Genomic DNA, 47,480 nt, shown 5'->3' with positions numbered 1-47,480 from the left:
CATTCCTTGTCCGTCAGTTCATACCGCCGTCGCGTCATACATCCTCCGTTTCCGAAGGGCGCCTGAATCACGACAATGCCGACAGCTCAACCCAATTTATGAGTTCGCGCCCTAGTGTGGCCGGCTGGGGTATGGATGAGTACGAAACCTGGTACTCCACCCAATGAGATATGTTTGATCGTAGACGGCTTCGAGGCCGTCAACTTCTCGACCTCCTTGACCGTAAGTGCCCGCAGCCGTGATGCTCCCATCGTCATGCCTCCATATGTATTCAACCGTGTATCCCGAGAAACAGAGCTTCGGTGACGTTTCCTGAATACATACGTATCATAAAAATCGTTATAAATCAAGTATTTGTGTAAAATATCCTCGCATCTATGATGGTTTATGATAATTCCTGATAAGTATATTTCGCAGGTTTACACCGAGAGGGTCGGGGGTTCGAGCCCCTCACCGCCCACCATGGCCTCAGGCAGCCTCTGGCGCCTGTGCCGGTTTCACCGCCATGTTATCGATCAGTCGCGTCGTTCCGATTCGCGCGGCGACCAGCAGCCGCATCGGCTTGGTGATAACCGCGTGCAGTTCGCCCAGGTCGTCTGCCTCGCGCAGCTCCGCATAGTCGAGTGAACCGAAGCCGCCTTCCAGTACATCGGATTTCAGCCGGGCCAGGCTGGACGGTACGTCTGCGCCGGCTTCGATCTGGGCGATGGCCCGGCGCATGGCTGTGGGCAAGGCGACAGCCTTAGCGCGCTGCTGGGGCGTAAGATACGCGTTGCGCGAAGACATCGCCAGGCCGTCAGCCTCGCGCACCGTGGGCACGCCGAGGATCGCGTTGGCGGCGGGCCGGGTCAGGTCAAGATCGCGGGCCATACGGCGAATCACCGACAGCTGCTGCCAGTCCTTCTCTCCGAACAGCGCCACGTCGGGCATGACCTGGTTGAACAGTTTGCACACCACCGTGGCCACGCCATCGAAGTGGCCTGGCCGCGCGGTCCCGCACAGCCCCTCGCTGACCCCCGTCACGGAGATGGTGGAGGCAAAGCCGGGCGGGTACATCGCCTGGGCGGTGGGCGCCCACAGCAGATCCACACCTTCAGCCTCCAGCAAGCGGCTGTCGCGCTCCATCTGGCGCGGATAAGCGTCCAGATCCTCATTCGCGCCGAACTGCAGCGGGTTGACGAAGATCGACACCACCACGCTGGCGGCATGCCGGCGCGCTTCGCGCACCAGTGTCAGGTGGCCGTCATGAAGCGCACCCATGGTAGGCACGAGCGCCACCGGGCCGGCAGCGCGCAGGCCTGCAACTGCATTGCGCAGTGGATCAAGGGCGTGGACGGTTTGCATTGACCTCATGTGCTCCAGTATGATGCGCCCAGACCGGACGGCGCACAGGTCTGTAACCGCTGCGCGCCCAAGGGGGCAATTTTTATAAAACGCGCGGATCGGCATGCTGCCGGTCGGCAAGCCAGGAAAGCGTAACGGTCCCGTGACAGCGCATCGCATCGTCTTCGCCAACGAGAAGGGCGGCACCGGCAAGTCCACCACGGCCGTGCATGTGGCCATCGCCCTTGCGTATCAGGGTGCGAACGTGGCCTGTATCGACCTCGACCCGCGCCAGCGCACCTTGTACCGCTATCTGGAAAACCGCATGGAAACCGAGCGCAAGCGTGAGATCTCGCTGCCTGGCGCGCGCTTTGCAGTCTATGACGGCGACGATGTGAACGAGCTGGACGACATGGCCGAGCAGATCGCGCAAGGCTACGATTTCCTGGTGTTCGACACCCCCGGCCGCGACGATGCCTTCGCTCGCCACGTCGCTACCACCGCCGACACGCTGGTCACGCCGCTGAACGACAGTTTCGTCGATTTCGACCTGCTGGGCCAGGTTGAGAGCGAGACGTTCAAAGTGAAGAAGCTGTCGTTCTACGCCGAGGTGATGTGGGAGGCGCGCAAGAAGCGCGGCCTCAAGACCATCGCCGAAGGGCGGCGCGATCTGGACTGGGTGGTGGTGCGCAACCGGGTGCAGCACGTGGAAGCGCGCAACATGCGCCGCATCGATGGGGCGTTGCAGGAACTCTCCAAGCGTGCGGGCTTCCGCATCGCTGCCGGCCTGTCCGAGCGCGTGATCTTTCGCGAACTGTTCCCCTCCGGCCTCACCCTGCTGGACAAGGGGCATCTGGGCGATCTGGGCACCAGCCACCTGGTGGCGCGCCAGGAATTGCGCGGACTGGTCGCCGGGCTCAAGCTCCCGATGCCGTCACGCGGGCAGACTGAACTTGCGCTTGCGGCGGCCACCTGATGCTCAAGCTGGTGTGGCTGATTGCGCTGGGTTGCATCGCGTGGCGGCTGTATTCCGGGCGGTGGCCCTGGCAGCCCAAGCTGGCCGGCGGTAAACCCACGCGGTCCTTCGAAGCCGCGCGCGCCCGTGCGCTGCTGGGCGTGGCAGCAGGCGCCAGCCGCCGCGACATCGTGGAGGCGCATCGCCGCCGCATCGCCGCCGTGCACCCCGATCGCGGCGGCAGCGCCGAACAGGTCCACGAAGCGAACGCTGCGCGCGACCTGCTCCTGGCGCAGGTGCCGGCGGAAATTTGAAGGCATGTCTGCTGCAGGACAAGATACCGGCGGGTCTCTATGCCCTTACGAAGCTCGCAGCCCTTTATGAGATGCTGATGGGTTCACAGTGATTGCAGCGGGCTAAGGCGGAGCAGTCATGGCGCCTCGAAGTCTGTCCTCCGGGTTTCCTTCCTGATTCGTACAGTGTGCGCTGTGGAATTGATTGCCGTTTGCACATGGTACGTCCGGGGCGCGACCGGCGAGAATAGCTGGGTATACCGATGTCGCGCGCGGTTTTGGCCCGGCGCGGCGGCCGAAGGTGTTCGGGGAGCCAAGCCGATGCCGTTCACCCAGTAGCTTGCGCTGCGTGCGAGCCTGCCCGAATATGGTCACGCCTCCTTTGAAAGCGCTGCTACGACCATGAACAAGGCCCACCAGTTCGACCCCACCATCCTGCGCGAATACGACATTCGCGGCGTGGTGGGAGAGACATTGGGAGCGCCGGACGCCCATGCCTTGGGCCTGTATTTCGCTGCGGTCTTGCGGAAAGCCGGCGGCGGAAGGGTAGTGGTGGGTCGCGACGGGCGGCTTAGTTCGCCGATGCTGGAAACGGCTTTGGTGGAAGGCTTGACGCTGGGCGGTGTGGACGTGGTGCGAATCGGTCTCGCCGCTACGCCGATGCTGTATTTCGCGGAAACCTCACTGCCACAGGTGGACGGCGGCATTCAGGTAACTGGCAGCCACAATCCCGGCAATCACAATGGCTTCAAGATAGTACTTGGAGGCCGACCGTTCTTTGGGCCGGACATCCAGCGCCTTGGCGCGACGGCCGCTGCGGGCGAGGGGACGGGTGCGCTGACGCCCGGCCTGGTCACCGAACGCGATGTGCTGTCCGACTATGTCGACAGGCTGCTGGAGGGTCTGGCGGGTACGCAGGTCAACGACATTGCCGCCCTGCGCATCGGCTGGGACGCCGGCAACGGCGCTGCCGGCCCTGCCCTGGAACTCCTCACGTCCCGCCTCACGGCGCGGTTTGGGGGCGAACATCATCTGCTCTACTCCGATGTGGACGGGCGGTTTCCCAACCACCATCCTGATCCAACTGTCCTGGCAAACCTTGCAGACCTGCAGGCGCTCGTCGCGGCCAAGAACCTCGATTTCGGAGTGGCTTTTGACGGTGATGCCGACCGTATCGGCGTAGTCGACGCGCGCGGGCGCATCGTCGATGCCGATCAGTTGCTGGCGATCTACGCCCGTGATGTTCTTGCGCGGCAACCCGGCGCCAGGGTTATTGCGGACGTGAAGGCCTCGCGGCTGGTGTTTGACACGGTGCGGGCGCTTGGCGGGCAGGTCGAGATGGCGCCCTCAGGGCATTCCCATATAAAGTCCAGAATGAAGGCAACCGGGGCACTGCTGGGCGGCGAGACCAGCGGCCACATCTTCCTGGCGGACGATTACTACGGTTTCGACGATGGCCTCTATGCCGCCGTGCGTCTGATGGCGGCAAGCCAGCGGCTGGCCGCGTCCGTCACCCAGCTGGGAGACCTGTTGCCGGCGATGCACAACACCCCGGAACTGCGCTTTCCCGTGCCGGATGCGCGCAAGTTCGCGGTAATCGACGACGTACGCAAACGGCTGTCAGCCGCAAACGTCTCGGTCGATGCCACGGACGGGGTGCGGGTTGATACGCCGAACGGCTGGTGGCTGCTGCGCGCCTCCAACACGCAGGCCGCCCTGACCGCGCGTGCGGAGAGCGACACGGCGGCAGGGTTGGACGCACTGCTGGCGCAGGTCGACAGCCAGCTTGCGCAATCCGGCATCACGCGCGGATAACGCGGGCAGGATGCGGCAACCAGCATCGCGGCGATGCTTTATCCCCTGTGTGCCGCTACGTTGCCCGCCATGACTGACCCGCGCAATATCCCCGCAGAGATAGGCGCATGGTTTGCGGCGCGCGGTTGGGAGGCGCGCCGTCATCAGCGTGATATGCTGGCCGCTGCCGACCGGGGAGAACACGCGCTGCTGGTGGCTGACACTGGTGCGGGCAAAACGCTGGCCGGGTTTATCCCTACGCTTGCCGATTTTTGTCCCTCACGGCTAGGCGGGTCCAAGCCCCCCGAGGGCCTGCACACGCTGTACGTTTCGCCGCTCAAGGCGCTGGCGACCGACGTGCAGCGCAACCTGATCGCGCCGATCGACGAAATGGGGCTCAACATCCGCGTGGAAACCCGCAGCGGCGATACTCCCTCAGACCGCAAGGCCCGCCAGCGCGCCCGGCCACCTCACGTGCTGCTCACCACGCCCGAATCGCTCTCGCTGCTGCTCAGCTACCCGGAGGCTCCGGAACTGTTTGCCGGTCTGCGCCGGGTGGTGATCGACGAAGTGCACGCCTTCGCCACCGGCAAGCGCGGCGATCTGCTGGCGCTGGCGCTCTCCCGGTTGCAGGCCATCGCGCCGGCCATGCGCCGGGCTGCGCTGTCCGCCACGCTGGCGGACCCCGATGAGTATCGCGGCTGGCTGGCGCCGTGGGGCGAGATCGATACGGTGGCACTGGTTGTAGGCGATCCCGGCGCCGAGCCCGACGTCGAAATTCTGCTGCCTGACGAGGCGCGCATTCCCTGGAGCGGCCATGCAGCCACTTGGGCGATTCCCCAGATCATCGCGCAGATCCGCGCGCACCGCACCACGCTGGTCTTCACCAACACGCGCTTTCTGGCCGAGTATATCTTTCAGGAACTGTGGGACGCCAACGAGGGCAACCTGCCGATCGGCATCCACCACGGATCGCTCAGCCGGGAGGCACGCCGCAAGGTGGAGGCGGCGATGGCGGATGGCAAGCTGCGCGCGCTGGTGTGCACCGCCAGTCTCGACCTTGGCATCGACTGGGGCGACATCGACCTGGTGATCCAGATGGGCGCGCCCAAAGGATCGTCGCGCCTTCTGCAACGGATCGGGCGCGCCAATCACCGGCTCGACTGCCCCAGCCAGGCCGTGCTGGTGCCAGGCAATCGCTTCGAATTTCTGGAAGCCTTTGCGGCGCAACAGGCGGTGCGCGAAGGGCAGCGCGATGGTGATCCGTTCCGCCCCGGCGGGCTCGATGTGCTGGCCCAGCATGTGATGGCGGTGGCCTGCGCCGGCCCGTTTCGCGAGGACGCGTTGCTGGACGAGGTACGCTCCTCGCTCAGTTATGCGTGGATCGATGCGACGATCTTTGCGCGCGTGCTGGAATTCGTGGCGACGGGTGGCTACGCGCTGCGGGCCTACGATCGGTTCCGCCGGATCGTGCGTGAAGCCGACGGCACTTGGCGCCTGGCGCACCCGGAACAGGCTGCCCGGCACCGCCTGAATGCAGGCATCATCGTCGATTCCGAGATGCTGGACGTGCGGTTTCGCAACGGCCGTGCGCTCGGCAAGGTGGAAGAGGGTTTCGGAGCCAGCCTGGAGCCGGGTGACACCTTCCGGTTTGCCGGGATGGACCTTGAGGTTGAGGCGCTGAAGGATTTGGAACTGATCGTGCGCGCGGCCAAGCGATCCGCCACGATCCCCAGCTACATGGGCCAGCGCATGCCGATATCGACGCACTTGGCGGACCGGGTGCGGGCGATGCTGGCGGATCGTCCGGGCTGGGCCCGGTTTCCCGATGACGTGCGCGAATGGCTGGAGGTGCAGGACTGGCGCTCGCATATGCCCGCGCCCGGACGGCTGCTGGTGGAAAGCTTCCCGCACCGGGGGCTGGCCTATACCAGCTACTATACGTTCGAGGGGTGGAACGCGAACCAGTCGCTGGGCATGCTGATCACCCGCCGGATGAATGATCGCGGGTTGGGGCCGTTGGGCTTTGTCGCCACCGATTACACGCTGATCGTATGGGGACTGCAGCCGGTCGAGGATCCGTCCGCCTTGCTGTCTCCCGACATCCTGACGCACGAGTTCGTGGACTGGGTGCAGCAATCGTACCTGCTGCGCCGCGCCTTTCGCGAGGTGGCGGTGATTTCCGGGCTGGTCGAACGCCAGCACCCCGGCAAGCGCAAGACCGGGCGGCAGGTCACGTTCTCGACCGATCTCATCTATGACGTGCTGCGCAAGTATGAGCCCGAGCACTTGCTGATCCAGGCCGCCTGGGCGGACGCGCGTGCGCGCCTGACCGACGTGGGGCGCGTGGCCGACGTGCTTGACCGGGCGGCCCGGGAGATCGACCACGTGCGGCTGGACCGCATCAGCCCGCTTTCGGTGCCGGGCCTGTCGATGATCGGGCGTGAAAACCTGCCGTCCGGAGCGGCCGATGACGATCTGCTGTTCGAGGCGGAAAGCCTGGCGTCGGTTGCGATGCGGGTGGATGTGCCGACGGACGAGGGTGACTGAGGCGGCTGGCGACGATGTTGCGCGTGCCTTTTGGAGAACGCCAAACAAAAAGGGGCGGATCGCTCCGCCCCTTTGGGTAGCCTTGAAGGGCTGGATGCGAAAGTTCTTAGCCGCCGGCCTTGCCGAAGGTTGCGAACTGTTCGTTGCCCACAAACCCGAACTTGGTGACCTTCGAAGCCTTGATGACTTCGAGGACCTGCGCCGAAAGCTCGTAGCTGGCATCCGCGTCGGGCTGGAACTGAAGTTCCGGCTCGGGCGACATGCGCGTGGTTGCCTGGAGCGACTGCACCAGCGTGTTTTGGTCAAGCTGCGTGCCGTTCCAAAGGATCTTGTTGTCCTTGGTCAGCACGATCTTGTTCTTGACCGGATCGATCAGCGGCTGCTGCTGGTTCGGCGGACTGGCCACCGGCAGGTCGATGTCGATCGAGTGGGTCGCGACCGGGATGGACATGATGAACATGATGAGGAGGCAGAGCATGACGTCGATCAACGGCGTCGTGTTCATCTCCATCATCGGCGAGCCATCTTCCTTGCCGCCTGACATTGCCATGGAAAGTTACTCCTGTTCCTGAACGTCAGCCGTTCGGATCGACCGGGTTGGTGATGAAGCCAACCGTCGGATAACCCGAAATCTGCACATTGTAGATGGCGCCGGCAACGCAGCGCCAAGGCGCGTTCACGTCGCCACGGATGTGGACCTGCGGAATGAGGTCCGGGTTAGCCATCAGGGCCTGCGGGCCACCTTCACGCTTCACGATCGAATCGAGACGCTTGAAAGCCTGGTCGCGCAGTTCGGTGGATGTCACCGGGGTGACGTTGTTGAAGTAGATGCGGCATTCACCGTTACGCGAAGCCCCCTGGAAGCCCGGCTCACCGGCGCTGCGGCCGTTCGTGTCGGTCGTCGAGACGGTCAGGAGGAGGTTCTCCACCTTGTCCTTCGATTCGGTGGCTACAATGACGGGGATGCGCAGCTTTTCGATCGTCTGAATCGCAACCGGAACCGCGATCAGGAAGATGATGAGCAGCACCAACATAACGTCGACGAGCGGCGTTGTGTTGATGTCGGACATCGGTGTCTCTGCACCGCCTCCGCCCGTGGATATCGCCATAGTCTTATCCTAATCCTTGCGTTGCCTTGGGGCTGGTGACGGATCGCGCATGCAAGCGTTCCGTCACCCCTGAAATCCCTTTCGGGTTCCACCCCGACGGGACGGACCGGATCACCGGCCCGTTAAATCCCGTGCTCCTTATGGCTTGGTCGGAGCGGCAGCGGGCTTGGCGGCAGCCGGAGCAACCTTGGCCGGACCGGCGGCGATGGCCGGCTTGACGGCACCCTTCGAGTTGATGTTCGCGAGGATGTCGTTCGAGAAGCCGGTCAGCAGTTCGGCGATGCGCTTGTTGCGTGCCTGCAGGTAGTTGTAGGCAAGCACGGCGGGAACCGCGACGAGCAGACCGAGCGCGGTCATGATCAGTGCTTCACCAACCGGACCTGCGACCTTGTCGATCGAAGCCGAACCGGCCAGACCGATCGCGATCAGAGCGCGGTAAATACCAACCACGGTACCGAACAGACCGATAAACGGCGAGGTTGCACCCACGGTCGCCAGGAACGGCAGACCCGAGGACAGGCGCGCGTTGATCGACGATTCCGAACGCTGCAGCGAACCGTGCAGCCAGTCATGGGCTTCAAGCGAATCAGTCATCTTCGAGTGCTGGTCTTCAGCCGAGATGCCGTCTTCGACGAGCTGGCGCCAGGCGCTGTTCTTGTCGAGCTTGGCCGAACCTTCGCGCAGGGTCGGGGCGCGCCAGAACGTGGTGCGAACCGCATTGTACTGGCGCAGGATCTTCGACTGTTCGAACCACTTGGTGAAGAGGATGTAGAACGAGCCGAAGGACATGATGCCCAGGATAATGACGGTGGCATAGGCGATGAAACCGCCCTGCTTCAGGGCTTCGGCAAAGCCGAACTTGTTCTGCGGCGCAGCGCCGGCAGCGGCAAGGATATCAACGATAAGCATGCGATGTACCTCTCAAGAAGAATGCAGGATGTGGCCGGGGTCAACGACCGGCCGCCTTGGAGTTAGTTGAGCTTGTAGACGATCGCCGTCGAATAGGACGAAGAGATCGCGTTGCCCGCAGCATCAAGCGCCGGGTCGAAGCGCGCGTAGCGCTGCATACCGTCGCAAGCCGCCGAATCGAGGTCGGGGCTGCCGCTGGACGACGACACCGAGCACGAAGTTACGCGACCATCCGGACCGATCTGGACGCTCACGCCAACACGGCCTTCACGCTCTTCGCGTGCTGCCTTGGTGGGATAGTTCGCCTGGATGCGACCAGCCCAGCCAGCCTGACCCTTGGGACGCACGCCACGGGCCTTTGAAGGACCAGGCGGCGGCGGCGGGGGTGCCGGAGGGGTAACGGCCAGAACCACAGGCGCCGGGGGCGCCGGAGGAGCGACATTGACGGTCTGCACCGGCGGCGGAGCCGGATTGATGCTGATCGGCGGAGGCGGCGCCACGATGGGCGGCGGTGGTGTATCTTCCTTGGGAGGTGGCGGCGGTGGCTCTTCCTCCTTGGGTTTCTCTTCCTTGATGTCCACGGTGGTCACTTTGTCCATGACCTTCTTCGCCGCCTCATAGGCCAAGCCGGTGACGAGCGCATAGCCGACGAAGACGTGGATCAAGGCGACAATGACAAGAGCAGTAACCTTGCTACTGCTCATTTGCTGGTCAGCGTAAGCCATTCAGACGCATCACTCCATAATCAAGCCCCGAACAGCGGCCCACAAAGGCATGTCCAAAGGCGCCCATGGCTTCCCCGATTCGAGGAATCCACGACGAAACTCCAATAACCCACCCTGACGTGTGACAGTTCACTTCATCCCAGAGCCAAGCCGAGCAGAGAAAGCGAACCGCGGGGCATTTTTATTTTTTAGCCCCATATGTCTGACTTCTTAACGGTGAAGCCGCACCCACGCAACGCCTTATCGCCGCAGCGGGGGTTAACGCATGATTCATGCCTGTTAAGGCGCGATTGATCCAGTCCAATTTTGAATCTGTTCATAGCCGAGGCTATACTTCCGCAGGTTTCCGAGGAGTTTTGCGTTCATGGCACGGTTTTCGCCGCATTTTGGTGCCCCATTTGCACTGGCTGTCCTCACCTTTTTGTCAGGTCCTCTCAATGCGCAGAGCGCGGTCGGTCCAAAAGAGGTCACATATGCGGACGTCGCTGGCCTGGCCGATTCGGCGGGGCTGGTCGTGCTGGCGCAGATCGTCAAGACAACGCGCGTGGAGGATCAACGCAGCCGCGCGCTGACGCCGGGGCACGGGCGCTTTTATGTAGAGGCCAACACCAAGGCGCTGCTTGTGGGCAAGGCGCCGCTGGGCGAATCCATCCGCTATCTCGTCGACCTGCCGCTGGATGCGAAAGGCCGCGCGCCCAAGCTGAAGAAGCAGGATGTCCTGCTGTTCGCCCGTTCGGTGCCCGGGCGGCCGGGTGAATTGCAACTGGTCACCCCTACCGCGCAGCAGATCTGGACCCCCGCAGGCGAGGCGCGGGTGCGGGGCATCCTGCAGCAGATGATCGCTCCCGGCGCCCCGGCCCGGATCACCGGCGTGCGTGAAGTTCTGTTCGTGCCGGGCAATCTGGCCGGGCAGGGGGAGACGCAGATCTTCCTTAATACGCAGGACAATTCCGCCGCATCGATCACGGTGAAGCACGAGCCCGGCCAGCCCACGGTATGGGGTGTGTCGTTTTCCGAACTGGTGGCCGATGTCGGCCATCCCCCTCAGCGCGACACGGTGGAATGGTATCGCCTGGCGTGCTTCCTGCCGCGCACGCTGCCGCCGCAGGCCAACGTATCGGGCAGCGAGGGCGAGCGACAGCAGGCGCGCAACGACTATCAAGGCGTGTTGGCGCAGCTGGGCCCATGCACCCGGACGCTGAACTGACGCCCAACACGCCCGGCACCAGGACCCTTAACGCCAAACTCCTGATAGTCTTGCGACGAATGGCTGGAAATTGCGGCGGGCGTGGCTTAGGGCCCGCTCGCGTAAAGGAGCATGCATGGCCGAACCGCTGAATATTGCGCTTGCCGGACTGGGAACCGTGGGCGGGGGCGTCGTTCGCCTCATCGAAACCAACGCGGAACTGATTACCCGGCGCGCGCGCCGCCCGATCCGCATTGCGGCGGTCAGTGCGCGGGATCGTAGCAAGGATCGCGGCGTCGACCTGTCGCGCTACGACTGGGAAGACGATGCAGCGGCGCTGGCAGCGCGGGCGGACGTGGACGTGGTGGTCGAAATGGTCGGCGGGTCTGACGGGCCGGCGCTGGCGCTGGCGCGCAACGCCATTGCCGGCGGCAAGAGCCTGGTCACCGCCAACAAGGCGATGATCGCCCATCACGGGCTGGAACTCGCGGCGGCGGCAGAGGCGGCGCACGTGGCGCTCAAGTTCGAGGCGGCGGTGGCGGGCGGCATTCCGGTGATCAAGGGCCTGAGCGAAGGCGCGGCGGCCAACGCGATCGACCGGGTCTATGGCATCCTCAACGGCACCTGCAATTATATCCTCTCGACGATGGAAGACACAGGGGCCGACTTCGCCGACGTTTTGGGCGAAGCGCAGCGGCTGGGCTATGCCGAGGCCGATCCCACGTTCGATATCGAGGGCACCGATGCGGCGCACAAGCTGTCGATCCTGGCGGCGATCGCGTTCGGATCGCGCTTGCGCTTCGATGCGGTGGAAACGATGGGCATCAGCCGGCTGAAGGCGGCGGATATCGATCAGGCGCGTGCGCTTGGCTATGTCATCCGCCTGCTGGGCATGGCCGAAGTCGACCGGTCGGCCGGTAACGGCGCGGGCGGCGCGGCGCGGCTGTTCCAGCGGGTGCGCCCGCATCTGGTGCCGATCAATCATCCCTTGGCCCACGTGGACGGGGCGACCAACGCGGTGGTCGCCGAAGGCAATTTCATGGGACGGCTGCTGTTCCAGGGCGCCGGCGCCGGCGATGGGCCGACCGCGAGCGCGGTCGTGGCCGACATCATCGACATTGCGCGCGGCGAAACGGGCGCGGCGTTTTCAATGCCGACGGGTGAACTGGAAGCGATGGAGCCGGCAGAATCCGGCCATCGCACCGGCAGCGCATACATCCGCTTCACGGTGCCTGATCGCCCCGGTGTGCTGGCCGACATTACCGCCGCGATGCGCGACGCGGGCGTGTCCATCGAAAGCCTGATCCAGAAAGGCGATCCCGATCAGGACGGCGAAGTGATCCTCGCGCTGGTCACCCATCCGGGGCCCGAACGCGCGGTGACCGAAGCCTTGCGGATCCTGGAGGGTTCGCAGAGCCTTACCGCGCAGCCGTTGGTGATGCAGATCATCGGCGCCTGAGGCGTCAAAGTACGCAGGGCTTGGTCCTACGCCGCCAGCTCAGCGCGTGCGCAGCTCGCCCTTGGCGATCTTGTCCGCGTCCGAGCCAGCAGGGGCGATGGGGATCGAGGCAAGATCGATCATGTAGACCGGCGCTGGTGGGCACGGGGGTATGAAGCACTTCCCGCTCATCGTCGCCTTGCCCTTGAAGATGCCATTGCCCGCAACGTCCGGAGTGTGCAGCCGTCCGTCGCGCGTCCCGGCGCTGCCGGTGGGATCGTCATCCGCCGTAGATGGGATGCGGAACTGGTCGGGCGCCGGCGCGCAGACAGTGATTTCGCCTTCCTTCATGGTGCGCAGGCACTGGCTGCGCGACCGGTCCGGGGTCACGCGGCCACCGGCGCCGAGCATCTTTTCGGCAATAGCGCTGTCATCGGTTGCAGAAGTGCCGGCGGTCTGCGCGGTGGCGGGCGCTTCTTGCGCCAACGCCGGAGAGCAGGCCGACCATGCAGCGGCGGCGATCAGGAAATTCCAGGCTTTGAACAAATCGCAATTCCCTTTGACCGGATGGGGCACGCCCGGCGGCATGCCAGTCCGCACCACCAACGCCCGCAACGCTTGTCTGCCACACCCGTTCCGGTGATCAGCAGGTTCCGGCGTGCATAACATCGATCATGGCCCAGCGGCCATGATGCGCAAAGCATTTTGACGATGGCACGCCCGTCCTTTGCGATGCGGGCTTGATCGATACGCAGGCGCGGGCGTCCCCCAGTAACCGGGCCCGGTAACCGGGCTTGCCATTCCCGCAGGCGGAAAATCGGGGGTGCCGCTCTTGCAATCGCCCCGCCCATGGCTAAAGGCCGGGCGCCATCGACCGTCCGCATTGTGACCGTCACGGGGGATTGCCATGAAGATCATGTCCGGCAACAGCAACCTGCCGCTTGCGCGCGCCATTGCCGCCTATCTGGAACTGCCGCTGACGGACGCCAGCGTGCGCCGGTTCGCGGATGAGGAGATCTTCGTCGAGATCCACGAGAACGTGCGCGGCGAGGACGTGTTCATCGTCCAGCCCACCAGCTACCCGGTGAACGACAACCTGATGGAACTGCTGATCGGCGTGGACGCACTGCGCCGGGCCTCGGCTAAGCGCATCACTGCGGTCATCCCGTATTTCGGCTATGCCCGGCAGGATCGCAAGCCTGGGCCGCGCACGCCGATTTCCGCCAAGCTGGTGGCCAACCTGATTACCGAGGCCGGTGCGGACCGCGTGCTGTGCGTCGATCTGCACGCCGGCCAGATCCAGGGCTTTTTCGACATTCCCACCGATAACCTGTTTGCAGCGCCGGTCATGGCCGCTGACATTCAGGCGCGCTATGGCGACCAGTCGCTGATGGTTGTCTCGCCGGACGTGGGCGGTGTGGTGCGTGCGCGCTCGCTGGCAAAGCGGCTGGACAATGCGCCGCTGGCGATCGTCGACAAACGGCGCGATCGCCCAGGTCAGTCGGAAGTCATGAACATCATCGGCGAGGTCAAGGGCCGGGCCTGCATCCTGATCGACGACATCATTGATTCGGGCGGTACGTTGTGCAACGCCGCGCAGGCGCTGATGGACGAGGGCGCGGCCAGTGTGACCGCATACATTACCCACGGTGTGCTTTCGGGCGCGGCGGTCAGCCGGGTCACCAATTCCGCGCTCAAGGAACTGGTGATCACTGATTCGATCCTGGCAACGGACGCGGCGCGCGATTCGGGCAAGATCCGCATCCTGACCATCGCTCCGCTGATCGGCGAGGCGATCCGCCGCATTGCCGATGAAAGCTCCGTCTCCAGCCTGTTCGACTGAACCTTACTCCCAGGGCCGGCTTTCGCCCGGCGCGATCCGGTTGAGTGCTTCGAGCCGGCGCGCTTGGCGCGATTCCAGCGCCAGTGTCATGATCGGCTGCGGGCGCTCGACGAACTGGCGCGGCGACATGCCGAACAGCTCGGTGAACTCGTGGATGAGGTGGCTCTCGTCATAGTAGCGCAAGGCGATGTCGTTCGCCTCGCTCGCATCGGCCACGCCACGCAAGTGACTGGCCATGTCCAGCGCGCGGGCGCGGCGCAGCACCTGCTTGGGCGCCATACCGAAATCCCGCTTGACCACACGCTCCAGCTTGCGGCGATCCACGCCGCATTCCTCCGCCGCGCGGCCGATCGCCATGCCTGGATCGCGCATGCTGATTTCCTCGAAGCGGGCGGCGATGGGATCGGGTACCCGGCCGCCGGCATGCTCCACGCGCTGCCGCATCATCTGCTCCAGCGTGGCGAGCCAGTGTTCCGGCGTGGCTTCAGGGTCAAAGCGCCAAAGGATCTGTTCGGAGGGTCGCCCCATCTGATCGGTAGGCACCATGCGGTCCAGCAGCTCCGCGATCCGAACACCGTACAGCACGGTGCATGCACCGGGTCGCAGTGCCATGCCCAGACTGATGAAGCTGCCCGTCACGCTGACGGGCATGCGCCGGGTTTGCGGCCCGAAGAACAAGGCTTCACGGTCGAACGCTTCGGGCCCGGTCGCGGTCTGCGCGGTCCAGGCGCCGGCAAGCTGGATGCGCACGCACGCCGTGTCGTTGAACAGGCCGCAATCGAGCGTATAGTCCGCCGGCAGATCCACTTTCGTGACATACAGCCGCGCAACCCACGGCGCCAGATCGTCGACCGGCGCGCGGTTGTATGACAGCGGTTGCCCCTCTTTGGTAATGCCCTGTTCCGGCGCGATCCTGGGATCGATCGCCGGTTGTCGTCTGCGCTGCATGATGTCTCGCTGCGAATGCCCCATATCGGGATAAATGCGCAGACACGCACCGGCAATGCGGTAAAATTCCCTGTGGCCCGCCGGCGCCTTACATTTTCTTACAGGTGGGCGGCGCCGCACCTTGATCCTTGACCCCGGCGGGACTTGGCGGGCAAGCAGCGGGCATGAAAATCGAACAGGACATCGCTTTGGCGCTGCGGCTTGCCGATGCGGCGGGCGACGCGATTCGCCCCCATTTCCGCACCGGCCTTGCTGCCGACCGCAAGCAAGACGCCTCCCCGGTAACGATCGCCGATCGCGCTGCGGAAGAAGCCATGCGCCGCATCCTGAAAGCGGAAGCTCCGCGCGATGCGATCATTGGCGAGGAGTTCGGGTCAGAGGAGGGGTCTACCGGGCGGACCTGGGTGCTCGATCCCATCGACGGCACTGTCTCGTTCATCGGGGGGCGACCGATCTTCGGCACGCTGATCGCGCTGCTGGTGAACGGCTGGCCGGTGCTGGGCATTATCGACCAGCCGATCCTGCGTGAGCGCTGGGTGGGCGCCAGCGGCCATCCCACCACCTTCAACGGAGCAGAAGTGCGCACCCGACCCTGCCGCGAATTGTCCGACGCGATGCTGGCCACCACCGGGCCGCAGTATTTCGACGACCATCAGGGCGATCATTTCATGACGCTGGCGGCGCGGACCGACCACAAGCGGCTGATGATGGGCGGAGACTGCTACAACTACGGCCTGCTCGCCAGCGGGCATCTCGACCTGATCTGCGAGGCTGGCCTCAAGTTGCATGACTGGGCCGCGCTGGTCCCCATCGTGGAGGGTGCGGGCGGCACCATGTGCGATTGGAACGGTGAGCCGCTCCATGCCGACTCGGGTGGTGAGGTACTTGCGCTTGGCGATCCGGCCCGGCTGGAGGATGTGATCGCGGCGATGGCCTGCCATCATCACGACTGAGCTATCAGTGCGCGTCGGGGCACTTCGCGCGGTCTGGCGGGTTGCACCGGCATGACGGACAAGACGGCAATCATCACGGGCGGCGGCGCAGGCATCGGGCGCGGTCTGGTCCTGCACTTTGCGGGGCTGGGCTGGCGCGTTGCGGCACTTGACCTGAACCAGCAGGCGCTGGACGAACTGGGTGCGCTGCTGCCTGCGGATCGCTTTCTGGCGATCGCCTGCGATGTGGGCAACGAGCCTGCCGTGCGCAACGCCTTTAGCAAGATCGGCAAATGGACCGACAGCGCGCACCTGCTGGTGAATAACGCCGGGATCGCCGATCCGGTATGTGGCCCCTTGGAAGACCTGACGGCGCAGCGCTGGCATGCCTACATTGACGCCAGCCTGACCGCGACGTTCCTGTGCACGCGTGAGGCCCTGCCCCTGCTGCGCGCCGCCGCGCCGGCCAGCGTGGTCAACATGTCGTCCACCCGCGCCCAACAGTCCGAACCGGATACGTTTGCCTATGCCGCGGCCAAGGGCGGCGTCAGCGCGCTGACGCATGCGATGGCGGTCAGCCTGGGGCCCGATATCCGGGTCAACGCGGTGCTGCCTGGCTGGATCGAGACCGGGCCCTGGCAGGCGGCGGACGCCCGCGCATCGGCCCGCCACTCGCGCCGGGACAAGGCGCAGCATCCGGTCGGTCGGGTCGGCACAGTGGAGGATATCGCACAGGCGGTGGAGTGGCTGGCCGGGGCCGGGTTCGTGACGGGCCAGGAGATCGTCGTCGATGGCGGGATGACCAAACGGATGATCTACGCGCAATGATCGCGCGCTGGCAGCTTGCGTTTATGCGCATCTGCCCCTAAAGGCCCGCCCTTCAATCGACACGGTTGGATCCCGCCAGACGGGATTCGCGGGTCGGCCTGGCGAAAAGGGCTGCCAAGGCCGGCGGGACGTGTCCCTGACCAAGGAGACGAAAATGCCCAAGCTGAAGACCAAGAGCGGCGTGAAGAAGCGCTTCCGGCTCACCGCCACTGGCAAGGTGAAGCACGGCGTTGCCGGCAAGCGCCACCGCCTGATGAGCCACAACGGTAAGTATATCCGCCAGAATCGCCGCACCGACGTCATTTCTGACGCCGACGCAAAGACGATCAAGAAGTGGGCGCCCTACGGGCTCAACTGAGGAATACTGACCAATGAGCCGTATCAAGAGGGGTGTCACCACCCGCGCCAAGCACAAGCGGATTCTGGAACAGGCCAAGGGCTTCCGGGGCCGCCGCAAGAACACCATCCGCGTCGCGCGCCAGGCCGTCGAAAAGGCCGGCCAGTATGCGTACCGCGATCGCAAGATCAAGAAGCGCACCTTCCGTGCTCTGTGGATCCAGCGCATCAACGCTGCCGTTCGCGCCGAAGGCCTGACCTACTCTCAGTTCATCCACGGCGTGAAGCTTGCCGGGATCGAACTGGACCGCAAGACGATGGCCGACCTTGCCATGAACGAAGGCGGCGTGTTTAGCACCGTCATCGCGCAGGCGAAGGCTGCTCTGCCGGCGGCGGCGTAAGCCACCGGCACGAAGCGTCCCACGCTTCATTGCGCGATTGAAAGGGCGTGGATGGCAATTGCCGTCCGCGCCCTTTTCGCATGCGGCCTTGGCCGCGAAGGGCACAACCGCTCCGTTGCGATCCGCAGCCCCGTTCCGTAAAGAGCGCGGCACCATCGTATTTCCTTCAAGCAGGCAGACGTACCAGTGGACCATGCAGTAACCGGCCAGGAGGCGCTGTCGCGCATCGCGCTCGCCGACGATCTCGATACGGTAGAGGCCCTGCGCGTCGAATTTCTGGGCAAGCAAGGCTCGATCTCGGGCCTGCTCAAGACGCTGGGCAAGCTCGATCCCGAAGCGCGCAAGCTTGAAGGCCCCCGCATCCACGCCTTGCGCGAAAGCGTGAGCGAGGCGCTGGCCGCCCGCAAGACGGCGCTGGAAACTGCCGCGCTCGATGCGCGACTCGCCGCCGAGACGATCGACCTGTCATTGCCGGCGCCAGCTACTGCGCGCGGCGTGGTGCATCCCATCTCGCAGGTGATGGACGAACTGGCCGAAGTGTTCGCCGACCTGGGTTTCGCCGTCGCCACCGGGCCGGAAATCGAGGACGACTGGCACAACTTCACCGCGCTCAACATGCCCGAGAGCCACCCCGCGCGCGCGATGCACGACACTTTCTATTTCCCGGACCATAATGATGACGGGCGCGAAATGCTGCTGCGCACGCACACCTCGCCAGTGCAGATCCGCACGATGCTGAAGGATGGCGCGCCGCTGCGGGTGATCGCGCCGGGCCGGGTCTACCGTTCGGACAGCGATGCCACCCACACCCCCATGTTCCATCAGATCGAAGGTCTGGTGATCGACAAGGGCATCCACCTTGGCCACCTGAAATGGACGCTTGAGACGTTCCTGAAGGCCTTCTTCGAGCGCGACGATATCGTCCTGCGCCTGCGCCCCAGCTACTTCCCGTTCACCGAGCCTTCGGTGGAAGTGGACGTGGGCTATGCCAACGAAGGGGGCCGCCGCGTTGTCGGCGGGTCGGGCGATGCGCCGGGCCACGCCTGGATGGAAGTGCTGGGTTCAGGCATGGTCAATCGCCGGGTGATCGAAGCCGGCGGTCTCGATCCCGACGAATGGCAGGGCTTTGCGTTCGGCACCGGGGTGGACCGGCTCGCCATGCTTAAATACGGGATGGACGACTTGCGCGCCTTCTTCGACGGCGATGTGCGCTGGCTGTCCCACTACGGTTTCTCCGCGCTCGACGTGCCGACCCTGTCGGGCGGCGTCGGCACGCCTGCCTGAGCGCGCAAAGGATACAGACGATGAAATTCTCGCTCTCCTGGCTCAAGCAGTATCTGGATACCGACGCGACGATCGATGATGTCGCCGCGACCCTCAACCGTATCGGTCTTGAGGTGGAAGGCATCGAGGACCCGGCGGCGAAGCTGGATGGTTTCCGCGTCGCCCGCGTGCTTACTGCAGCGCGCCACCCTGATGCGGACAAGCTGCAGGTACTTACCGTCGATACCGGCGAAGGCGCGCCGTTGCAGGTGGTATGCGGCGCGCCCAATGCGCGCGCCGGCCTTGTCGGCGTGCTGGGCATGCCGGGTGCGACCGTTCCTGCCAACGGCATGGTCCTCAAGAAGTCGGCGATCCGCGGCGTCGAATCTAACGGCATGATGTGTTCCACGCGTGAGCTGGAATTGGGCGACGATCACGACGGGATCATCGAACTGCCGCTGGACGCGCCCATCGGCACGCCGTTCGCGGACTATCGCGGGTCCGATCCGGTGGTCGACGTGGCCATCACGCCCAACCGCCCGGACTGCATGGGCCTGTATGGCATCGCGCGCGATCTGGCAGCGGCGGGGCTGGGCAACCTGAAACCGGTCGACCCACCGCAGAACGCCGGCAGCTTTGCCTGCCCGGTCGACATCCGCATCGAGGATGCCGACGGGTGCCCGGCATTCTATGGCCGCGTGATCCGGGGCGTGAAGAACGGCCCGTCGCCGCAGTGGCTGCAGGATGCACTCAAGTCCGCCGGGCAGCGCCCGATCTCGGCGTTGGTGGATGCGACCAATTTCATCATGCTCGCTTACGGGCGGCCGGCCCATGCCTATGACCTTGCGCGGCTGAACGGCGCTGTGGTGGCGCGCCGGGCAGCGAACGGCGAAAGCGTGGTGGCGCTGAACGAGAAGACCTACACCCTTGACTCGGAAATGACCGTGATCGCCGACGAGGCCGGGGTTCATGACATTGCCGGGATCATGGGCGGCGCGCATTCCGGCTGCGATGAGGGGACCACAGATGTCCTGCTGGAAATCGCCTACTTCGACCCGGTCCGCATCGCCCGGACCGGGCGCAAGCTGAACCTGACATCCGATGCCCGCGGCCGGTTCGAGCGCGGCATCGATCCCAGCTTTCTCGATGCCGGGCTGGCGCTGCTGACCGCGCTGATCCTCGATCTGTGCGGCGGCGAGGCATCGCAGATCGTGCGCGCGGGCGCCGCGCCCAGCACGCCGCGAACCGTGTCGTTCAACCCGGCGCTGGTGGAAAAGCTGGGCGGCGTTGTCGTCACGCCGGCAGAGCAGCAGCGCATCTTGGAAAGCCTGGGGTTCACGATCGTGGCGATCGAAGAAAACGGGCAGCGGACGTGGGCCGTCACGGTTCCGGGCTGGCGTCCTGATGTGGATGGCGCGCCCGACCTTGTCGAGGAAGTGGTGCGGATCCACGGGCTGGACAACGTGCAAAGCGTGCCGCTGCCGCGTGCCGACGGGGTCGCCAGACCCACCGCGACGGCAGCACAAATGCTGGAGCGCCGCGTTCGCCGCGCTGCGGCTGCGCGCGGCTTGCAGGAAGCGGTGACCTGGTCGTTCCTGCCGCACGCCGCCGCGCAGGCGTTCGCGCCGGACGGAGAGGCCTTGTGGGTGCTGGCCAACCCGATCAGCGAAGACATGAAGGCGATGCGCCCGTCTCTGCTGCCAGGCCTGCTGATGGCGGCAAAGCGCAACCTCGATCGCGGGGCAGCGTCGCTGCGGTTGTTCGAAGTTGGCCGGCGCTACTTGCGCGGTGCGGGCGGGGCGAGCGACGAGCGGCTGGCACTGGGCTTCGTGCTGGCCGGTGAGAAGACGCAGCGCAACTGGGCCAGCGGCAAGGCCACCGCCTTCGATGCGTTCGATGCCAAGGCCGATGTCCTGGCGCTGTTGGCGCAAGCCGGCGCGCCGGTCGACAAGTTGCAGGTCATGGGCGAGGCGGGACCGCAGTTCCACCCCGGCCAGTCCGCCACGCTGCGGCTTGGCCCCAAGACTATTTTGGCCCGCTTCGGCATGCTGCATCCGGCGCTGGCGAAGCAGTTCGATGTTGCCGGCCCCTTAGCAATGGCGGAAATCCATCTCGACGCGATTCCCGGTCGGAAGGGCGCCGCGGCGTTTGCGCGCGCGTCCTACGCGCCGCCGCCGCTGCAGGCGGTGACGCGCGACTATGCGTTCCTGGTGCCGGCCGCGCTGCCGGCTGCGGACCTCGTGCGCGTGGTGCAGGGCGCGGACAAGGCCAACATAGTGGCCGCCCGTCTGTTCGACGATTTCCGTGGGCAGGGCGTGCCCGAAGGGCATAAGTCGCTGGCGCTCGAAGTCACGCTGCAGCCGCTGGAGCAAAGCTACAAGGACGATGATCTCAAGGCGATCACCGCCAGGGTCACGGCAGCGGCAGCCAAGCTGGGCGCGGTGCTGCGCGGATAAGGTGGACGGGCTTTTTTTCCGGCACTCGCTCAGGACCTCGCGCGCGTGCCGGGCGTTAAGCGCACGATCGCGGGCGGGCTGCCTGCAAGGGACTATGACCGATGACAGACGCGCAGTTGGTAACGATCGCTTCGGATGAGCTGACGGCCCAGATCAACCTGCTGGGGGCCGAAGTGTGGTCACTCACGGATGCGCGTGGCCAGCAATACATGACTGACGCCGATCCCGCGTTCTGGACCGGTCACGCGCCGGTCCTGTTTCCCATCGTCGGCATGCTGAATGAGGGCCGTTACCGGCTGGGTGATGCCGAATATGCGCTGCCCAAGCATGGCTTTGCGCGCCATTCGCATTTCGAGGTCGTCGAAGCCGGCGCGGATCATGTCCTGTTCCGGCTGAAAGATAGCGAAGCGACGCGCGCGGTCTATCCGTTCGCCTTCGTGCTGGATATCAAGTTTCGGCTCGATGGGTTTGCTCTGCATGTCGCGGCGAAGATCAGCAATCCGGGCGCGCAGCCATTGCCGTTCAGCTTCGGCTTTCATCCCGCCTTCGCTTGGCCGCTGCCAGGCGGCACTGCGAAAGCGGATCACGTGGTGTCCTTCCAAGACGCGGAGCCGCAGCCGATCCGCCGCATCGACGCCAAAACCGGGCTGCTGCTGCCCGAAACTTTCCCGACGCCTGTTGACGGCCATCTGCTCCATCCCGATGCTGCGCTGTTCGAAGCCGATGCGCTGATCTGGGACACGCTTTCCAGCCGCGAGGTGACATTTGGCGCACCCGGCGGCGCGCAGGTCACTGTGGCGTTTCCCGACGCGCCGATGCTGGGTATCTGGCAAAAGCCGGGCGCCGCTTATCTGTGTATCGAGCCGTGGCAGGGCATCGCTGATCCGGTGGGCTTCGCAGACGATTTCCATGACAAGCCCGGTGTCCTCACCCTGCCACCCGGCGCGGCGCACGATTTCCGCATGGACGTGACTGTGCTTGCCGCAGACTGAAGGAGTTTCCCCATGAAGACCGTCCTCATCACCGGCGCGACGTCCGGCATCGGCGAAGGCTGCGCCCGTGCGTTCGCGGCCGCAGGCTGGCGCGTGGTCGGCACCGGCCGACGCGCCGAACGCCTGCGGGCGCTGGCCGATGAACTGGGGCCACAGCGCTTCCATCCCGCCGTGTTCGACGTGACCGACGAGGCGGCCCGCGATGCCGCGCTCGCCGCGCTGCCGGGCGACTTTGCTGATATCGATTGCCTGGTGAACAATGCCGGCCTGGCGCTCGGCGCAGCCCCGGCGCAAAAGGCCGATCTTGCCAGCTGGAAGACGATGATTGACACCAATGTGGTCGCGCTGGTGTCCCTGACGCACAAGGTGCTGCCGGGCCTGATCGCGCGAAGGGGTGCGGTTGTGATGCTTTCATCGGTTGCCGCGACGTATCCTTATGCCGGCGGCAACGTCTATGGCGGCACCAAGGCGTTTGTCCGCCAGTTCGCGCTTGGCCTGCGCTCCGACCTTGCAGGCACCGGCGTGCGCGTCACCTCGATCGAGCCGGGCATGGTGGAAACCGAGTTCACGGTGGTGCGCAACGGCGGCGATCAGGCCGCGTCGGACAGCTTCTATGCCGGCGTCAATCCGTTGACGGGCGATGACATTGCCCAGACGGTCTTGTGGGTGGCATCACTGCCCGCGCACATGAACATCAACACGCTTGAACTGATGCCGGTAAACCAGTCCTTCGCCGGATTCCAGGTTGCGCGTGAGGGCCAGCGATAGGCGGGTCGGCGGGGCGGGCTTCACATCTTGGTGCGACGCCCCTAAAGCGCGGCGATGACTAACGCCCGCCGCACTTTCGCGATCATTTCCCATCCTGACGCCGGCAAGACCACGCTGACCGAAAAGCTGCTGCTGCAAGGCGGGGCGATCCATCTGGCCGGGCAGGTGAAAGCGCGAGGGCAGGCGCGGCGCGCGCGCTCCGACTGGATGAAGATCGAGCAGCAGCGCGGCATTTCCGTAACCAGCTCGGTGATGACGTTCGAGCGCGATGGCATCACCTTCAACCTGCTGGATACGCCGGGCCACGAAGACTTTTCGGAGGATACCTACCGCACGCTGACCGCGGTCGATTCGGCGATCATGGTCATCGACGCGGCCAAGGGTATCGAGCCGCAGACGCGCAAGCTGTTCGAGGTGTGCCGCCTGCGCTCGGTGCCGATTATCACGTTCATCAACAAGGTGGACCGCGAAGGCCGGGCCTGCTTCGACTTGCTGGACGAAGTGGCGGACATGCTGGCGCTCGATGTGTGCCCGATGTCCTGGCCGGTCGGCATGGGCGGCGTGTTTGAAGGCATCCTCGACATTGCCAGCGGCAAGGTGGCCCGTCCCGAAGGCCCCAGCAAGGAGTTCCTGGGCAAGGTGGACGACGACGTGGCGTTGCCCGCCCCGGTGGCCGAGGAGCTGGAGCTGGCGATGGTCGGCTATCCCGAGTTTGACGTGGAGGCCTATCGCGCCGGCGATCTGACGCCCGTCTATTTCGGTTCCGCGCTCAAGAACTTCGGCATTGCCGAACTGATCGACGCCATTTCGCGCCACGCGCCGCCGCCCCGGCCCCAGCCGTCCGACCAGGGCACGATCGAGCCGGACAACAAGGAAGTGACCGGCTTCATCTTCAAGGTGCAGGCCAACATGGATCCGATGCACCGTGACCGCATCGCGTTCATGCGGCTGGTTTCGGGCACGTTCAAGCGCGGCATGAAGCTGACCCCGTCGGGGCTGGGCAAGCCGATCGCCGTTCACTCGCCGATCCTGTTCTTCGCGCAGGATCGCGAAATCGCGGACAGCGCGGAGCCCGGCGATATCATCGGCATTCCCAACCACGGCACCTTGCGGGTGGGCGATACGCTGTCAGAACGCAACGACGTGCGCTTTACCGGCCTGCCCAACTTCGCTCCCGAAATCCTGCGCCGCGTCCAGCTGAAGGACCCGACCAAGACCAAGCAGCTGCGCAAGGCGCTGGATGACTTGTCCGAGGAAGGGGTGATCCAGGTGTTCTATCCCGAAATCGGCTCGCAGTGGATCGTCGGTGTGGTGGGTCAGTTGCAGCTGGACGTGCTGATCTCGCGGCTGGAAGCGGAATACAAGGTGGAGGCCGCGCTGGAAGGCGCGCCGTTTGATACCGCCCGCTGGCTCAAGGGCGATGACAAGGCGCTGCGCGAGTTCGCCGACTTCAACAAGATGAACCTGGCCAAGGATCGCGACGGCGACCCGGTGTTCATGGCGCGATCGGCGTGGGATGTTACCTATCAGCAGGAACGCCACCCCGAACTGGCCTTCAGCGCCATCAAGGAACGCTAAGCATTCAGCACTGAGGGTGCTGCAAGGAACCTGGCCGGGCCGTGGGAATTGTATGGCCCACCGGCCACAGGAATGCGCGCGCCTTGCAGATCACCTTCGCCAGCTACAACATCCACAAGGCCGTGGGGCTTGACCGCCGCCGCGATCCCGACCGCATTCTCAATATCCTGCGTGAGATCGACGCCGATGTTCTGGCCCTGCAGGAAGTGGATCGCCGGTACGGGCGGCGCATGGCCGTGCTGCCCCTCGATGCGATCCATTCCGCCACCGACTATGTGCCGGTCCCGCTGTCTACCAAGCCGGACAGCCTGGGCTGGCACGGCAACGCGATCCTGGTGCGCAAGGGGATCGAACTGATCGAAGCTGCCCCGGTTCCCCTGCCGGTGCTGGAACCGCGCGGCGCCGTTCGCGCCGATCTTGCGCTCGACGGGCATCGGTTCCGGGTGGTGGGCATGCATCTTGACCTGTCGGGTCTGCGCCGGCGCCATCAGGTGCGCAGCGTGCTGCAACACTGTGCCGGGTGCGCAAAGCATGTGCCGACCGTGATGATGGGCGATCTCAACGAATGGTCCCAGCGCGGCGGCTGCTTGCAAGAGTTCGATCGCCACTGGCGCGTTCTGGCGCCGGGGCGCAGCTTTCCGTCCCGCCGACCGATCGCCCAGTTGGATCGAATCGTAATCTCCGACAGGTGGGAAGTGGCGGGAACCCATGTTCACCACAGTCCGTTAGCGGCCATAGGGTCTGACCATCTGCCTGTCGTGGCCACTATCAAGCTGCCTAAAATTTAGGCAAGTGCCCGTAAATCAGGCGCTGCACCGCAATAATGCGTCGGGTCGTCGCGTCTCTCGCGATTGAATGTGCGGCATAATCCTAAGCAAACGTAAACTGGCACGTTCTTTGCTGTACCTATGTTAGCCGGCAGTGGGGCCGGTGGCTAACAGGGGATAGGCATGAAGTTCATCATCGCCATCATCAAGCCCTTCAAGCTCGACGAAGTGCGGGAAGCCTTGGGCGCCATCGGTGTCGCCGGCATGACCGTCTCCGAAGTGAAGGGGTTCGGGCGCCAGAAGGGGCAGACCGAAATCTACCGCGGGGCCGAATATTCGACCAACATGCTGCCCAAGGTGAAGATCGAGGTCGCCGCGCCGGACGATCTTGCTCCCAAGATCGTGGAAACGATCCAGCAGGTCGCCAGCACCGAAGCCATCGGCGATGGCAAGATCTTCGTCCTCGATCTCGCTTCCGCCGTGCGCATCCGCACCGGCGAGGCGGGCGACACCGCGCTTTGAGGGGGGCTTTCATGATGAACCGCAAGATTTTCGGCGGCGCGGGTGCAACGCTTGCATCGCTCGCCTTTTCAACGGCGGCCTGGGCCCAGGCCGCCGCCCCGATCAAGGCCCCGGATGCCGCACAGATGGCCGGCATGGTCAACAAGGGCGACACTGCCTGGATGCTGATCTGCTCGGCACTGGTGCTGATGATGTCGATCCCCGGCCTGGCGCTGTTCTACGGTGGCCTCGTGCGCGCCAAGAACATGCTCAGCTTGTGCATGCAGGTGTTCATGATCGTGTCGGTCGCCGGTCTGCTGTGGTGCTGCGTAGGCTATTCGATGGCGTTCACCTCGGGCGGCGAGAACCACTTCTTCGGCGGCCTTTCCAAGGCGTTTCTGAAGGGCGTGGATGGAACGACGGTGGGCGCAACGTTCAGCAATAACGTCTATCTGCCGGAATTCAGCTTCGTCGTTTTCCAGATGACCTTCGCCATGATCACCCCGGCGCTGATCGTCGGTGCCTTCGCCGAACGTGTCAAGTTCAGCGGCCTGATGATCTTCGTCGTCCTGTGGTCGATCCTGGTCTACTACCCGATGGCACACATGGTCTGGTACTGGGCGGGCCCGGATTTCCTGGCCGATGCACCCACCGATTCGGGCCTGCTGTGGGGCTGGGGCGCGCTTGACTTCGCCGGCGGCACCGTCGTTCACATCAACGCAGGTATCGCCGGGCTCGTCGGCTGCCTCTTCATCGGCAAGCGTGCCGGCTACCCCAAGGAGCCGATGCCGCCTCACTCGCTCGTCATGACCATGATCGGCGCCTCGCTGCTGTGGGTGGGCTGGTTCGGCTTCAACGCCGGTTCCAACCTGGAAGCCAACGGCGTGACTGCGGTTGCCTTCATCAACACCATGGTCGCCACGTGCGCCGCCGCCGTCAGCTGGTCGCTGGTGGAACACTTCCACCACGGCAAAGCCAGCATGCTGGGTGCAGCAACAGGTGCCGTCGCCGGCCTCGTCGCGATCACCCCGGCTGCCGGGTATGGCGCACCGATGACCTCGATCGTGCTGGGCTTCGTGGTTTCGCCGATCTGCTACATCTTCGTCGCCAAGGTGAAGAACATGCTCGGCTATGATGACAGCCTTGATGTCTTCGGCGTGCACTGCATTGGCGGGATCGTCGGCGCCATCGCCACCGGCATCGTCGCCTCGCCGGCGCTCGGCGGACAAGGTGTGTTCGATTACACCAAGTTCCCCGCCGCCTTCGACGCTTCGACTTACTCGATCAGCAGCCAGGTAATCATCCAGATCAAGGCGGTCGTCTTCACGCTGCTCTACTCCGGTGTGATCTCTGCGGTGCTTTACTTCGTGATCGGCAAGACCATCGGTCTGCGCCCGAGCATCGAAGACGAGAACCAGGGCCTGGACATCTCCAGCCACGGTGAGCGCGCCTACAATATGTAAGTATCGAAAGTTTGGCGGCGGCGGGAACGGTCTACTCTCCTCCCACCCGTCGTCGCCAGCCGATGTTCCTCCTGCGAACACCACCTTCAAAGGGCCGGAGCCAGCCGCTCCGGCCCCTTTTTTGTGCGCGTTCGGCATCGGGCACACGAAAGCCTTTGCCGCCAGCGCTACCGTGTGAAAAGGTGCGCCCCGCCCCTTTCGGGCCAGGGACACGCGGATGAAATACATCACGGCGATCATCAAGCCGTTCAAGTTCACCGAAGTGAAGGACGCGTTGAGCGCAGCCGGCGTTTCCGGCCTGACGGTGTCCGAGGTCAGCGGTTATGGTCGGCAGAAGGGCCAGACCGAGATTTACCGGGGCGCTGAATACACCTCGAACATGCTGCCCAAGATCCGGATCGAAGTGGCTGTTCCGGATGCGCTGGTGGCGCAAGTCGTCGAGGTGATCCGCCAGCATGCCAACAATGACGAGATTGGCGACGGCAAGATCTTTGTCTTCGAACTGGCGCAGGCACTGCGCATCCGTACCGGCGAACAGGGTGACGACGCGCTTTAGGTCTGTTCAGACCGGGTCTTCTAAGGCTGGGGCTGCTCAGCGCCCGGCCGCGAGCATGTCGATCAGTTCCCGGATCGGCGAGACATCGTAGCCTGCCGCTGCCGCCTTCGCCGCGATCGCAGCGGGATTGTCGCCAGCTTTGGCCCGGGCCAGCGCCCACAGCAACGTGGAGCGGGTTCCCGAGCGACAATAGGCCAGGACGGGCCCATCGGCATCGAGGGCGTCCAGCATGGCATCCACTTGCCCTTGGCTGAAGCCGGCATGCGTCACCGGGATCGCCACATAATCCATGCCCGCCGCGCGCGCGGCGGCTTCGATAGCGGCGCCCGGTACCTGATCATCGCTTTCGTCTTCGGGACGGTTGTTCACGATCCGCACCACGCCCAAAGACTTGGCCTCGGCGATGGCGGCGACGTCGATCTGCGGGCTGGCAAAGACGGTGTCGGTGATCTGGCGAAACATGGTGCGAGGCCCTTTCGTGGAGTCGGGATCGAAGTTCCCTTGCGGAGGAATCGCGCCGTCATCAAGACGGATTGGGTGCCATCGGCAAGCCATTTCGGACGTTTAACCGCGTATTTTCATCGATATCGAGTGAATTGGGGATGTATTTCCGTTCGCCATGTCCTCGGGACTCGTGTATGAGTCGCGGTTGCGGGAGAGCGCTGGTTTGCCATGCGTTCATCCTGACGCTTGGCGCGCATCGTCCACGCGCCCAGGCTCGATGCATTTAGGGGCGCAGCGAAGGTACGTTCGTAGACATGGGTTTTGATAGAGGTCGTCGCGGAAGGGGACGCGACAAGCGCGATCAGTTTGGCGAGGACGAGTTCGATCCGTTCTTTGCCGGGCAGGATCGTTTCGGCGGTGGCTCCAACCGGTTTGGCGGCGGCGGTGGTGACCGTGGCGGCTTTGGTGGCGGCGCAAGCGGCGGCGGCGGTGGTGGCGGCTTCGGCGGCGGTGACCGTGGCGGCTTTGGCGGCGGCGGCGGCGGTGGTTTCGGCGGCGGCGCGCCGCGTGGCGGCGGCTTCGGCGGCCCGCGCGGTGGCGGTGGTGGCGGCGGAATGCCCGCCCAGGTCGTGGGCCAGGGACGCGGTGTCGTCAAATTCTTCAACGCAGCGAAGGGCTTCGGCTTCATCCAGCGCGAAGAAGGCGGCGATGACGTGTTCGTTCACATCAGCTCCGTTGAACGCGCCGGGCTTGAAGGCTTGGCCGAGGGTCAGCAGCTGGAATTCCAGCTGGTCGATCGCGGTGGCAAGGTTTCCGCAACGGACCTGTCGGTCGTCGGCGACGTGATCCCGGTCGCCAAGCGCGAGCCTGCAGCCCCGCAGCGTGAGTTGACGGGCGAAAAGGCCAGCGGCACGGTGAAGTTCTTCAATTCCATGAAGGGTTTCGGCTTCATCACGCGTGATGATGGCCAGCCGGACGCGTTCGTTCACATCAGCGCGGTCGAACGCTCGGGCCTCACCGGCCTGAACGAGGGTGACCGGGTGGAGTTCGACATCGAGGTCGATCGACGAGGCAAGTACTCGGCGGTCAACCTGACGCCGCTTCAGGGTTGATCGGCCTGCATTCGGCCCGGTAGTTTGACCGGGTGATTGCACACGTCTAGATGCGCGCAAATGGCGGCCCCACAGGGCCGCCATTTGTCGTTTGCGATCTTCACGAACTCATTGCCATTCGAGGATTACCGACATGTCCATACCTGCGCTGATGCCCGTGTACCCCCGGTGCGGCGTACGCCCCGTTCGCGGCGAACATTGCCATCTCATCAGCGAGGACGGGCGTCGCTATCTCGACTTTGCCAGCGGCATCGCCGTGAACGCCCTCGGGCACTCGCATCCGGGTCTGATCGATGCGATCCAAAAGCAGGCGCAGACGCTGATGCACGTGTCCAACCTGTATGGCAGTCCGCAGGGCGAGGATGTCGCTCGCCGGCTGACCGAATTGACCTTCGCCGACACGGTGTTCTTCACCAATTCCGGCGCCGAGGCGGTGGAATGCGCGATCAAGACCGCCCGCGCCTACCACCAGTCTGCCGGCAATATCGATCGGTTCGAACTGATCACGTTCAACAACGCCTTCCACGGGCGCACGATGGCGACCATCAGCGCTTCCAGCCAGGACAAGATGCACAAGGGCTTCCTGCCTTTGCTGCCAGGCTTCAAGTATGTCGAGTTCAACGATCTGGAAGCCGCGAAAGCCGCGATCGGTCCCAAAACCGCTGGCTTTCTGGTCGAGCCGATCCAGGGTGAGGGCGGTATCCGTGTCGCTACAGACGAATTCCTGCAGGGGCTGCGCGCCTTGTGCGACGAACACGACCTGATGCTGGTGCTGGACGAAGTGCAAAGCGGCGTGGGCCGTGCCGGCACGTTCTACGCGTATGAACAGTATGGCATCATGCCCGATATTCTCGCCACCGCGAAAGGGATCGGTGGTGGGTTCCCGGTCGGCGCCTGCCTTGCCACCGAAAAGGCCGCGCGGGGCATGATATTCGGCACCCACGGTTCCACCTACGGCGGCAACCCGTTCGCGATGGCCGCGATCGGCGCCGTGCTGGACGTGATTCCGCAGGATGCCTTCCTGGCCGACGTGCGCGGCAAGGGCGAACGCATCAAGGCGCGGCTCGAACAGTTCATCGGCAATTACCCTGAGCTGTTCGAACTGGTGCGCGGGCGGGGCCTGTTCATCGGGCTTAAGATGAAGGTAGAGCCGCGCGCGTTCGTGGCGCATATGCGCGACAATCACGAATTGCTGACGGTGTCGGCCGGAGACAACGTGGTCCGCATCCTGCCCCCCCTGGTGATCGATGACAGCCACATCGACGAGTTCATGGAAAAGCTTTCGGCGGCTGCCGCCAGCTACAGTCCGGAAGGCGTGAATTGATGGCCAGGGATTTTCTCAGCCTGTCGGACGCGGGCGGCGATGCCGTCGCCGCCATGCTCAACGATGCGATGGACCGTAAGGCTGCACGCTGCGCGTGGCCCAAAGGGCGGGTTGACGCCGATTCGCCCTTGTCCGGGCACGTGCTGGCAATGATCTTCGAGAAGAATTCCACCCGCACGCGGGTGTCGTTCGACATGGCGATGCGCCAGTTGGGCGGCTCGGCCCTCATCCTTGAAGCAGGCAGCACCCAGATCGGTCGCGGCGAAAGCATCGCCGACACTGCGCGCGTGCTTAGCCGTATGGTCGATGCGATCATGCTGCGAACCGACGATCATGCCAAGATCGAGGAACTGGCGCACTACGCCGAAGTGCCGGTCATCAACGGCCTCACTGACCTGTCGCACCCGTGCCAGATCGTGGCCGATTTGCTGACCGTGATCGAACGCGGCCACGCTCTGCCGGGCCTGCAACTGGCGTGGCTGGGCGATGGCAACAATGTCGCCAATTCGCTGATCGAGGCGGCGGGTCTGATGAAGTTCACCGTGCGCGTCGGCGGTCCTGCCGGCTACGAACCTGACGCAGGTTTTATCGCCCGGGCGCGGGCGGCGGGTGGTGAAGTTATACTGACTCGTGATGCGCAGGAAGCGGTTGCGGGCGCGCACGTCGTCGTCACCGATACGTGGGTGTCCATGGGCCAGGCGGGCGGCGAGCAGCACGTGGCGGCGATGCAGCCCTATCAGGTCAACGCCGCGCTGATGGCCAAGGTTGCGGCCGGTGCCACGTTTCTGCACTGCCTGCCTGCCCACCGCGGCGAGGAGGTGACCGACGAGGTTATGGACGGCCCCGCTTCTGCCGTGTGGGACGAAGCGGAAAATCGCATCCATGGGCAGAAGTCGATCCTGCTGTGGGCGCTGGGCAAACTGTGAGCGAAGACGACATCTTGCGGCGCGACGACACTGGCTTCGACCGGGTGCTGAGCTTTACCGTGCCCGCGCGTAATGCGCGGGGGCGGTTGGTGCGGCTTGGTCCCGTGCTCGAAACCGTCCTGTCGGCGCACGATTACCCCAAGACTCTCAAGCATCTGCTGGCAGAAGCCCTGGTGCTCACGACGCTGATGGGTTCGCTGCTCAAGGAAGATCAGGCGCAGCTGACCTTGCAGGCGCAGTCCGAAGGCGGTGTCGTGGACTTGCTGGTCTGCGATTACCGTCAGGGCGAAGTGCGCGGTTATCTTCGCCATGATGCGCAAAAGGCGGAGGCGTTGGGCGATACGTGTTCGCTCGAAGCGATTTTCGGCAAAGGCTATCTGGCGATCACGTTCGACTTGTCCGCATCGAACGAGCGCTATCAGGGGATCGTCCCGCTTGAGGGTGAGTCCCTGGCGCATGCGTGCGAAGCCTATTTTGCGCAATCGGAGCAGGTGCCGACGCTGATTCGCATTGCCGTGCGGTCAAATGGGGCGCGGTGCATTGCCGGCGGCATGATTCTCCAGCATCTGCCTGATGGCGAGGAAGGCAAGGAGCGCCTCCACGCCAAGGAGGACCATCCCGACTGGGAACATGTGTCGATTCTGGGGGCAACGGTTCAGGACGGTGAGTTGCTCGATCCGGTGCTGAGCCTGGAGCATCTCGTGTGGCGGCTTTTCCATGAAGAAGATCAGGTTCGCGTCGAACCCTTGGTGCCCCTCGCGCGGGGATGTCGGTGTTCGGTGGAGCACTATCGCTCCATTCTTGCGCGTTTTCCGGAAGACGAACGCGCCGATATGCGGGACGACGATGGCCTGATCCCGGTCGATTGTGCGTTTTGCTCCAAGGTGCTGCGCATCCCGGCGTAACCGGCCTTTCAAACCGCGTCTTGAATTCAACGGGCGTAAGACCGATCTAAGGGCGACGGGGCGTTGTCTGAAAGCGGTAAAGTGATGTTTAGGCGTATTGTGCCAATACTGTCGGTGGCGGCGCTGGCTAGCAGCGCAGTGCCAGCCATGGGGCAGCGCCAAACCCTGGGCATGCTTGACGCGCTTGATCGCGGATCGTGGGAACTGCGGGAACGCGGCGGCGACGCGCGAAACATGTGCCTCGACAGCGGACGCCGGTTGATCCAGCTGCGGCACGCCGGGGCGACTTGCAACACAGTGGTGGTTCAGGACGAGGCGGACGAAGTGACCGTGCAATACAGCTGCCGGGGGCAAGGTTATGGTCGCACCCATATTCGTCGTGAAACCAATCAGCTTATCCAGCTGGATAGCCAGGGCATCGTCAACGGCGTTCCTTTTTCGGTTTCGGCAGAAGGCCGTAGAACCGGGTCCTGCCCAGGTTGAACCGCGGTTGACCATTGCAGGCGCGGCTGCGCAGGTTTAGCGCGGGCTCATGCACGATACTTCTGACACATCTCCCCCTGCCGCAGTTGTTTTACTGTCTGGCGGGCTCGATTCAATGGTGTGCGCCGGCATTGCGCAAGAGCGCGGCTTTGCGGTCAACGCCCTGACCATAGACTACAACCAGCGGCATCGCCGAGAACTGGAGGCAGCGACCCGCATCGTGGACGTCATCGGTGTGCAACGCCATGTGGTGCTGCCACTGGATCTGCGCCAGTTCGGCGGCTCGGCGCTGACTGACAATATAGCTGTGCCGAAGGGTGGTGTGGGTACCGACATTCCGGTCACGTACGTTCCCGCTCGTAACCTCGTATTTCTTTCGCTCACGCTCGCGTGGGCGGAAGCGATCGGGGCCAGGGATATCTTTATCGGCGTCAACGCGCTGGACTATTCAGGCTATCCGGATTGCCGGCCGGAATTCATCTCGGCCTTTCAGGATATTGCTGCGCTGGCGACGAAGGCGGGTGACGAAGGGCAGGCTTTGCGCATCCACGCGCCGTTGCAATTCATGAGCAAGGCACAGATCGCGCAGGAAGCAGACCGACTGGGGCTTGACCCAGGCATGAGCTGGTCATGCTATGACCCCCAGGACGATGGTCGGGCCTGCGGCCTTTGCGATAGCTGCCGCTTGCGCAAGGCGGGGTTCGCAGACGCAGGGCTGGTCGATCCGACACCGTACGCGGCCTGATCCCTAAGACGGGAAAACGAAAAAAGCCGCTGCGTTAGCGCAGCGGCTTTTTTCGTTGGTTGGCCGTTTTCAGGACCAAAGAAAAGGGGGCCGGATTGCTCCGACCCCCCAATCTTTACCGTTGCCGGTTGGCTTACATGCCCGAACCCGGACCGTACGTGATTTCCACGCGACGGTTCTGCAGTTCGCGCACACCGTCGGCGGTGGGAACGCGGGGGTTCGCCTCACCGAAGGCCTGGCTCGAGATCGAACCATCGGGGATGCCGTGGCTGGTCAGGTACGAACGGACCGAAGCGTTACGACGAGCCGACAGGCCGAGGTTGTACTTCGGGGTACCCGAACGGTCGGTGTAACCCGCAAGCATGATCGGCACGCTATCGCAATTTGCGTAGGCGCTGACTGCGCTGTCGAGGATCGTCGACGCTTCAGGCGTGATGTCCGACTTATCCCAGTCGAAGAACACGATGTACGGACCCTTGTTGCAGACCGGAGCCGGCGGCGGGGGCGGCGGGGGAGGCGGCGGCGGGGGCGGCGGCGGGGGCGGCGGCGGGGGCGGGGGAGCAGCCGGTTCGCCGAAGTTGTAGCCCAGGGTCGCCATCAGCGAGTGCGAACGCCAACGCGTACGCAGATCGTTGCCGTTCACGTCCACAAAGTCGACCTTCTGGACGTTCATGAAGCGATACTTCAAGCCCACATCCCAGTGCGCATTGAGAGGCGCGCGGATACCCGCGATTGCCTGCCAGGCGAAACCGGTGTCGGAATCGTCAACGAAGCCGTTGGCGTGAACGCGGGCAACACCGGCACCACCGCCGACAAAGCCCTGCAGGCCGTCGTCGGGACCGAAGTCGAGCAGGCCATTGACCATGAACGACAGGTTGCTGGCCTTGATGCCCGTGACTTCGAGCTTGGCCTGGCGATAGCTGGCTTCGGTTTCGAGACGGAAAGGTCCGAAATCGTAACCAAGCTCGCCGCCGCCGTCGAAGCCCTTCTTGTAGTTGGCGTTCAGAACGCCATCTACGCCGTTGACGCGAACGCCGCTATCTTCGACGATCATGCCGCCGAAGTCGAGTTGCAGATACCATGAATTATCGCGCGCGAGCGCGGGGGTAGCAATGGCTGTCGAAGCCAGCGCTAGTCCCAGGACGAGTTTCCTCATACGTTTCCCCTACAAAGAGATTTGGAGCCACCGAGTGCAAGGGTCTCTAACCCTTCGGACTTACGTGTGCAAGCGCACAGTGTTTGCAGCTGTTGCAAATATGTCGCGTTTTCGGGAACTTGAGGGTTGGTCGAGACCTCGATGTTCGAAATCTGTGTCACCCTGAAGAACCTTGTTTCTGTACACGTTAGACCGAAGGGACGATGCCCAATGCTTGAAGCACCGAGACCAGATCATTGATCGCAGCCCGAGCCTCCCCATCAACAATCGACCCCCCAAGTGGTTCCACGGGCAAAGTCGCTTTTATCCAGGACTGACGGAACCGTATTTCGCACCCGCGTGACACGTCGAAAACCCGCATGCCCTCGACAGGATCGAAAAAGCGCCATGCATTGTTTTGTCGCACCGCGAGGCGTTGGGAATGCGCTGCCCATTCTCCGGTTGCCGCAGCGGCGACCAGCCATGCGTCTCCATCCTGCGAATCGCTCGGCGGGGCGCTGGTCTCGCCCCTGATCGCGCAGTGCAGCAGTGCGTCGGTCGTGAGAAAAACCTCGTTCACAAAGGCCTCTTTTTGCGCCTGCCCTGCGTGCAGCAGCGGCAGGCCAAAGCGCGGGGTCGTGTCGGGGAACGTCACGGCGTCAGACATGGCTTACTCCTTGGTATATCAGGAAATATCAGGACAGAATGCAGAGCGTCAGGGGCAACGAGACAGCGCTTGTGCCGAGTTGGCGCACTTCCAGCGCCGCTCCCGGTGACGCACGGGCAAGCGATTCGCGCAGCGCCGGGGCCAGCTGAAGCGTGGGAGACGGGACCGTCCACGTGGCTAACGGAGCATCCAGCGGACCCGCCGTCACCAAGTAGCTTTCGGCCTGCTCCACCAGAGGAACGTCGATGCCATCCGCCCAAGCCCAGCCGCCTCTTGCCCGGCGGGTCCAGGACAGGATCCACGATCCGTCACTGGCTACCATTTTGCGCGGACGCACCGGGGAAAGCGGTCGCAGCGTCAATCCGCTCTGGTGCACAAAAGACACGCTCGGCGTAGGATCGACTCTGCCGATTGCGAGCACGTGGCGGGCAGGGTCGGATCCGAGGATCGCCGAATCAAGTGCGGTCAGCGCCGTATCGAGAAAAACGACCGGCTCGTTCGGCCCGTGGTTTGCTACCGCATGTTCCGTGCCGCCGCGCCCGCGCAGCAGGCCTTCGAGCCGCCAGTTCGCGCCATCGAGGTGCGTAGCGCGCAGAAACTGGACGATTTCCTCGCCCACCAGCAGGCAATTGGCGCCGGCGCTCACCTGCCGCACGTCAGCGTCGACCAGCATCATGGCCGGGTCGAGCAACGTGACGCGCAGTTGCGATTCGCGGTCGAACACCAGTGGGCTTGCTGCCGGCAGGATCGATATCGCCGTACCGACGATCGCGCGGCGACGCCCGCTGGCGCCCAGCGACACCAGTTGCCCTTCCCCGCGATCGCCATAAAGCGCCGCGCCTTGCCATTGCGCTGAGGGGCTGGACACGGCGGCGAACGTTCGCGCGGCGTCCGGCAGGCCGGATGCGGCATCGAAGGGCAGTTCGAACGCCACGATTCGCGTTTCGCCAGCGTCCGCATCTACCGGCGGGTTGACGCGCCCGGCGTCCGATCCCAGCAGCGGCAAGGCGTCGGCGCCGGTGGGCAATGCGCGTTGCAGCGCCAGTTCTACGCCGCTTTCCAGCCACTCCCATTCGCGCACGCGCCATGTGCCGGCGATGCCGGGCAGGGCGACGAGCGATCCGGGACCGACGGCGGTATCCAGTTCGGTGGTGCGCCACGAAATACGATCGCGGCTCCAGTCCACCCGGCGCGCCGTGGTTTCGATCAGTGCGCGGGCGGTAGCGGCATCGAGAGCAGCGGGTAGTTCGAGCGTTGCCGGCTCGCCTGGGCCGGGTCTTACAGCGGCCCGCTGCACGCTGGCCTGATAATCCCGGTTTGTATCGTAATAGCGCAGGGCACTGGGATGCTGGGCCGAGACGGGCGCGCGCTGGCGCGAAAATCCTGATGCGGCGCCAAAATCGCCGTCGCCGGTGGCGACTGCCGGTTCGGGTAGCAGCAACGCCGCATCCTGAAAACGCTGCCGGGCAATGACGATGTCCGGCCCTCGCGCGTCTATTTCCAGCGGGATGATCTGGTCGAAGGTCTGCAGATCGTCGGCCGGCGTGCCGTCGCTGGTGTAGCCGGTAATGCCGGCAAGCGGCACGGCGGCGTCGATCGCATCCACGCCTTCGCCCAGAATCGATTCGAGATCGAACGTCTCGTCCGCGATGATCTCGAACGTTAGCGAGGGGATGCGATTATAATAGGCTGACAAGTCCAGCGCTTCGAACACCGCGTATGCGCAGCCGCGATAGGCCGGACAGCGATTTGCACCTTCGGCGGCGGCAAGCAGGGGATCGGGCGTTTGGTCGCCGTGCCCTGTGTGGATGCGGAGTGTTCCAGCGACTTTCAGCGTACCATCCGCGCCGCGCAGCAGTTTGCCGTCCGCCCAGATGCGCCCGATGCCAAGGATGGGGCGGCTTGACAGGGCTACCGCGAAATTGGCGGTATAGCTGTAGGTCGTGATCGACGGGGTGGATTTTCCGGTGCCTTGCGTTTCGCTGTGTTCAACAAGATCCATCGCCCAGATGACCGAGCCTGCGGTGCGCATCCGCCCGAAATGGCGGGGCAGGCGTTGCCCGTAGCTGGAGGTAGTGACTGACAGTTCGGCGAGGCGCGCGCCTTGCCGGTTGCCGGTGCCGAACAGCGTGCTGTCCACCTGCCGTCCGATCAGCGATCCGATCGCGCCGCCGATCGGGCCGCCAAGCGCAGTGCCGATGCCGCTGAAAACGAGGGTTGCCATGTCAGTTGCTCTCCAGAGGAAGTGGGCCGGTCATCCGCAGATGCGCAATTGTGGGCCAGTCTGCCGGCAGCGCGCTCAACACGACTTTGCGCAGGCCCGCGTGGGCATGGACGATCGTGTCCGCCGTGATCGCGATGGCGAGGTGCAACTGACACGGGCCGGTGCGCACGAGCAGCACGTCCCCTGCCTGCGGTGTGCCGCCGGCGGCAGCCATGCCGATTCGCGCGGCCACCGCTGCGACGTCGGGGACCGTGCGGCACCGCAGCGTGTAGCCGGTGGGCAAACGCGCCGGCTGGCCGATCGCGGTCAGCGCGGCTGCGAGCACGCCGACGCAGTCCAGCCCGATCTCGGGATCGCGCCCATGCAGGCGAAACGGCGTGCCGATCAGCCTGCGTGCCGCCTCGGCCAGTGCGCCGCCGCTCACAATTCCGCTCACAATTTCGCTCACAGGGCCGGACCGGGATAGCGGGTGAGCATGTCGTTGCCGGGCAGGAACGGCTCGCCGCGAAAATTGATGGCATTGCCGAATCGCTCGGCACAGGTCGCCAGCGTCCGGTCACAGCCTTCCCGCAAGCGCGCGCGGGTGCCGGGAGGCACGGCTGTATCCAGCGGTGCGTCGAGAATCAGCGCGCCGTGGGCATCGGGGCCCATTACGCCCATGGCGGTGCCGGCCAGCGCCCCGTCCATCCAGCGCACGCTGCCGCCGGCATGGCTCAGAGAATCGGGCGCGCCATCGAACGTGACCGCGTTGGTCTGCGCGTCGGTTTCCACGGTACGCACGTCGCGGGTGAAGCGCTGCGGGTTGAGGTTGCAACCGGGTCCGCAGAACGCCGCGCGGCATAGCGGGCTGGTGCGCGGCACGGGATCGCGCTGAAGGTCCGCCTTGCGCGACAGCAGCGCGGCCGAAAACGCGCCGTCTTCTTCCGAGATCGCGCCGATCGCGCCGGCATAGAGCACTTCGTGTTCGCCGGTTTCCCAATCGACGAGGCCGATGCGCACCTGCGCCAGATCGAAACGACCGGCGGCGAGATCCGCGCTGGCTATCGCCTCGTGGGTAAGGGAGCCGCGCACTTCGGCGCTGTCCGCGTCCACATCGGCGGACTTGCGAATCGCGCTGGGCACCATGCCGGGCGAGGCACAGTGCAGCACGCCATCGATCCAGATGTCCCGGTCATGGGTGGTGAAGCCCAGCGTCACCCCGTCGGTGCGGGCGATGCGCCAGAACGTGGCGACGTTCTCCACCGCGCCGGCAAACCAGGTCCTGCTCATGAGGCCTCCCGGATTTCGACCACCGGAACGCTGGGCGCTTCGCCGGCAGCGAACGCCGCGCCGGACACTTCCAGACTGTCCTCGGCAAAGCGGACCGGAACGTCGAACAGGAAGCCGGCGCATACCGCTGCGCCGGCTGCGGGCGGAGCGTCGAATACCACCACGCCCCCGTCCGCCATTTGCCAATTGCCCACTTGCACCGCGCCGTTCACCGAGACCGAGACGCTGGCAAAGTCGGGCCGGGTGATCCGGCGGATCTGCGGCTCGTCCCCGCTACCGTAGCGTTTGACGAGGGCGAAATCGGTGGCGAGACCGTCGCCGATGCCGATCTGCTGGTCGCGCGGGCCGGGCGTGCCCACCATCGCATTGGAGCTGTGATCGCTGGGATCGCGCAGGCGAAAGCCGCGCGCGGGCCCACGCCGGGCTCGGAAAAAGGCGATAAGTTCGCCCAGCTCCGCTTCCGAACGCACGCCGGGGCCCACATCGAAGCGCAGCCGGGCATTGGACCACACGCTGTTGCGCCGCTCGAACCCGGAGGCGGTGACAGAGACGCTGGTGGAAAATTCCGGCACCACGGTGGCATCGCGGCCCAGCGCCAGCGGATAGAGAGTATCGTCGAAGGCCTGCATCGGATCGGCTCCTGGCTGGGCGGGGGAGGATGACGGGGCGGAGGTGGGGGGCAGCCGGACGTAGCCATCGCGCGCGATCTGCGGCAGCGCCCAAACGACCACTTCGTGCGCGCGGCGCGCCACGGCCTCGTCGATGCCAGCGTCGATGCGGCGCCACTGCACGCTTTGATCGGCATTAAGAACGAAGCCGGCCAGGTAATCCTGTTCGTGCGGCGGGTAGCCGAGCCGGGCATCGATCAGCGCATACGCGGCGCGGCGGAAGCCATCGGCCCCGGCGGTCAGCCAGTCGTAGTCTTCCACCTGCAGCCGGTCGAACGCGGGCGCGGCCCAGCCCAGCGGCAGGTTGGCGCGCTTGAGTTCTGGCATATCGGGCGCCAGCAGCGTGGGCGCAAAGACAAGCGCGAGCGCTTCCACCGGCGCGGGTGCGGCGGCTTGGCGAACGGCGGCAACGAGATCGGCGGTCGATTGCGCCAGCAGCGCGCCGGCCTGGTCCAGCAGCGCGGTCTGCTCAGGGCCCAAGGGCTGGCGCATGTCGGGGATCGCGGGCGGCGCGCCTGCGAACGCGGCGCGCGCGGCGTCATCGTACAGGCATATCCGCCCGTCCGCGAACGTCCACCACCACGGTTCGCCCACCTGGAAGCGCACGGGTGCCTCAGCCTCCGTCATCAGCCCGGCGAACGCGGTGGCCACCGATTGCAGCCACGCCATCGCCTGCTGGTTCGTCGGGGACAGTATCGTCGAGGGCGGCACCCAGCCGGTCAGCGCGGGATTGCCGTCAAGGTCGCGCTGCTTCCAGGCGGCGGGGCAGTGCTGGTCGAGCAGTTCGTACGACAGCGAGGCGATCGGGCTGAACCCCAGCGCGATCGCGTCCGTAAAGAATGCGCGGTGCCAGGCGCGGGTGGGTGCGTTCAGCGGATCGCCGGTCAGCGGCGTAACAAAAGCCCCATCCTGCCTTGCGAGCCGGAAGTAGTGGCTCATGCCCACGTAATGCACGATCGAACCCCGGTAGCCGAGCTGACGCGCACCGCGCAGCAGGCGGGCGGGGGTCTGCACGCCCTGATCGTCGAAGCCGGTGGCAAGGGCGAGGCCGTTTGCGGGCATGATGACATCGCCGATCTCCAGCATCGCGCGCGCGCCATCGGCAGTGATGTCGGTCATCTCGATCCAGCCTTCGACTTGCGCGGGCAGTGGATCGGCGCTGGCGCCATCGTAGCCGGGCGGCGCGAAGGAGATGAACATGCGGTCTATTGCGCCCGGCCATACGCGGTCAGCATCGTCGGGCAGTCGGAAGCCGCCGTCCAACTGCGAGAAATCCAGCGCGATCACGGCATCTTCGGGCGAGCCGGACGCATAGTTCCACAGCCGCGCGTACCAGGTGCGCGGCGCACCCGCCGCGTCCTTGCCCTCGATGGTGAGGGTGGGGCCGTTCACCACGTCCAGCGGCAGCACGCCGGACGAACGCCAGCGAAAGCGCAACGAAGTGTGCGCGTAATCGCGGTCGGTCCGGTAAGCGAGGAGCGGATGGTCGAGCGTATCCGCGCTGTCCCAGATCAGCCCGCCAAGGTCCGCTTTGCGCAGGAACGCGGCGTCCACGCGCAAGGCGGCGGGGCCGGTGGACACCACGGCGGCCATCATCGGGCGGGGAAAGTTGACGGTCCAGAAGCGGGGATCGAAACGCATGATCCAGTCGCTCGCCTGACCCTCGCGCTTGGTTGCGAGCCAGAATGCCATCGGCAGGTTCCTTTCAGGCCGTCAGCGCGCGGCGCACCGCACTCGCCATCTGGCGGGTGGAGCGTTGCAGCGACTGCTGGGCGGTTGCACCGCGCGGGCCGTTGACGTTGATCGCCACGCGCACGTCGCGCGCCCGCGTGGCAGTCCCGGTTTCTACCCGACCGGCGGACGTCGGCACGAACACTTCGGGTCCACGTTCGCCCACCACATACCCCCGCCCCGGCGACACGTTGCCGCCGGTCGCGCGGCCCGGAAGGCCCAGCAACCCGGAAAACAGGCTGGACACGTCGATGCCGCCGCCTTGTGCAGTGCCCCCGCCGGTAACCGCAGAGGCAAGCGCCTGCGCGGCTTGCGTCGCGATCGTGTCCAGCGCGGCGGAGGCGGTGCGTTTCAGATCGCCGAAACCCAGGTTGCCGCTGCGGATCGCGCCGGACAGGCTGCGTTCCAGCGCGGTGCCCGCTTTGGTGAAGCCGTTCACCAGATCACCGTCCACTGCGCTGCGCATCTGCGCGATGTCCCGCGCGAAGCCATCGGTGCTGGCGCGCACGTCTACCAGCAGGCTGTCGATTTCATCGTCCATCGTCATCATGCTCCATCATGGCGGCCAGGGTTCGGGCATCGATGCCCGGAGGGGTGGCGGCAGGGCCCAGCAGACCCAGCGCGGCGGCGAGTTCCGCCGGGGTGGCGGCCCAGAATTCGTCCGGTCGCCAGCCCAGCACCCGCGCGGCCACCGCGCACAGCGCCAGTGCGACCGCGGCGAAATCAGTCATGCCCGCCTGCGCCTTTGAGGATTTGCGCCAGCAATGTGCGCAGCGGCGCGGCGCAGGCGGCAAGGCCATGTTCGACCACGGCGTCGCCCAGCGCTTCACGGCTCACACCGTCGCGCTCGGTCAGGCAATGCCAGAACAGCGCGGCGATTTCAGCCAGCCGCAGGCCGCCGGACCCGGCGCGTTCGACCAGCGCGAACAGCGGGCCCAGTTCCTCCTCGGCGGCGACCAGCGCGGCGAAGGTGGGCCGCAGGCGGCGCACGATACCCGTTACGATCAGGCTGGCCTCGCCGCGCAAGGGGTTCGCCCCGCTCATGCCGGCACCACCTGGCCGGAGCTTTCAAGCTGCAGCGTATAATTGCGCTCGCCGTTGAAATCGCCGGCGTAGTCCAGCCGCTGGACCAGAAAGCGCCCGCGCAGACGCTCGCCGCCCTCGAAGCTCAGTTCATAGTCGTCCAGCGTGCCCGCCATGGCGTTGGCGCGCACTTGCGCTTCGGCGGCGCTACCAAGGAAGATGCCCGCCGCGCTGACCGAGACGGACCGCACCCCTGCGCCGGACAGCAGTTCGCGCCAGCCCCCGCTGTCCTTGGAAGTGACGACGACGGTGTCGCCCGTCACCGACATCTGCGTGGTGCGCAGGCCGGCCACGGTCTGGTACGTGGGGGCGGTGCCGCCGGTAGAGATCTTGAGAAGGAAGGCGCTGCCTTTCTGGGCGGTCATGCTGGTTCTCCGTATCGCAAGGGGTTCGGTGAAGGTCAGGCCGCCAGCAGGCGGAAGCGGTATTCGAGCAGGATCGCGCGCCGGTTCTGGCCGCGCTGCTCGGCGCGGGCGCGCAGGAACTGGGTGGTGGCGATATGAAAGTCCGCCTGGTTGCGTGGCAGGGATTCCACCCGCGCTTCGATGGCGGTGACCAGCATCGCTGCGGTATCGGGCGCATCGCCGCGGCAGTGCAGTTCCAGCGCCACGCGCACTTCGCGGCCCGGCGCGGTCTTGCAGCTCCAGTCGGCGCTGGCGCTGGACGCGATGGCAAGCCACGGCAGGCTGGTGCGGGTGGGGGCTTCCTCGACCACGGCATTGAGCGTGGCCGAAAGCGCGGGGTCGCTGGCCAGCCAGCCCAGCAGAGCGGCGCGCAAGGGCACTTCCATGACTTATCCTTTCGCGAACAGCGGCCACACCAGCCCGGCGCGCCGCCAGCGGCGATCGTCGCCCCGCGCGGCAAGCAAGCGAACGGTGGCGTGCGCAACGGCAAGGGTGGCGGCGCGGGTAGCCAGGCGCGCGGCGAGGCCGGCGTAATCGGCGCGGGCGGTGAGGACGGGCGTGCTCATGCCAGCCGCATCCGCCGCCAAGGTCGCCACAAGGCCGCGACGGAGGCGGGCGGCAGTGGCGATGCGCCGTCGCTTTCACGCTCACGGTGCTGATGGGCGGCAAGGCGCACGATGCCATGGCGCATGTTCGTAGGCAGGGAGTCCCAGTCGCTCGCCAGGCCGGCGGTGAAGCGCACGACTATGCGGTTGGCCATCGGTGCCGCGATGCGGACATGACCGCCGCCGTCGCCATCGAGATCGATCTCCCACGCACCGGAAGCCAAGGCGGTCCGGGTGCCGTCCCCGGCCACGGCCTCGACTGCGGCGATGGCCTGGATCGGACCCGTCGCCAGCGCACGCCAGCACAGACTGGCCGGCATGATTTCCTCGCACACCGCCTCGATCGGCAGGACGCCGGTGAACGCCTCGCAGGTGTCCATCGCGGCGGCGAGCAGCGTGCGCAACGGGGCATCGTCGCTGGCGGTGGTGATGCCCAGCCACTGCTTGAGTTCGGCAAGCGCCGTCGGCGGCAGCGTGGCCGGGGTGAGGATGACCCGCTTCATGGGTGTCTCCGAAAATGAGAGGGCAGGGACCTTGCGCGGATCGCCCGCGCCGCCGGAGGGGATACGGCGGCGCGGGCGCCCGGCCTCGTCAGGTCGAGATCTTGAGCAGCTTGATCGCGTCGGAATCGAGCACCTGGCCGCCGATCCGCTTGGTGGCGTAGAAGTGCACGAACGGCTTGTTGGTGAACGGATCGCGCAGGATCGAGGTGGCGGTGCGTTCCGCGATCAGGTAGCCGGCGCGGAAGTTGCCGAAGGCGATCGGCAGCGCGCCGGCCGCGATGTCGGGCATGTCTTCGGCCTCGACCACCGGATAGCCCAGCAGGCGGTTGGGCTGGCCTTCCATCAGGCCCGGCTGCCACAGGAACGAGCCATCCGCCGCCTTCAGCTTGCGCACTTGCGCCAGCGTCTTGGAGTTCATCACCCAGCTGGCGCCCTGGCGATGGCCGGCCTTGAGCGAATGAACAAGGTCGATCAGCTTGAGTTCGGGGGCGGTGTCGAACGCGGTGGCGTTGCCCGAAACCAGGTGCTGCAGCGTGCCGAACGTGCGCGTGCCATCCGCCGCCGTGCTGGTTGCTCCGTTCAGGAAGCCGCGCGGCTGGTTGGTGCCGCTGCCGCTGACGAAGGCGGCCCCTTCGGCGCGGGCGAATTCCATCGCGATCTCGTCCGCCAGCCAGGCCTGGATATCGAACGCAGCGTCATCCAGCATCGCCTGGCTGGCTGCCGGGTTGGCATACAGTTCGCCCGTGGGCGGGGCAATTTCTGCGAAGGCGGGGGTGGCCGTCTCGCCGCGCGGCCCGGTCTCGCTCACCCAGCCGGACGCGGTGCCGCTGGTGGTGATGAGCTTGCGATAACCCGCCGATCCGGTCTGCACGACCTGTGCGATCGAGCGGATCGGGCTGATGTTGCGCAGCCGTGCGGAAATCAGCGCGTCGATTTCACGCGGCACGGCATAGCCGCCGTCCGCCGCCACCGCGCCCGAGATCGACTTGAGCTCGGTTTCGCGGCCTGCACGCAGATAGCCTTGGACGAAGCTTTTCACCTCGATGCTGGTGGCGGGGCTGCCACCCTCGATCACCGGGCGGGCGGCGGCGCGCGAAACGCGGTCGAGCCGGGCCTTCACGTCCTCCACATCGCCGCGCAGGGCGACCACGGCGGCGTCCGTGGCATCCTGACGGGCGACCAGATCGAACGAGGTGTCCAGCACCTCGACGGGGGAGAGGTTTTCCATGGGTATGCGCCTTTCGTTAGTGCGCGCACGATCGCGCGGGCGGGGAAATAGGGGGGGAGACGGGTCCGGCAGTTCAGGCCACCAGATGCACGCGCGCTTCGTGCTGCATCGGGTGAGTGACGAGGCTGACTTCGAGTAGCTCCACGTCGAGCAGCTCGCGCCCGGCCGGGGTGGTGCGGCTGGACCGGGCACGGTAACCGAACGACAGCCCGGTCACCGTCCCACGCTTGAGCGCGAGGCCTGCCGCGCCGAACGGATTGTCCAGCGTTGCCACCACGCGCAGCCCGCGTTCGTCTTCCGCGACGGTTTCCACCCAGCCGATGCGCTGGTCTGCCCGGTGCTGCCAGAACAGCGGCAGTGGGTCTGACCGCTCGGCCAGGGTGCGGGCGAACGCGCCGGCGCGGATGGTGTCGCGCCCCGCGTCGGTTCTGCCGAACAGCGCGGCGTAGCCGGCGAAACGCAAGGGGCCGGTGAAGGGCGCGCTCATCGCAGCATGTCCGTCGCGCCCAGGCGCACGGTGATGCCCAGCAGCAGCAGCGCCAGCGCGCCGCGCACGATCCAGTTGACGACCGAGCGCCGCGCGCTGGATTTGGCGTCGCGCCAGGCGCGCAGCAGTTCGCGCAGTTCGCTCACGTCCTGCGGGGCGGTGGCGTCGTCCAGCCCGATGCGCGCCAGCATGCGGCGCGCGCCCACGTCGCTGGCTTCCTCCACGATGGCGCGCAAGGTGACGAGATCGCTGCCCTTGGCAGCCGCCTGCGCGAGCAGGCCGGCAAGCATGTCGTTGGCGTTCATGGCTTGTGCTCCGGTTCAAGGCCCAGAAGCGCACGCTTCTCGGCAGGGTCGAGAAAGTCCGCCGCGTTGACCTGCGCCCACAGACGCTCGCGGTCCTCCGCCAACGCGGGCACTTGATCGAGGTCGATCGTCAGCTGGCCTTCGGGGAACCACGGGCCGAGCCCTTCGCCGATCGCGGCAAAGATTTTGGCGGCAAGCGGCAGCAGGGTGTGCCGCCAAAGGGCGCGGTTCGCCTCGCGGTAGTTGTTGTAGGTCGCATCGCCGGGCAGGCCGAGCAGCATCGGCGGCACCCCGAAGGCCAGCGCGATATCGCGCGCGGCGGCGGCTTTCAGCGTAGCGAAATCCATGTCGGCGGGCGTCATCGCCATCGCCTGCCAGGACAATCCGCCTTCCAGCAGCATCGGGCGCCCGGCATTGGCGGACCCGGAATAGGCCGCGCCCAGTTCCGCCTTGAGCCGGTCGAACTGCTCGGACGTCAGCGCCGCGCCGTCGGGTGTTTCATAGACCAGCGCGCCCGATGGCCGGGCCGCGTTTTCCAGCAGCTGGCGGTTCCACACCGACGCGGCGTTGTGGGTGGCGATCGCCTCGTCCGCCGCGCACAGGCAGCCCGCGCCGTAATGATCGTCGGCGGGATGGAAGTGGCGGATGTGGATCACGTTGGGCGAGGCGTCCTGATCCAGCAGCGGGATCGCCATGCGCTTGCCGGCCACGTCATAGCCATACGCCTCTGGCCAGCCATCCTCGCCGGCCACCACGCTCACGCGGTCGGGGCGCAGGGCGAACAGTTCCACCGGACGCCCGCGCGCATCCTTCATCACCTGCACGTAGGCATTGCCGTGCAGCAGCAGGTGCGAGGCCAGCGTTTCCAGCAGCGACTGCCCGGCGCTCGTCTCGCTCACCAGCGCGGTGAGCCTGACATCGGTGGGTCGCAGCGGCGCACCGCCGATCCCTTCGGCCACCAGCCGCACCGCGCGCTGGGCTACCGGGTTCTCCAGATACGCGCGGCGCACCGCCTGGGTGTATTCGAACGGTGTACGTCCCCCATACCCCTGGCCACCGCCGTGCTCTGCGAAGAACCACGGCGATGCGGCGCCCCGTGCCAATGGCACGCGGGGACTGACGCCCTTGAAGGCGGCGACGAACGATTCGATGAAGGACATGATTTATCCCCGATTTGGTTGGAAAAAGCCGCCAAAAGACTTGAGTGTGTTCTCTCATTGTTCTAGGGTCCGGACCCATAAACAGGATTCCCAGCAGCGCCGGGATATGATTCACCATCCTCCAGCAAGGAGGTATGGCGGATGGCGGATTTCTTCTG

The 47,480-nt window shown here is 65.3% G+C and carries 51 protein-coding genes; 26 read left to right on the top strand and 25 right to left on the bottom strand.

From position 1 onward, the window contains the following. Positions 1–468: 468 nt before the first annotated feature. A complete protein-coding gene (gene panC, locus ASE49_RS06495; RefSeq protein WP_056769547.1) occupies positions 469–1,344 on the bottom strand; it encodes a pantoate--beta-alanine ligase in 876 nt (291 codons plus the stop codon). A 142-nt stretch (positions 1,345–1,486) separates the two neighbouring features. On the opposite strand from panC, the gene ASE49_RS06490 reads away from it, so the two are divergent. The 4 genes from ASE49_RS06490 (at position 1,487) to ASE49_RS06475 (ending at position 6,915) form a co-directional block, all read left to right on the top strand. Then, positions 1,487–2,299: a division plane positioning ATPase MipZ gene (locus ASE49_RS06490; RefSeq protein WP_056769561.1), complete on the top strand. Its 813-nt coding sequence runs from the start codon at positions 1,487–1,489 to the stop codon at positions 2,297–2,299. Then, on the top strand, positions 2,299–2,592 hold the full coding sequence (locus ASE49_RS06485) for a J domain-containing protein (RefSeq protein ID WP_056769546.1): 294 nt from the start codon (positions 2,299–2,301) through the stop codon (positions 2,590–2,592). Before ASE49_RS06490 ends, ASE49_RS06485 begins: the two co-directional genes overlap by 1 nt. A gap of 381 nt (positions 2,593–2,973) precedes the next feature. Then, entirely contained in the window at positions 2,974–4,386 is a 1,413-nt protein-coding gene (gene pgmG / locus ASE49_RS06480; protein WP_056769544.1) for a phosphoglucomutase/phosphomannomutase PgmG, read from the top strand. A gap of 69 nt (positions 4,387–4,455) precedes the next feature. Further along, on the top strand, positions 4,456–6,915 hold the full coding sequence (locus ASE49_RS06475; RefSeq protein WP_056769543.1) for a ligase-associated DNA damage response DEXH box helicase: 2,460 nt from the start codon (positions 4,456–4,458) through the stop codon (positions 6,913–6,915). Positions 6,916–7,021: 106 nt separating this feature from the next. Here the strand turns inward: ASE49_RS06475 and ASE49_RS06470 are convergent, their stop codons facing one another. From ASE49_RS06470 to ASE49_RS06455, 4 genes are all read right to left on the bottom strand, one after another. Beyond that, entirely contained in the window at positions 7,022–7,465 is a 444-nt protein-coding gene (locus tag ASE49_RS06470; protein ID WP_056769541.1) for an ExbD/TolR family protein, read from the bottom strand. A 25-nt stretch (positions 7,466–7,490) separates the two neighbouring features. After that, entirely contained in the window at positions 7,491–8,024 is a 534-nt protein-coding gene (locus ASE49_RS06465) for an ExbD/TolR family protein (protein WP_200921987.1), read from the bottom strand. Positions 8,025–8,162: 138 nt separating this feature from the next. Then, positions 8,163–8,933 carry a MotA/TolQ/ExbB proton channel family protein gene (locus ASE49_RS06460; RefSeq protein WP_056769538.1) on the bottom strand — a complete coding sequence of 257 codons (771 nt, stop codon included), beginning with the start codon at positions 8,931–8,933 and terminating at the stop codon, positions 8,163–8,165. A 62-nt stretch (positions 8,934–8,995) separates the two neighbouring features. Then, entirely contained in the window at positions 8,996–9,658 is a 663-nt protein-coding gene (locus ASE49_RS06455; protein ID WP_056769535.1) for a TonB family protein, read from the bottom strand. A gap of 364 nt (positions 9,659–10,022) precedes the next feature. Here ASE49_RS06455 and ASE49_RS06450 point away from each other — a divergent pair, with 364 nt between their 5' ends. Then, positions 10,023–10,865, top strand: coding sequence for a hypothetical protein (locus ASE49_RS06450; RefSeq protein ID WP_056769533.1), 843 nt, complete (start codon positions 10,023–10,025; stop codon positions 10,863–10,865). A 115-nt stretch (positions 10,866–10,980) separates the two neighbouring features. Further along, positions 10,981–12,303, top strand: coding sequence for a homoserine dehydrogenase (locus tag ASE49_RS06445; protein ID WP_056769530.1), 1,323 nt, complete (start codon positions 10,981–10,983; stop codon positions 12,301–12,303). A gap of 39 nt (positions 12,304–12,342) precedes the next feature. Here ASE49_RS06445 and ASE49_RS06440 read toward each other — a convergent pair whose 3' ends face one another. Beyond that, the gene (locus tag ASE49_RS06440) at positions 12,343–12,828 is read right to left on the bottom strand and encodes a hypothetical protein (RefSeq protein WP_235522868.1); all 486 of its coding nucleotides are present in this window, start codon (positions 12,826–12,828) and stop codon (positions 12,343–12,345) included. Positions 12,829–13,189: 361 nt separating this feature from the next. Here ASE49_RS06440 and ASE49_RS06435 point away from each other — a divergent pair, with 361 nt between their 5' ends. Then, complete coding sequence (locus tag ASE49_RS06435; protein WP_056769529.1) at positions 13,190–14,125, top strand: ribose-phosphate pyrophosphokinase; 936 nt, start codon at positions 13,190–13,192, stop codon at positions 14,123–14,125. Between the two features lie 3 nt (positions 14,126–14,128). On the opposite strand, the gene ASE49_RS06430 is transcribed toward ASE49_RS06435, so the two are convergent. Continuing rightward, positions 14,129–15,073 carry a helix-turn-helix domain-containing protein gene (locus tag ASE49_RS06430; RefSeq protein WP_056769558.1) on the bottom strand — a complete coding sequence of 315 codons (945 nt, stop codon included), beginning with the start codon at positions 15,071–15,073 and terminating at the stop codon, positions 14,129–14,131. A gap of 164 nt (positions 15,074–15,237) precedes the next feature. Here ASE49_RS06430 and hisN point away from each other — a divergent pair, with 164 nt between their 5' ends. The 13 genes from hisN (at position 15,238) to ASE49_RS06365 (ending at position 27,914) form a co-directional block, all read left to right on the top strand. Continuing rightward, positions 15,238–16,026, top strand: a complete 789-nt coding sequence (gene hisN, locus ASE49_RS06425; protein WP_056769527.1) for a histidinol-phosphatase — start codon at positions 15,238–15,240, stop codon at positions 16,024–16,026. A 51-nt stretch (positions 16,027–16,077) separates the two neighbouring features. Beyond that, positions 16,078–16,833: an SDR family NAD(P)-dependent oxidoreductase gene (locus ASE49_RS06420; RefSeq protein ID WP_056769525.1), complete on the top strand. Its 756-nt coding sequence runs from the start codon at positions 16,078–16,080 to the stop codon at positions 16,831–16,833. Between the two features lie 154 nt (positions 16,834–16,987). Beyond that, the gene (gene rpmI / locus ASE49_RS06415) at positions 16,988–17,191 is read left to right on the top strand and encodes a 50S ribosomal protein L35 (RefSeq protein ID WP_056769556.1); all 204 of its coding nucleotides are present in this window, start codon (positions 16,988–16,990) and stop codon (positions 17,189–17,191) included. Positions 17,192–17,204: 13 nt separating this feature from the next. After that, positions 17,205–17,570: a 50S ribosomal protein L20 gene (gene rplT / locus ASE49_RS06410; protein WP_056769524.1), complete on the top strand. Its 366-nt coding sequence runs from the start codon at positions 17,205–17,207 to the stop codon at positions 17,568–17,570. 186 nt (positions 17,571–17,756) lie between these two features. Then, a complete protein-coding gene (gene pheS, locus ASE49_RS06405; RefSeq protein WP_056769521.1) occupies positions 17,757–18,854 on the top strand; it encodes a phenylalanine--tRNA ligase subunit alpha in 1,098 nt (365 codons plus the stop codon). Between the two features lie 20 nt (positions 18,855–18,874). After that, the gene (gene pheT / locus ASE49_RS06400) at positions 18,875–21,289 is read left to right on the top strand and encodes a phenylalanine--tRNA ligase subunit beta (RefSeq protein WP_056769519.1); all 2,415 of its coding nucleotides are present in this window, start codon (positions 18,875–18,877) and stop codon (positions 21,287–21,289) included. Between the two features lie 101 nt (positions 21,290–21,390). After that, complete coding sequence (locus tag ASE49_RS06395) at positions 21,391–22,281, top strand: aldose 1-epimerase family protein (RefSeq protein ID WP_056769518.1); 891 nt, start codon at positions 21,391–21,393, stop codon at positions 22,279–22,281. 12 nt (positions 22,282–22,293) lie between these two features. Continuing rightward, positions 22,294–23,049 carry an SDR family NAD(P)-dependent oxidoreductase gene (locus tag ASE49_RS06390; protein ID WP_056769516.1) on the top strand — a complete coding sequence of 252 codons (756 nt, stop codon included), beginning with the start codon at positions 22,294–22,296 and terminating at the stop codon, positions 23,047–23,049. A gap of 54 nt (positions 23,050–23,103) precedes the next feature. Further along, positions 23,104–24,627, top strand: a complete 1,524-nt coding sequence (locus ASE49_RS06385; RefSeq protein WP_056769514.1) for a peptide chain release factor 3 — start codon at positions 23,104–23,106, stop codon at positions 24,625–24,627. 83 nt (positions 24,628–24,710) lie between these two features. Beyond that, positions 24,711–25,415, top strand: coding sequence for an endonuclease/exonuclease/phosphatase family protein (locus tag ASE49_RS06380; protein ID WP_056769512.1), 705 nt, complete (start codon positions 24,711–24,713; stop codon positions 25,413–25,415). 162 nt (positions 25,416–25,577) lie between these two features. Further along, positions 25,578–25,916 carry a P-II family nitrogen regulator gene (locus tag ASE49_RS06375; protein ID WP_007687500.1) on the top strand — a complete coding sequence of 113 codons (339 nt, stop codon included), beginning with the start codon at positions 25,578–25,580 and terminating at the stop codon, positions 25,914–25,916. Between the two features lie 14 nt (positions 25,917–25,930). Continuing rightward, positions 25,931–27,358, top strand: a complete 1,428-nt coding sequence (locus tag ASE49_RS06370; protein ID WP_442945952.1) for an ammonium transporter — start codon at positions 25,931–25,933, stop codon at positions 27,356–27,358. Between the two features lie 217 nt (positions 27,359–27,575). Further along, positions 27,576–27,914, top strand: coding sequence for a P-II family nitrogen regulator (locus tag ASE49_RS06365; RefSeq protein WP_056769507.1), 339 nt, complete (start codon positions 27,576–27,578; stop codon positions 27,912–27,914). A gap of 36 nt (positions 27,915–27,950) precedes the next feature. Here ASE49_RS06365 and ASE49_RS06360 read toward each other — a convergent pair whose 3' ends face one another. Beyond that, positions 27,951–28,376, bottom strand: coding sequence for a TIGR01244 family sulfur transferase (locus ASE49_RS06360; RefSeq protein ID WP_056769505.1), 426 nt, complete (start codon positions 28,374–28,376; stop codon positions 27,951–27,953). A gap of 296 nt (positions 28,377–28,672) precedes the next feature. Here ASE49_RS06360 and ASE49_RS18865 point away from each other — a divergent pair, with 296 nt between their 5' ends. The 6 genes from ASE49_RS18865 to queC all read left to right on the top strand — a co-directional run bounded on the left by ASE49_RS18865 (position 28,673) and on the right by queC (position 33,853). Then, the gene (locus ASE49_RS18865; RefSeq protein ID WP_056769503.1) at positions 28,673–29,470 is read left to right on the top strand and encodes a cold-shock protein; all 798 of its coding nucleotides are present in this window, start codon (positions 28,673–28,675) and stop codon (positions 29,468–29,470) included. A 133-nt stretch (positions 29,471–29,603) separates the two neighbouring features. Then, positions 29,604–30,794, top strand: coding sequence for an aspartate aminotransferase family protein (locus tag ASE49_RS06350; protein ID WP_056769500.1), 1,191 nt, complete (start codon positions 29,604–29,606; stop codon positions 30,792–30,794). Next, positions 30,794–31,720, top strand: a complete 927-nt coding sequence (gene argF, locus ASE49_RS06345; protein ID WP_056769499.1) for an ornithine carbamoyltransferase — start codon at positions 30,794–30,796, stop codon at positions 31,718–31,720. Before ASE49_RS06350 ends, argF begins: the two co-directional genes overlap by 1 nt. After that, complete coding sequence (gene hslO / locus ASE49_RS06340) at positions 31,717–32,625, top strand: Hsp33 family molecular chaperone HslO (RefSeq protein ID WP_082456336.1); 909 nt, start codon at positions 31,717–31,719, stop codon at positions 32,623–32,625. The genes argF and hslO overlap by 4 nt, the downstream gene beginning before the upstream one ends. An 84-nt stretch (positions 32,626–32,709) precedes the next feature. Continuing rightward, positions 32,710–33,108, top strand: a complete 399-nt coding sequence (locus ASE49_RS06335) for a DUF3617 domain-containing protein (RefSeq protein ID WP_056769497.1) — start codon at positions 32,710–32,712, stop codon at positions 33,106–33,108. A gap of 49 nt (positions 33,109–33,157) precedes the next feature. After that, positions 33,158–33,853, top strand: a complete 696-nt coding sequence (queC, locus tag ASE49_RS06330; protein WP_056769495.1) for a 7-cyano-7-deazaguanine synthase QueC — start codon at positions 33,158–33,160, stop codon at positions 33,851–33,853. A gap of 133 nt (positions 33,854–33,986) precedes the next feature. Here queC and ASE49_RS06325 read toward each other — a convergent pair whose 3' ends face one another. The 17 genes from ASE49_RS06325 to ASE49_RS06250 form a co-directional block, all read right to left on the bottom strand. Continuing rightward, positions 33,987–35,009 (bottom strand): OmpA family protein, encoded by a 1,023-nt coding sequence (locus ASE49_RS06325; protein WP_056769493.1) that lies wholly within the window; start codon positions 35,007–35,009, stop codon positions 33,987–33,989. A 187-nt stretch (positions 35,010–35,196) separates the two neighbouring features. Next, entirely contained in the window at positions 35,197–35,655 is a 459-nt protein-coding gene (locus ASE49_RS06320) for a DUF2793 domain-containing protein (protein WP_056769491.1), read from the bottom strand. A 28-nt stretch (positions 35,656–35,683) separates the two neighbouring features. Beyond that, positions 35,684–37,879 carry a GTA baseplate fiber-binding domain-containing protein gene (locus ASE49_RS06315; protein ID WP_056769489.1) on the bottom strand — a complete coding sequence of 732 codons (2,196 nt, stop codon included), beginning with the start codon at positions 37,877–37,879 and terminating at the stop codon, positions 35,684–35,686. Position 37,880: 1 nt separating this feature from the next. Next, positions 37,881–38,315: a hypothetical protein gene (locus tag ASE49_RS06310; RefSeq protein ID WP_082456337.1), complete on the bottom strand. Its 435-nt coding sequence runs from the start codon at positions 38,313–38,315 to the stop codon at positions 37,881–37,883. Between the two features lie 8 nt (positions 38,316–38,323). After that, positions 38,324–39,148 (bottom strand): DUF2163 domain-containing protein, encoded by an 825-nt coding sequence (locus ASE49_RS06305; RefSeq protein WP_056769485.1) that lies wholly within the window; start codon positions 39,146–39,148, stop codon positions 38,324–38,326. After that, positions 39,145–41,508 (bottom strand): DUF2460 domain-containing protein, encoded by a 2,364-nt coding sequence (locus ASE49_RS06300; RefSeq protein WP_056769483.1) that lies wholly within the window; start codon positions 41,506–41,508, stop codon positions 39,145–39,147. Before ASE49_RS06300 ends, ASE49_RS06305 begins: the two co-directional genes overlap by 4 nt. A 13-nt stretch (positions 41,509–41,521) precedes the next feature. Further along, a complete protein-coding gene (locus ASE49_RS06295) occupies positions 41,522–42,088 on the bottom strand; it encodes a hypothetical protein (protein ID WP_056769550.1) in 567 nt (188 codons plus the stop codon). Next, positions 42,078–42,278: a phage tail assembly chaperone gene (locus tag ASE49_RS06290; RefSeq protein WP_056769479.1), complete on the bottom strand. Its 201-nt coding sequence runs from the start codon at positions 42,276–42,278 to the stop codon at positions 42,078–42,080. Before ASE49_RS06290 ends, ASE49_RS06295 begins: the two co-directional genes overlap by 11 nt. Then, complete coding sequence (locus ASE49_RS06285) at positions 42,271–42,591, bottom strand: gene transfer agent family protein (protein WP_056769477.1); 321 nt, start codon at positions 42,589–42,591, stop codon at positions 42,271–42,273. The genes ASE49_RS06290 and ASE49_RS06285 overlap by 8 nt, the downstream gene beginning before the upstream one ends. Beyond that, positions 42,588–42,995: a phage major tail protein, TP901-1 family gene (locus ASE49_RS06280; RefSeq protein WP_056769476.1), complete on the bottom strand. Its 408-nt coding sequence runs from the start codon at positions 42,993–42,995 to the stop codon at positions 42,588–42,590. The genes ASE49_RS06285 and ASE49_RS06280 overlap by 4 nt, the downstream gene beginning before the upstream one ends. 35 nt (positions 42,996–43,030) lie before the next feature. Further along, a complete protein-coding gene (locus ASE49_RS06275; RefSeq protein WP_056769475.1) occupies positions 43,031–43,420 on the bottom strand; it encodes a DUF3168 domain-containing protein in 390 nt (129 codons plus the stop codon). Between the two features lie 3 nt (positions 43,421–43,423). Next, a complete protein-coding gene (locus tag ASE49_RS18130; protein ID WP_156370160.1) occupies positions 43,424–43,600 on the bottom strand; it encodes a hypothetical protein in 177 nt (58 codons plus the stop codon). Further along, entirely contained in the window at positions 43,597–44,142 is a 546-nt protein-coding gene (locus tag ASE49_RS06270; protein ID WP_056769473.1) for a head-tail connector protein, read from the bottom strand. The genes ASE49_RS18130 and ASE49_RS06270 overlap by 4 nt, the downstream gene beginning before the upstream one ends. Positions 44,143–44,230: 88 nt before the next feature. Continuing rightward, the gene (locus ASE49_RS06265; protein WP_056769469.1) at positions 44,231–45,370 is read right to left on the bottom strand and encodes a phage major capsid protein; all 1,140 of its coding nucleotides are present in this window, start codon (positions 45,368–45,370) and stop codon (positions 44,231–44,233) included. Positions 45,371–45,443: 73 nt separating this feature from the next. Next, positions 45,444–45,857: an HK97 family phage prohead protease gene (locus ASE49_RS06260; protein WP_056769468.1), complete on the bottom strand. Its 414-nt coding sequence runs from the start codon at positions 45,855–45,857 to the stop codon at positions 45,444–45,446. Continuing rightward, entirely contained in the window at positions 45,854–46,162 is a 309-nt protein-coding gene (locus ASE49_RS06255; protein ID WP_056769466.1) for a DUF6127 family protein, read from the bottom strand. Before ASE49_RS06255 ends, ASE49_RS06260 begins: the two co-directional genes overlap by 4 nt. Then, the gene (locus ASE49_RS06250) at positions 46,159–47,322 is read right to left on the bottom strand and encodes a phage portal protein (RefSeq protein ID WP_056769464.1); all 1,164 of its coding nucleotides are present in this window, start codon (positions 47,320–47,322) and stop codon (positions 46,159–46,161) included. The genes ASE49_RS06255 and ASE49_RS06250 overlap by 4 nt, the downstream gene beginning before the upstream one ends. Positions 47,323–47,480: the final 158 nt, after the last annotated feature.

This window comes from Novosphingobium sp. Leaf2 (assembly GCF_001421325.1).
Classification (GTDB): Bacteria; Pseudomonadota; Alphaproteobacteria; order Sphingomonadales; family Sphingomonadaceae; genus Novosphingobium.
Note: the sequence above shows the minus strand (reverse complement) of the source record. Positions and strands in the feature narration are given on the sequence as shown.

What these genes read in the sequence shown, in the direction of transcription:
- ASE49_RS06290 (WP_056769479.1), bottom strand. Translation starts at nt 42,278, where the DNA reads ATGACTGATTTCGCCGCGGTCGCACTGGCGCTGTGCGCGGTGGCCGCG.
- ASE49_RS06455 (WP_056769535.1), bottom strand. Translation starts at nt 9,658, where the DNA reads ATGGCTTACGCTGACCAGCAAATGAGCAGTAGCAAGGTTACTGCTCTT.
- ASE49_RS06255 (WP_056769466.1), bottom strand. Translation starts at nt 46,162, where the DNA reads ATGAACGCCAACGACATGCTTGCCGGCCTGCTCGCGCAGGCGGCTGCC.
- ASE49_RS06360 (WP_056769505.1), bottom strand. Translation starts at nt 28,376, where the DNA reads ATGTTTCGCCAGATCACCGACACCGTCTTTGCCAGCCCGCAGATCGAC.
- ASE49_RS06335 (WP_056769497.1), top strand. Translation starts at nt 32,710, where the DNA reads ATGTTTAGGCGTATTGTGCCAATACTGTCGGTGGCGGCGCTGGCTAGC.
- ASE49_RS06275 (WP_056769475.1), bottom strand. Translation starts at nt 43,420, where the DNA reads ATGGAAGTGCCCTTGCGCGCCGCTCTGCTGGGCTGGCTGGCCAGCGAC.
- ASE49_RS06485 (WP_056769546.1), top strand. Translation starts at nt 2,299, where the DNA reads ATGCTCAAGCTGGTGTGGCTGATTGCGCTGGGTTGCATCGCGTGGCGG.
- argF (WP_056769499.1), top strand. Translation starts at nt 30,794, where the DNA reads ATGGCCAGGGATTTTCTCAGCCTGTCGGACGCGGGCGGCGATGCCGTC.
- ASE49_RS06325 (WP_056769493.1), bottom strand. Translation starts at nt 35,009, where the DNA reads ATGAGGAAACTCGTCCTGGGACTAGCGCTGGCTTCGACAGCCATTGCT.
- ASE49_RS06300 (WP_056769483.1), bottom strand. Translation starts at nt 41,508, where the DNA reads ATGGCATTCTGGCTCGCAACCAAGCGCGAGGGTCAGGCGAGCGACTGG.
- ASE49_RS06370 (WP_442945952.1), top strand. Translation starts at nt 25,931, where the DNA reads ATGAACCGCAAGATTTTCGGCGGCGCGGGTGCAACGCTTGCATCGCTC.
- hisN (WP_056769527.1), top strand. Translation starts at nt 15,238, where the DNA reads ATGAAAATCGAACAGGACATCGCTTTGGCGCTGCGGCTTGCCGATGCG.
- ASE49_RS06475 (WP_056769543.1), top strand. Translation starts at nt 4,456, where the DNA reads ATGACTGACCCGCGCAATATCCCCGCAGAGATAGGCGCATGGTTTGCG.
- panC (WP_056769547.1), bottom strand. Translation starts at nt 1,344, where the DNA reads ATGCAAACCGTCCACGCCCTTGATCCACTGCGCAATGCAGTTGCAGGC.
- ASE49_RS06265 (WP_056769469.1), bottom strand. Translation starts at nt 45,370, where the DNA reads ATGGAAAACCTCTCCCCCGTCGAGGTGCTGGACACCTCGTTCGATCTG.
- pheT (WP_056769519.1), top strand. Translation starts at nt 18,875, where the DNA reads ATGAAATTCTCGCTCTCCTGGCTCAAGCAGTATCTGGATACCGACGCG.
- ASE49_RS18865 (WP_056769503.1), top strand. Translation starts at nt 28,673, where the DNA reads ATGGGTTTTGATAGAGGTCGTCGCGGAAGGGGACGCGACAAGCGCGAT.
- ASE49_RS06385 (WP_056769514.1), top strand. Translation starts at nt 23,104, where the DNA reads ATGACTAACGCCCGCCGCACTTTCGCGATCATTTCCCATCCTGACGCC.
- ASE49_RS06315 (WP_056769489.1), bottom strand. Translation starts at nt 37,879, where the DNA reads ATGGCAACCCTCGTTTTCAGCGGCATCGGCACTGCGCTTGGCGGCCCG.
- ASE49_RS06460 (WP_056769538.1), bottom strand. Translation starts at nt 8,933, where the DNA reads ATGCTTATCGTTGATATCCTTGCCGCTGCCGGCGCTGCGCCGCAGAAC.
- ASE49_RS06465 (WP_200921987.1), bottom strand. Translation starts at nt 8,024, where the DNA reads ATGGCGATATCCACGGGCGGAGGCGGTGCAGAGACACCGATGTCCGAC.
- ASE49_RS06320 (WP_056769491.1), bottom strand. Translation starts at nt 35,655, where the DNA reads ATGTCTGACGCCGTGACGTTCCCCGACACGACCCCGCGCTTTGGCCTG.
- ASE49_RS06430 (WP_056769558.1), bottom strand. Translation starts at nt 15,073, where the DNA reads ATGCAGCGCAGACGACAACCGGCGATCGATCCCAGGATCGCGCCGGAA.
- ASE49_RS06305 (WP_056769485.1), bottom strand. Translation starts at nt 39,148, where the DNA reads ATGAGCAGGACCTGGTTTGCCGGCGCGGTGGAGAACGTCGCCACGTTC.
- queC (WP_056769495.1), top strand. Translation starts at nt 33,158, where the DNA reads ATGCACGATACTTCTGACACATCTCCCCCTGCCGCAGTTGTTTTACTG.
- ASE49_RS06375 (WP_007687500.1), top strand. Translation starts at nt 25,578, where the DNA reads ATGAAGTTCATCATCGCCATCATCAAGCCCTTCAAGCTCGACGAAGTG.
- ASE49_RS06260 (WP_056769468.1), bottom strand. Translation starts at nt 45,857, where the DNA reads ATGAGCGCGCCCTTCACCGGCCCCTTGCGTTTCGCCGGCTACGCCGCG.
- ASE49_RS06295 (WP_056769550.1), bottom strand. Translation starts at nt 42,088, where the DNA reads ATGGACGATGAAATCGACAGCCTGCTGGTAGACGTGCGCGCCAGCACC.
- ASE49_RS06435 (WP_056769529.1), top strand. Translation starts at nt 13,190, where the DNA reads ATGAAGATCATGTCCGGCAACAGCAACCTGCCGCTTGCGCGCGCCATT.
- ASE49_RS06250 (WP_056769464.1), bottom strand. Translation starts at nt 47,322, where the DNA reads ATGTCCTTCATCGAATCGTTCGTCGCCGCCTTCAAGGGCGTCAGTCCC.
- ASE49_RS18130 (WP_156370160.1), bottom strand. Translation starts at nt 43,600, where the DNA reads ATGAGCACGCCCGTCCTCACCGCCCGCGCCGATTACGCCGGCCTCGCC.
- ASE49_RS06420 (WP_056769525.1), top strand. Translation starts at nt 16,078, where the DNA reads ATGACGGACAAGACGGCAATCATCACGGGCGGCGGCGCAGGCATCGGG.
- rplT (WP_056769524.1), top strand. Translation starts at nt 17,205, where the DNA reads ATGAGCCGTATCAAGAGGGGTGTCACCACCCGCGCCAAGCACAAGCGG.
- ASE49_RS06395 (WP_056769518.1), top strand. Translation starts at nt 21,391, where the DNA reads ATGACAGACGCGCAGTTGGTAACGATCGCTTCGGATGAGCTGACGGCC.
- ASE49_RS06390 (WP_056769516.1), top strand. Translation starts at nt 22,294, where the DNA reads ATGAAGACCGTCCTCATCACCGGCGCGACGTCCGGCATCGGCGAAGGC.
- ASE49_RS06280 (WP_056769476.1), bottom strand. Translation starts at nt 42,995, where the DNA reads ATGACCGCCCAGAAAGGCAGCGCCTTCCTTCTCAAGATCTCTACCGGC.
- ASE49_RS06445 (WP_056769530.1), top strand. Translation starts at nt 10,981, where the DNA reads ATGGCCGAACCGCTGAATATTGCGCTTGCCGGACTGGGAACCGTGGGC.
- ASE49_RS06450 (WP_056769533.1), top strand. Translation starts at nt 10,023, where the DNA reads ATGGCACGGTTTTCGCCGCATTTTGGTGCCCCATTTGCACTGGCTGTC.
- ASE49_RS06270 (WP_056769473.1), bottom strand. Translation starts at nt 44,142, where the DNA reads ATGAAGCGGGTCATCCTCACCCCGGCCACGCTGCCGCCGACGGCGCTT.
- ASE49_RS06350 (WP_056769500.1), top strand. Translation starts at nt 29,604, where the DNA reads ATGTCCATACCTGCGCTGATGCCCGTGTACCCCCGGTGCGGCGTACGC.
- ASE49_RS06285 (WP_056769477.1), bottom strand. Translation starts at nt 42,591, where the DNA reads ATGAGCGGGGCGAACCCCTTGCGCGGCGAGGCCAGCCTGATCGTAACG.
- ASE49_RS06365 (WP_056769507.1), top strand. Translation starts at nt 27,576, where the DNA reads ATGAAATACATCACGGCGATCATCAAGCCGTTCAAGTTCACCGAAGTG.
- rpmI (WP_056769556.1), top strand. Translation starts at nt 16,988, where the DNA reads ATGCCCAAGCTGAAGACCAAGAGCGGCGTGAAGAAGCGCTTCCGGCTC.
- pgmG (WP_056769544.1), top strand. Translation starts at nt 2,974, where the DNA reads ATGAACAAGGCCCACCAGTTCGACCCCACCATCCTGCGCGAATACGAC.
- ASE49_RS06470 (WP_056769541.1), bottom strand. Translation starts at nt 7,465, where the DNA reads ATGGCAATGTCAGGCGGCAAGGAAGATGGCTCGCCGATGATGGAGATG.